Origin of the sequence: Parvivirga hydrogeniphila, from assembly GCF_023371205.1 — a bacterium.
GTDB lineage: Bacteria > Actinomycetota > Coriobacteriia > Anaerosomatales > Anaerosomataceae > Parvivirga > Parvivirga hydrogeniphila.
This window is the reverse complement of record NZ_JAMCCO010000001.1, coordinates 454323-509482: the sequence shown is the minus strand read 5'-3', so window position 1 is coordinate 509482 and position 55160 is coordinate 454323. Positions and strand designations below refer to the sequence as shown.

Below are 55160 nucleotides of genomic sequence, written 5' to 3'. Positions count from 1 at the left end.
TGCCTTGTGACGCGACAATACAAGCACAGGAGGATTTCGCCTCAGGAACGCGCGTTCCTGCCCCGAGCGAGCCCTGCGAGCGCTCTCACTTCACAGCCATCGCGTCGACCAGCCGATTCAGCTCGTTGATCGCGGCGGCCACCTGCCGAGACGCTTCGGCAGCCTGCTGCGACACGGCCGCCACTTCCTTCATCGACAGCACGACCTGGTCGGAAGCGCTGCGTTGCTGCTGCGTGGCGATCGAGATCTGCTTGGCTGCGTCGGTCGTTTCCTCGACCTGAGACACGATGCGCTCCAGGGCGTCTTGCGTGCTCTCGGCCAGCCGCTTGCCCTCATTCACTTTGTTGGCCGCCTTCTCCGTCTGCATGATGAGCGCTGAGGTCGACGCTTGGATCTCGCGCACCACGCGCCCGATCTCTTGCGTGGACTCGGTCACGGACTCGGCCAGCTTGCGGATCTCCTCAGCGACGACGGAGAAGCCCTTGCCTGCTTCCCCGGCACGCGCCGCTTCGATCGCGGCGTTGAGCGCGAGGATCTTGGTCTGCTCAGCGATCTCGTCGATGATGCTGAGAACGCGGCCGATCTCCTGGCTGCGCTCTCCCAACGCCAGGATGCGGTCTGATGACTGCTGCGTCGTGAGGCGGATCTCCTCGATGCCTTCGGCGGTATCGTGCACCGCCTGGAGCCCCTCTTCGGCGCTTGCGAGCGTCCGCTCGGCGACACGGACGACGGCCGCTGAATTCTCGGCGATCTGGCTCGAGGTCTGCGCGAGCTCCTCGACGGTCGCCGAGGTCTCGGTGACCGCGGCGGCCTGTTCGGCAGCGCCGCTCGCTTGCTCCTCGGTCGCGGCAAGGATCTGCGCGGTGAGCGCGCGGATGTTCGTGGTCATCCCGCGGATCTGATCGAGGAGCGCGGAGAGGTTCGAGAACACGCGGTCGGTCTCGGCGGCGAGCCCGTCAAGCCCCTTGGCATCGTGGATCGATACGCCCAGCGTCTTGCTCGCCTTGTCGAGCACGTCGCGGAACGGCCGCTCTGAGAGCCGGATGGACCAGTACCAGCACGCCACTCCAAGGGCGAGCCCCGCCGCCACGCACGCGACCACGAACAGCACCAAGGCCAGCGAGCTCTTCGGGGCGACGAACAGCAACGCGAACGGAGGGAAGACGAGCCCGACGACGACTCCTGCGATCAGGAACGTGACGAGCTCCTGTCTTTGCACGCTCTTGCTCATACGGCACCTCGTTCTTCGAAACCGCACACACGAAGCTCGCGGAGCGCCCCTTGTTCCGCTCGTTCACATACTACCAAGTCGCCGCCTGGTGCGCATGTGGTTGCGTATGATACCCATCGGGGTATATCATTGCCATAATGGACCGGCCGGGAGGAAACGATGCGAACGTACTCTGTGGATGCTGCCGTATGTGACCGCTCGCCCGCGTGCCCAGCACGGAGGGTCTGCCCGAAAGGCGCGATCGTCCCGCGCCCTGGTGGGCCGTACCCTGGGTATAACGGCTATACTGTTGACGCCAGCCGCTGCTCCGGCTGCGGCATCTGTGCCCGCGTATGTCCGACAGGCGCCGTAGCGCCGGCGTGAGGAGAGACGACATGGCGAACGCGATCGTGACCGTGGAGGTCTTCGACTTCCCCGTCGAGACCGAGTGCTTCTCCGGCGGTTGAGGGCCTTCCTGGACTCCGGCGGAGATCACCGAGATCGTCAGCTCCGAGGTCCGCACGCGCTTTGGAGACAGCGCGCGCGTCGTCTACCTCGACACCACGCGCCCTGAGGTCCAGGCCGAGCACGGCGAGATGATCGCCGCGATCAAGGAGAACGGCTGGATCTATCCCGTGACCGTCATCGACGGCGAGCCTATGTACGAAGGCGCCGTGTCGTATCCGGGCATCTTGCGCGCCATCCAGGCCAAGCTCGAGCAGGCCTCGTGACTCTCGCCGGCGGCGCGCGACGGCTACCGCGCGTACCGCCGGTACAGTCCGATGAGGCCTGAGTCCCAAAACACCCGAAGCGCTTCTGGGATCGCTCGCGCCTGCGCGCGGCGTGCATCGTAGGCGGCCCGCTTCGCCGGGTCGCGCAGGACCGCGTACGCCTCGTTCAGCTCCACCATCATCTCGTGCGCTCGTCGGTCGCCAGCGCGGGCGTCTGGATGCCGTTTGCGAGCCAGCACCCGGTACGCTTTCTCGATGACTTCGGGATCCGCGTCGGGTGAGACCTGCAGCACCGCGTAGTAGTCTCGCATGCTAGTGCTCCGTGCACACGGCGGTCGGGGCGATCGCCGGATCGAGGTAGATCTCGACGACGTCCGGGCACCTGTCGTTCGCAAGGAGCATCGACTGCGTGCAGATGCGGACGCGGACGAGAGCGCCCGGAGCCGACCCCGTACTGTCGCTCGATGGTTGCGGCTGTCGCCGGACGGCGATCGCTCGGCTCATGAACTGCTGCCAGATGCGCGCAGGATAGCTCCCGCCGGTGACCTTGATGCCGTGGACGTCCGTCATCGGCACCTGACCTTCTCGGTATCCCACCCACACGGCCGTGCTCAGCCCGTCTGCCCAGCCGACGAACCAGGCGTCCCGGTAGGCCTGGGTGGTCCCGGTCTTGCCGGCCGCCCACACCGGGAGCTTGGCTGCTTGGCCGGTGCCCTTCTCGACGACATCGTGGAGCATGGCGGCGGCCGTCTTGGCCGTCGAGGCCGGAAGCACCCGCTTGGGCTCGCGCACCGGCGCGAACACGAGATTGCCGGTGCTGTCAGTGACGCGGCTGATGCTGACCGGCTCGCGTCGTATCCCGCCCGAAGCAAGCGTGCTGTACGCGCCGGCCATCTCGTATGGGGAGACGCCCGTGGTCAGTCCGCCGAGCGCGATGGCCGGATTGGGATCGAGCTTCGTGGTGATACCCATGGCCTGGGCCGTCTTGACGACGTTCTCGGCCCCGACCCTCATGACGAGACGCGCGTACACCGCATTCACGGACCACGTCGTCGCTGCGGCAAGCGTCATCGACGGAGCCGTCTTTTCGTTCTCGTAGTTCTGCACGCGCCAGATGCCATCTTTGACCCGGGTGACGTACGGCCGCGCATCGAACACGTCGCTCGGCTTCACGCCCTGCTCGAGCGCGGTCACGAGCACGAATGGTTTGAACGCCGAGCCCGGCTGACGTCTGCCCTGCACGGCGAGGTTGAACTGCTCCGTGGAGAAGTCCCGCCCGCCCACCATCGCGAGCACATCCCCGGTGCGGTGGTCGATGCAGACGAGCGCCACCTCGGGATCCTGCGGGTCGGGAAGCAGGGCCCGCGCAGCATCTTCGGCATACCGCTGCACACGGGGATCGAGGGTCGTGTAGACGCGAAGACCGCCCTCGAACACGGTGCGCGACCCCAGCCGCTCGATGAGCTGCTGCTTGACGTGCTCGACGAAGTACGGCGCGAGCTGCTTCGAGTCATCGGGGCGGGGCGCGAGCCGAACGTCGGCGGCAGCGGCTTCGGCTCGCTGCTCCTCCGAGATGTACCCGAGATCACGCATGCGGTCGAGCACGCGATCGCGCCGCTCGCGCGCGGCGTCCGGATGCGCGACGGGGTCGTACCGGCCGGGCGAGGCGATGATGCCGGCCAGGAGCGCGGCCTCTGCGAGATCGACGTCTCCCACGTGCTTGCCGAAATACCGTTTCGCCGCGCTCTCCACGCCGTAGGCGCCCTCGCCGAAGTACACGAGGTTCAGGTAGGTCTCGAGCACCTTCTGCTTGCTCGTCCGCGCTTCGAGCTGGTACGCGAGCAACGCCTCTTTGACCTTGCGGTTGAGGGTGCGCTTGCCGTCCGTGAACAGCAGCTTGACGACCTGCTGCGTGATGGTGCTGCCGCCCTGCTCCACCTCCCCTGAGCTGGCGTTCGCACGAAGCGCTCTGGCGATCCCTCTGAAGTCGACGCCTTCGTGCTCATAGAAGCGCTCGTCCTCGATCGCCACCACGGCGTCTTGGAGGTGCTTCGGGACCTGCTCGAGAGACACGACGGTGCGGTCCTGCTCAGCGTGCCACTCGGCGAGCACGGTTCCGTCCGACGCGTACACGACCGTGGTCTGCGCGGGCCGGAAGGCGGCGCTCGACGCGCTCAGATCGGGCAGCGACTTCGAGAGGGCGTACAGGTACGCGCCCGTCGCTATGAACGTGACGACGAGCACGGCCAAGATCGCCGCAGCGACCTTCAAGATCCGCTCCAACGACGATACGCGCACGACCCCTCCATGCGACCCGGCCGCTGCCGACGACAGAGTCGGGTATCCTGTCTGCGGCACCGAGCCGAGGCGGTCGAAGGAATGGTAGCACGCCACAACGAGCAGAGCGTTCAGGCGCGCCTGCAGCGTGTCGCACGCGGCGTGTTCACGTGGTGGCGCAACGTCCTGACGCGAGCGCTGCAGTGGGCCGCCGTGGCCGTGCGCCGGCTACCGATCAGGAACGCCATCGTCGGCGCGGTGCGCTCGTGGTTCCGCCCAGCTGCGGTCGCAGACCTGCGTGCGGGCGACCTCCCGACAGCGATGACGCTGTCAGCGATCCTCCTGGCGGCCGCGGCCGCCGCCAGCGGAGCGCTCGGGCTGCGCCAGGGTGCCGCGCTGTGGGCCTACGCGGCAGGGCTCGGCGTGTGGTCGGCCGCGCGGCTCGCCGTCCTGCTCGCACTTGCACCGTCTGCGGGAGCGCCGCGCGAGCGAGCAGCGATGGCGTGGGCGGCCGCGTTGCCGCCGTTCGTTCTCAGCGCGATCCCCGGGTTCGGGCTCGTCGCATTCGCGCTGTCAGCCTTCGTCGCGTATCGCGCGCTGGTCGCCATCGGCGCTACAGAGCGCAGCGCCGCCCGGCTCGTGGCGTGGGCGTACGGCGGGCACGCCCTCGCTGCCGGAGCGGCCGCCGTGGCGAGCGCCCTCCTCGCGGCCTAGGGCCGCGCTCACACCGACGCGAGCTCGTCCGGAGGAGCGCCGCTCCCCCGCATCTCGGCAAGCGCTACGCCGGCCAGGACGAGCGCTGCGCCGATGGCCTGCGACGCCGTCAAGCGCTCCCCGAGCACCGCTGCGGCGAACGCGATGGTGAACAGGGGCTCTGTGGTCGACACGATGGCCGCCTGAGATGCGCCGAGGCGCCGGATGCCCCCGAGGTACAGCAGGACCGCTGCCACCGTCGGGACGGCGACGATGGCCGCAAGAAGCCCCCACGCAGCGGGGCTCCAGCCAGCAGGAGACAGGTCGGTGCCCGTGAGCACGCACAGCGCACCGATGGCCACGGCGGACACGGCGAACGTGTAGGTCATCAGCACCAGACGCGACCGTCCTGGCAGCCAGCGGTACGACAGCACGTTGAACACCGCGTACCCGAGCCCGGCTCCCAGCCCCAGCACGATTCCGGCCACCTCGGCGCGTGCGCCAGGCGAGAACGCCTGCACCACGAAGGCGCATCCCGCGACGGTGAGCGCGATTGCGCCGACGCGGGCACCTGTCAGACGCTCGTGCAGGAACGCTGCGCTGAGAGCGGCGACGATCGCGGGGTACGTGTACAGGAGCACGGCCACGATCGACGCGCTCGCGTGCTTGAGCGCGAAGAAGTAGCACACCGAGGCAGCGCCGTACCCCGTGATGGAAAGTGCAGCGTACCGCCACCAGTCTTTCGCTCCCGCGATCAGCGCTGCTGGGTCCTTGAGCGCCTGATACGCGCCCATCAGCACCGACACGAGCGCGAACCGCCACGCCAACAGCGGAAGAGGCTGCATGCCCTGCCGATACGCGAGCGATGCCAGCACACCCAACGTCCCGAAGCACGCAGCCGAGACGATGACTGCGACAAGCGCAAGGCGCCGGCTCACACGCCCTCCTACCGACGACGACCGAATGCGCATCACCCTGGCACCAGTGCGGCGGAGCGTCAAGAGGAACGGTGTCGCGTGGTACACTCTCGGGCCGTGCGTTCTGAAGAGCAAGGAGCCGCAATGCCCCTCTCCCGTGGCGTCGCCCGCTGGGTCCCCTCCGCAGCGTGGATGACCGTGATCTTCTGGCTATCGTCGCGCCCGGGTTCGGACGTCCCTAGCGGCATCGCCCCGTACGCGCACTTCGTCGCGTACGCGGTGCTCGGCGTGCTGCTGTTGCACGGTCTGTCACACCCATCGCGGTGGATCCCCGCTGCGGCCTTGGCTTCCCTGTACGGCGTCACAGACGAGTTCCACCAGGCGTTCGTGCCCGGCAGGACGCCCGACCCGATGGACTGGGCGATCGACACCCTCGGCGCGCTCGTAGGCGCGGCGTTGCTGGCGTGGTGGCTCGCCCGCAACGGAGAAGGCGCCCCGTAGGGCGCCTTGTTGCAACCGGGCGCGTTTCGAGAACGCCTCACGAGGTTCCCAGCCACGCCCTCAGACGCTCCATGAGCCTCGCGACGACCTCGGCAAGACCGAGCGGGCGGTCGCTGGCGCCGAGCGAACCTTCGAGCAGACGAAGTCGTGCTTCGAGCCTGACGAGGCTGCGCACGCGCTCCTGCTCGCGAACCTCGGCCCGCGTCGCAGTCCCGTTCGAGGCGGACCGCCGGACAGCGTCCTCACCGGCCGCGGCGCCTTCGGACGCAACGCCCACCTGGGCGCGCGTGCGGGCCTCCGTTCCGGCGCTCCCGCTCACGCAGTCGGCCGTGCAGTCGCCGCACGACCCGTCGGTGAGCCGGTCCTGCACGCAATCGCGGTCCCGATCGAGCTGGGCGCCGTCAGCAGGCGGCTGCGTCTCCCAACCGGAGCGTGCCTCCGCCTGCGCTCCGCCCGCTCCCTGGCCCGCCTGGCTTCCCTGCCCGGCCCATGCGGGTAGATGGACGACCGACACGATGAGCGCCGCTGTGAGCAGCAGCATCGCGATGCGCTTCCACCGCATCTCCGTTCACCTCCTCGTTCCAACCGACGTTCACCCCAGTGAACGGCTGTGACCGACGACAGGTGACGGGTGTCATGTTGAGAGGCGATTGAGTCACTCGCTGCGGTGCTGGGGATCAGCGCCGGACGTGCTGTGGGCCGCCCGTCGCATCCGTGGAGCCGCCCTGGGCGGATCCGCCGGAGCCGCCACTTGGGCTGCTGGGCGACTCACCGGAACCGGAGTCCGCGTCCGGCGTCGCCTCCTGCGAATCCCGACCGCTGCCAGATCCTCCTTGGTATGAGCCTTGGTCCGTCGCTTCACTGGAACCGTCCTGGACGGAGCCGCCACCGCTTGTGCCACCTCCTGCCGGCGCTCCTGCTCCGGAGCCGCTCCCTGCAGGCGACGAAGACCCGCCAGGGCCCTGCCCCGCATCCTGGCCGGGAGCGGGCTCGTACGTCGAGCCGCCCTCCATGCGCTGCAGTTCGCGACGGAGCACATCGAACGCGCTCTGCTCCCCGTCCTGTGAGACGCTCGGCGGCGCCACGCCCATGCTTTCGAGCGCTCGACGCAGCGCCTCCTCGTCGAGACCGCTTCGCAGAAGATCGCGGATCTCGGCGGCGCGCCGCTCGGCGAAGCGGGCACGAAGCGCGTCTTCGAGCGCGCCGGCGGGCACGGCCTCCAGAGCCATGCGCTCGGCAGCGCGTTTGAGCGCGTACGCCGGACTCCCTGGCGGTGCAGACGCCACGGCCACGCTCGCGCCGCCTGCCACGAGCGCCAGCGCAGCGAACGCCGCTGCCGCCCGCTGCGACAGCAGCCGATACGGCCTCCAGCGGCCGTCGGAGCGGGCCGCTGTCACGACCGTGCGCTTCACCGAACGACGCGCCTCAGCGGCTCGCTCGGTGAGCGCCGCCGAAACCGCCGCTTTGAGCCGGGCGTCTACGACCGGTATGTCCTCACGCTTCGTCATCGACCTGCTCCGCCAGGTGCTTCGCCAACATCCGAACGGCCCTGTGTTGCATCGCTTTGACCGCGCCCTCGCTCTTGCCGAGCGCTTCGGCGACCTCTGCGATCGGCATGTCCCAAAGGAACCGCAGCACGATCACCGCCGCCTGCTCGTCCGTGAGCGCCTCTAGCGCTCGCCTCACGGTCTCCGCGTCGCACTGCGCGATGACCGTCTCTTCCACGCTCACAGGGTCCGCGACTGCCTGAGCGTCGTCCTCCCATACCTGCTGCGGCCCACGGGCCGTCCGCCGGTATTCGTCGATGATCGCGTTGCGCGCGATGCGGAAGAGCCACGCAGCGAACGGCACGCCGCGCAGGTCGTACGACGGGAGCGCCTCCCACGCCCGCATGAACACGGTCGCGGTCAGGTCCTTCGCGTCCTCGAGGTCGCTCACGCGAGTGCGCACGAATCCGAAGATGCGCTCGAAGTAGGCATCGTACAGACGCGCGAACGCTCGAGCATCTCCCTGTTGGGCCTTCTGGATGAGCCTCTCAACGTTCATCCGCAGCACCGTGGCTCTGAAGCGCCGCCGCGCTGCCGCCACCGGTGGAAACGCCCCGAAGCGCGCAGAGGATACGCTCGCGCATGGTAGAATCCGTTCCGGTGACGGCCGCACGTCGCCGCATCATCGTCGTCGAATGGGGACACCGCATGGGCTTCCGTCCAACGATACGTCGCATCGCCTTGGTCACGCCACCGTACCACAGCGGGGTGGTCGAGACAGCGGGTTCATGGCCGAACGCGGCATTCGTGTACCTGGCCGGGGCGCTGAGGGCCGCTGGCTTCGATCCGGTCATCTACGACGCCATGACCGCGAACCATGACATGGCCGAGATCGCCTCGGAGCTCGAGCGCATCCGACCCGACATGGTCGTGACGACCGCGTACACCTCCTCGTACCCGAAAGCCGCCGATCTGCTCAGGCTCGCGAAGCAGACGCTCCCGGAGGTCGTGACCGGCGTCGGCGGCGTCCACGCGCACTTCATGTACGAGGAGATCCTCACACGGGACGCGGACGCAGTCGACATCGTCTTCCGCGGGGAGGGCGAGCGCACTCTGCCAGAGACGGTCGAGTGCCTGAACGCTGGCGACGACCTCGCCAAGGTCAAGGGCATCGCGTTCCGCGATGAAAGCGGCGTCGTCGTGACGCCCGTCCGGCCGTTCGTCGCCGACCTTGATTCCCTGCCGACCGCCTGGGATTTGGTGGACTGGAGCCTGTACCAGTTCTATCCGATGCCGGACACGAAGCTTGCCATCATCTCGACCTCGCGAGGCTGCGACCAGGCCTGCACGTTCTGCAGCCAGCAGGCGTTCTGGTGCCGTACGTGGCGCGCTCGGTCCGCTGAGAACGTCGTGGCCGAGATCGAGATGCTGCGCGACCGGTTCGGCGTCGGCGTCGTGATGTTCTCCGACGAGACGCCGACGCTCGACCCGCACAGGTGGCGCCGCCTGCTCGATCTGCTCATCGAACGGGAGGTCGATTCGCACCTGCTCATGGAGACGCGCGTCGACGACGTGTTGCGGGACCGCGCGATCATGCCGCTGTACCGCGCCGCTGGCATCCGCCACATCTACGTGGGGGTGGAGCGCACCGATCAGGCTTCCCTCGACCTGTTCAAGAAGAACACGAAGGTGTCCATGGGCAAGGAAGCCATCGACCTCATCAATAGCCACGACATGATCTCGGAGACCTCGTTCGTGTTAGGGCTCCCGGACGACACAAAAGAGACGATCCGGGCGACGTTCGACCTCGCGCAGCACTACGACCCGGATCTCGGGTTCTTCTTGACGATCTCGCCGTGGCCGTACGCGGACATGTACGAGGACCTGAAGCCGTACATCGTGAGCTACGACTACGAGGACTACAACCTCGTGGCGCCGGTCGTCAAGCCGAAGGCGATGACCACCGACGAGCTCATGAAGGAGATCATCGACTGCTACCGGCGGTTCTACATGGGCAAGCTCAAGCGCATCCCGAGCATGTCGCCTTTCAAGCGCGACTACTTCCTCGTCACCATGAAGCTGCTGATGGAGAACTCGTACCTGAAGCAGTACATGGGCGGCCTCGGGAAGATGCCTGCAGAGGTCGCTGCGCTCGTCTCCGGCCTCAAGACGTCCGCATCGAGCAGGTCGTAGCCTTCAGCAGCCGCCAGCTCGTCAGTAGATCCCCGTCTCGGCCGCCTGCTGCGGCGTGATGCCGAGCTGGCGCACCTTGATCTTGAAGTCGTGCGCGTTGGCCGCCATCGCCGTCGCGTCGTCGAGCGTGATCTTCCCTTGCTGGTATAGGGCAAGCAGGCTCTTGTCGAACGTCTGCATACCGTAGTACTCGCCGTCTTCCATCGCGTCCCGGATGAGGTAGGTCTTGTCCGGATCGATGATGTACTCGCGGATCGTGCCCGTCATCACGAGCACCTCCACCGCAGGCACGAGACCGCCGTTGATGGACGGGATCAAACGCAACGAGATGATGCCCTTGAGCGTCGAGGCGAGCATGAGGCGGATTTGCTTCTGCTGGTAGGGCGGGAAGAAGTCGATGATGCGGTTGATGGTCTCCGTCGCATCGATGGTGTGCAGCGTGGAGAGCACCAGGTTGCCGATCTCGGCCGCCGTGAGCGCCGCCGAGACGGTCTCGTGGTCGCGCATCTCTCCGATCAGGATGACATCAGGGTCTTGCCTGACGACGTGCCTGAGCGCATCCGCGTAGCTTTCGGTGTCGATGCCGATCTCCCGCTGGTTGATGATGCACTTGTCGTCCTCGTGCAAGACCTCGATCGGGTCTTCGATGGTGATGATGTGGCCCTCGCGGGTGTGGTTGATGTGGTCGATCATCGCGGCAAGCGTCGTGGTCTTGCCCGAGCCCGCGGTCCCCGTCACGAGCACGAGGCCGCGCGGCTCGTCGGCGAGACGGCGCACCACGGGCGGCAGTCCGAGCTCCTCGATCGAGGCCCGCTCCGTCGTCACGCGACGAAGCGTCATCCCGACGCTGCCGCGCTGGTAGAACACGTTGACGCGGAACCGCCCCACGCCAGGGACCGAGTACGCGAAATCGGCCTCGCGACGGATCTCGAAGGACTGCCGCTGCCGATCGTCCATCATGCCGAGCGCAAGCGCTTTGGTCGCTTCCGGCGTGAGCACGGGCAGCTCGCGCAACACGACCAGCTTCCCGTTCAGGCGGATCGCCGGCGGACTCCCGACTTTCAGGTGCAGGTCGGAGCTGCCACGGTCGGCCATCAGCTTGAGCAGCGCGTCGATCTCTGCCATCGTTCCTCACCACGCGAACGGCATCAGGAGCACACTCGACAGGATACCGCGTTTGGCGAGCGCGGGGCAGGGTCTACGTCACGGCCTGCACGCGCCCACGTAGTCCGCGCGGTCGAGACTCGAGATGCGGACGACGTCCCCTGTATGCGGCGCATGGATGTACCGGTTCCCGCCGACGTAGATGCCGACGTGGTGGATCCTGCTGCGGCCGAAGAAGACCAGGTCACCTGGCCGAAGGTTCGCGCGAGACACGCGTTCCCCGCAGCCGTACTGCGCCCGAGAGCTGTGCGGAAGGCTCACGCCGACCTGCGCGTACACCCACATCGTGAACCCGCTGCAGTCGAACGCGTCCGGACCGCCTGCCCCCCAGCGATACGGAGCCCCCAGCTTGCTCATCGCGATCTGCACGACAGAGCCGCGCGGCGCACGGACCGGATCGCCCAGGTCGGGCGGCGGCGTCCACGCACGGCGCTCCCGCTCTCGCTCCTCCGCTTCGAGGCGCTCGATCTCGTCCTCGAGTCCCGCGAGCCGCCGCTTGCGCTCAGCGAGCTGCTGCTCGATGCTGCGCTTCCGGGCGAGCATCACGTCGCGGTGCTTCTTGGCCTCGGCCTGCTGCCGCTTGAGCTCGGCCCGAGTCTTGGCCATCTCCGCCTTCGTCGTCTTGATGGCTGCGACAGCGCCGGCGTCCTGCTCGTTCATCGACTTCAGAAGGTCCCACGCCGTCACGAACTCCTCGAAAGTCGTCGCTCCGAACAGCAGGTCGAGCGTGCCGAGCGGACCTTTGCGGTACATCTCGCCGGCACGCACGCTCAGACGCTTCTCGAGCGACTTCTGCCGGGTGGAGAGGTCTGCGAGCCGCCGTTCGGTCTTCGCAAGCTTGACCGTGACCGCCTGGTACGCGATCTGCGCGTCGTTGTAGTCCTCCGACGCCATCTCGATCTTGTCGTCGAGTTCGGCGATCTGCGCGCGCACCGCCTCCGCCTGAGCGCGCTTCGAGTCGGCAGGCGCAGCGATTGCCGACATGGGCCCGGTTGCAGTGGCGATGGCGATGAGCAGCGCGATGAGCGCCCGTTTACGGTATGAGCGGAACGTCACGAAACGACTCCGTGATCGGCAGCGAGCGATAACGCGCGGATTATACCATCGAGCGCCCGCTCACCCAAGCGCAGCCGCGAGCGCGTCAACCAGGAGCACGGCGAGACGCTGGGCCTCTTCTTCGCTGCACGGAGCGTCCACAAGGGCCACGATGCGTGCCGGACGCGCGTGCACGGACGCGAGCGCTGTGGCCATGCGCGAGACCGACTGGCGCGCATCGCCCAGGTCGAGGCGCGCTGCGGGCAAACGCTCTCCTCGGTCGACGCACGTTGCAAGGACGACGACCACGTCCTCGCCATCGTGCGTCCGGCTGGAGCCGGATGCGGTCGCCCGCGCCCCTTCCGAAATCGCTTCCACGAGATTGGCAGCGCGCTCGCACACGGGCCGCAGCGACTGCTCACGCCATTCGAACCGCACGGCGCGGTCGGCGATCCCCGAACCGACGCGCGCCTCGGAGCGCTTCAGCTCGCTCGGCAGCGCGGGGTCCCGGCCGTGCCATGCGTGACGGAGCCGGTTGATGGCCCGAAGCGTCTCGTCGCCAGCAACGCCGTCCGCGGGCAGACCCGCGTTGAACTGGAACTCCCGCACCGCCCGCTCGGTGGACGGACCGAAGATGCCGTCCACCGCGCCGCACGGGAACCCAAGGACATTCAGGGCGGTCTGCAGCGTGGCGACGTCGGCTCCGTGGAGGTAGGGATAGCGAAGGTACAGGATGCGGTCGCCGAGGGCGAAAGTCGCATCGACGAGGGCGGCCCACGTCTTGGGTCCCACCACGCCGTCTTCGACCAGGCCGTGCTCTCGCTGGAAGGCGCGCACGGCCTGCAGCGTCGCGCCTTGGAACACGCCGTCGACCCCGGAGGGCCCGAGATCGTACCCGAGCTTCACGAGGCGCTTCTGCACGTCTTCGACTGCGGGACCGCGCGCTCCCCGCTGTATCTTGATGGTCATCGCTCGCTCCAGGCCCGCGCATGCGCAGGCTCATCAGTACGTGCCCTTATGGGAGCGGAACCGCGCCACGTTGTCCTGCAGGTGCTCTCGATGCGCGTGCAGCCTGTCGGTAAGCGAGCGCAGCTCCAATTCGACCGCGACGTCGCGATCGTACCGGTACGTTTCTCCGCCGACGAAGTCTAGCACGAGCGCGTCTGCGAGCGCGTCTGCCACGACCCGCACTCTGTCGAGCGGAAGACCGGAAAGCCGAGCAACATCGTCAAGGCCGACCGGCTGGGCGGCACGGCTCGAGAAGACCTTCATGATCTCGGCGACGTCCTCATGGGCCGTTGGGCCCGGGATGCGCGCAAGCGCCCGCGCGAGCGTCACCTCGGGACTCCGGATCTCGTGTGGACCGCCCTCACCGCGCCACGACCACCGTGTTCTTGCCTCGGCGCTTCGCCTCGTACATGGCCCGGTCCGCCGCGTCGATGAGCCGAGCGACGGTCTGCCCGTGGAGCGGGTACGTCGCGACCCCGAGCGACACCGTCCTGCGGTCGCGCGCCCCGGCGTGATCGACCTCGATCTCGTGCGCCTCCATGGTCTCGCGGATGCGCTCTGCCACGCGGGCAGCGCCTTCGGCGTCGGTCTCGGGAAGCACCAGAACGAACTCCTCGCCCCCGTAGCGGGCGGCGACGTCGATCTCGCGTAGATTCTCGCGGATGATACCGCTCACGGCCTTCAGGACCTGGTCGCCGCGCGGATGGCCGTAGGTGTCGTTGAACTGCTTGAAGTCGTCGATGTCCATCATGATGACCGACAAGCGGTGCCCGAAACGGGCGGCACGGCCGAGCTCTTCCTCGAGACGCTGCAGCAGGTAGCCGTGGTTGTACAGGTCGGTCAGCCGGTCGGTGACAGAAAGGCGCTCCAGCTCCTCGTGCAGCAACGCGTTCTGCAGCGTGAGCGATGACTGGTTCGCGATGACCTGGAGCCGATCCCGCTCCGCGACGTCAAGCTCCCGCGGCGTCGTCCACGCCACGACGAGCACGCCCAGGATCGAGTCGCCTGAGCGCAGCGGCACGGCGGTCTGCGACCTGATCTCGTCAGGCTCGCTCACCCACTGAGCGAGCTCGCTCCCCTGAGGAACGTCTGCCTGCTGCGTGAAGCCGTCACGGAAAGCGGCCCCGAGGATGGTCTGGGAGACAGGCACCACAGGACGGAACCATTCGTCTGGACGCCCTTGGCTTGCCAGCAGCCGGAGCGTCCACGTCTCCTGGTCGAACAGGTAGACGCACGATATCTCAGCGCCGAGGATGCCGTTCGCGCCATCCACGACGAGCGAGGCGACATCGTCCACCGTGGAGAAGACCGTGAGCGCCTTGAAAAACTCGTGTGTGAAGAAGATCTCCGCGAGCCGGTTCTCCAGCTCCGCGTTCGCCCGCTCCAGGGCCTCTTTGCTCGCCTGCAATTGCCGCTCGTGGCTGCGGATCTTGTCGTACGCCACCTGCAGTTCGACGAATATCTTCTCCTGCTCTTCGCTGCGCTTCTTGGCGACGAGCAGGTCCCACACGAGTTCGGTCCCCGCTCCCGTGATGATGTCCACACCGGGAAGATGGCGCTCCGAGAGGCTGCGCGAGACCGCCGGGTCCTCCGAGAGGTCCAAGATCAAGTCGAGCCCTTCGATCTGGGCGAGGTCGTCGGCCTGTGTCGTCACGAAGATCCCGAGGTCCTCCGCCAGACGGACGGCCGGAGCGCTCGGACTGGAGTCGTACACGCCGACGACCCGCAGGTCCTCGACTTCGGACAGAAGCCGCAGTATGGAGGTCGCCCTCAGACCACCTCCGGCGATGACGACTCCCACAGGGCCCGAACGGTGCCTGCTCCCGGAGCCGACCGCGTCTATGCCATCGACCATCATCCCTGCGCTGCCCTCACAACTCCCGTATCCCGTACAGGTAGCTCCGCACGATCACGAGTCCCGTGTCGAGGTGGAACTCCATGGTACGCGCATGGCTTCCGCCAGTATCTTCGGCAATCACGGGCACTTTCAACAGCCCGAGCTGCCGTTTGACTTCCTCGACGTTGCGGTCGCCGATCGAGGCCATCTGCGTGTCGCCCTTGAACATGGCCGCTCCGCCTGCGATCTTCGCCACGAACCGCTTCAGTGACAGGCCCTCGCCGAGCAAGGCGATCATCTTCGGCACCGCCACCGATGCGAAGCGGTCCGGATTGCCGTCCTGCGGCGCGTTCGCTGGCGACGGCAGCATCACGTGCGCCAGAGCGCCGCGCCGCCGCGCCGCGTCCCACACCGCGACGCCGACGCACGAGCCGAGCGCGGGAGTGAGCAGCACCGATGGATGTTCGGCAAGAGCGAGCTCGCCCGTGCTCACCACGACGACGGTCGGATCGCTGCCCGACGTCCCTCCCGGTATCGAGTTCTCCAGCACCTGACCCCCAGTCACACGACGCCGAGCCTGCCGAGCACGACCTCCAGGCTGTCTGGGTCGGGCATGTACAGCACGACGGCGTCCACGCGCTCCTCTTCGGTGGAGAACGCGGTCTGAACGAGAATGGCCGTGTCGGCCTTCATCCCGACATCGGCGGCGATCGCGTCGAGCACCGCCCCGGACATGTCGAACGCGAACGCCGGACGAGACGGGAGGATCGTCAGGTCCGCGAGCCGCCCTATCGCCGTCAAGTACGCGGTGATCAGCACGAATCCCGTCTGCGTGATGATGCTCTCCTCGTCCGATCCCAACGTCTTGGTCGAACCGATCGGGCGGTTGTGCAGCAAGTCGACCAGACCGAGAAGCGCGCCCCGCGTCCCGGCGAACAGCACGCTCCCCGAGACTTCGCCCAGAAGGCGTGAGAACACGGCGCCGATCAGCGTCTCCGGGCCACCGAGGGCCCTCGGGACTTCGATCACGGGCAGCAACCGTACCTCGGGCACCTCGATCCCGACAGGCCTTCCGGTGATCTGCGCGAGAGCGGTGGCCGCGTGGCCCGCACCGATGCTTCCCATCTCGCGGATCGCGTCGATCTGCAGCTCTGAGAGCGCCTCAGGCCTCATGCCCGGACACCTCCTCGTCCGAAGAGCGTCCTTGGGTCGAGTATGAGCGCCACGCTGCCGTCTCCCAGCACCGTCGCGCCGCCCAGCCCTCTGATGCCCTTGAAGAGCGGCGAAAGCGGCTTGATGACGACCTCCTGGCGGGCGACCAGACGCTCGACGGCGAGCGCATTGCGCAAGCCAGCGGACTCCACGAGCACGATGTGATCCTTCTCGCGGGGCTTGCGCCTCCGCCCCGTGGGTTCCGACAACAGCTGGTCGAGCCGCCACACCGGAACCACCGCGCCGTCCCGCAGCACCACGCACGGCGCAGCGTCGACGGTGGTCGTGCGGACTTCGTCGGTCGACAGCACTTCTGTCACCGCCGAGAGCGGCAGCGCGTAGACCTGCTCGGACGTCCCGACGAGCAGCGCAGGCACGATCGCCAGGGTGAGCGGCAGACTGAGCGAGATCTCGAGCCCCTTCCCGCGCTCGGATCGGATCGCAATCGTGCCGCCGAGGTACTCGATCTTGCCCTTCACGACGTCCATGCCCACGCCCCGCCCGGACACCGAGGTCGTCTTCTCAGCGGTCGAGAATCCCGGGGCGCAGGTGAGCATCAGCACCTCTTCTTCCGACCAGGCGTCGCGCTCTCCTGCAGACACCAGGCCGCGCTCGACCGCCTTCTGCCAGATCCGGTCGATGTCCATGCCACGGCCATCGTCGGACACCGAGATCCGGACCTGATCGCGGTCGCGCTCCGCGGAAAGCCGCACGTGACCGCGAGGCGGTTTTCCGAGCGCTTGCCGCTCCTCGGGACCCTCGATGCCGTGGTCGACAGCGTTGCGCAGCAGGTGCACGATCGGATCGCCGATCTCGTCGAGCACCGTCCTGTCCAACTCGATGTCAAGACCGGTCATCTCGAAGTCGACCTGCTTGCCGAGGTCCCGCGCGAGGTCGCGCACCATACGCGGGAAGCGGTTGAAGATGTTGCCGACGGGCACCATCCTCGTCTGCATGACTTCGTGTTGAAGCTCGGCGCTGATCTGATCGAGCGCTGCCACCGTCTCTGACAGCTCGTGGTCGTCCCGCTCCCGGGCGATGCGCTCGAGCCGAGCGCGAAGTATGACGAGCTCGCCGACGAGGTTCACCATCGCATCGAGGTGGCCGATGGAGACCCTCACGGTCTGCGTTTCTGAGAGCTTCGGCACGACGCGTCTGGTCTCCGCACCAGCCTCCTGTTGCGCTGCCTGATGCGTCGGCCTCCGAGAGGCGTCCACGGCCACCTGCACCGACTCGATCTCGCTGATCCCCAGCACGGCCCGCTCGATGGCCTCGGGCGGCTCGACCGTCTGCAGCACGGCCACGAAGGTGCGGTCGAAGCGCTCGTCTTCGATGTCGCGGGCGCTCGGCTCGGTGTCGAGCACGGTGCCCATGTGCCCGAGGCGCTTGAGCGCCATGTAGGCGCGCACCGATTTCAAGACGCTCGTCGGCTCGATCGTCACGGAGACTCGGTACACTTCACCGCCTGCGGACGGCGGCGCCTCGGCCGGCTTCGGCCCTGAAGCGCTTTCGGTCTCGACCGGGACAGCCTTCCCACGCTCCGTCCGGGCGATCAGGTCCGCGATGATGGGCGCAGCGTCGTATGTCGAGCGCCCCTCGCTCTCGTCAGCGATGAGCTCGCGTACGGCATCCACGGCCCGCAGCATGAGATCGACGAGGTCAGAGTCTATGGCCTGCTCCCGCTTGCGGATGGTGTCCATGAGGCTTTCCATCTTGTGGGTGAGATCCGCCGTCCGATCGTAGCCCATCGCAGCGGCCATGCCCTTCAGGCTGTGCGCTCCGCGGAAGACGGTCTCGACCGGCTCCAAGTCGTGCGGATCGGCCTCAAGCGCGATCAGCCCATCGGTGATGGCCTGCAGGTACTCGGCGCTTTCAGAGAGGAAGACCTCCTTGTACGCGGACATGTCGTCGCTCACGCGCTCACCCCCTGCCGCACCGAACGCCGTATCTCGGCCGGGATCTTGTCGAGCGGGACCACTTTGCTCACGGCACCCGCTTGCAACGCCGCCTTGGGCATGCCCCATACGACGCTCGTAGCCTCGTCCTGTGCGATGGTAAGACCCCCACGCTGTTTGATCGCCTTGAGCCCGAGCGCCCCGTCGGAGCCCATCCCCGTCAACACCACGCCGACGGCTTGCTCTCCGAATGTCCTTGCAACGCTCTCGAACAGCGGGTCTGCCGCCGGCCGCACTCCGTGCAGCGGTGGCGCGTCCTCGAGCCGCACACGCGGCGATGCGCCCGGTTCGACGACCATGTGGGCCCCGTGTGGAGCCACATAGCCTCGGTCGTTTCGGAGCAGCATACCGCTCGACGCCTCCACGAACTCGATTCCCGACGCCTTGGCAAGGCGCTTCGCCAAAGATGCGGAAAAGCCCGACGGCAGGTGCTGCACGACGAGGTATGTGCACGGCAGCCCGGGACCGAGACCTGAGAACAGACGCTCGAGGGCCGGCGGGCCTCCGGTCGAGGCCGCGATGGCGACCACGCGATCCGGCCCCTGTCTGCCCAAAGTCCTCGGCTCTCGCTGAACGGACGCCGATCGGTCATCGGGCGTCTCGCTCGCAGCGACACGCTTCGCTGGGTCGATACGGTACGCGGTCTTGATCTTCTTGATCACGAGCTCGGAGAGTTCTGTGAGGGATCGTGCGACCCCTTGCCTCGGCTTCACGATGAAGTCGGACGCCCCCAACGACAAAGCTTGGTACGTGGTGTCGGGGTCGTCGATGCTCGACAGCATCACGATCCGAGCCGGGGTCGACTTCACCAGCACTGGCAGCGCCTCGAGACCCGTCAGCTCGGGCATCTCGATGTCGAGGGTGATGACGTCAGGCGTTCGTTCGAGCGCGAGCTCGATGGCCTCGATCCCAGTCTTCGCCGTCCCGACGATCTCGATGCGCGGATCGACAGAAAGCGCACGCGACAGCATCTGCCGGATAAGCGCGGAATCGTCGACGATGAGGACCTTGATCGTCGGCAGCATCGGCGCTCATCACCGCGGTGACGTTTGGAGGCACTTCTTGACGGTCTCGAGCACCTTGGTGGGCTGGAACGGTTTGACCAAGAAATCCATGGCTCCTGCCTCAAGGGCCTCGACGATGAGCTTCTGCTGCCCCATCGCGCTCACCATGAGCACTCGGGCATGCGGGTCATGCTCGCGGATCTTCTTCAGCGCCTCGATGCCGTCCATCTCAGGCATCGTGATATCCATGGTGGTGAGGTCGGGCCGTACCTCCAGGTACTTCTCGATAGCGTCTCTTCCGTTCACGGCCTCGTGGATGACGTAGCCTTCCTTGGACAGGATGTCCCGGATCATCATGCGCATGAAGGCCGCATCGTCCACGACCAGCACAGACCTAGGCATCGACGCTCGCCTCTTCCGTTTCGTCTGTCGACACGAACGAGACGCTTGGAACAAGCTTGTCGGGGACGAGCAGGATGACGAGCCGCCCTTGGTGATCGGCGACGCCCTCGAACGCTTCGGCAAGATCGCTCGAGACGACCGACTCGGGCGCCGGCATGACTGACACAGCAGGTATCCGTGCGACCTCGTGAGCAGAACTCGCGGTGAATCCGACGAGTCCGGCAGCAGTCTCCGTGACGATGATGCGCGTGCCTGGCGTGCGATCGAGACGAACGCCGAACAGCCTGTTCGCCAGATCGACCACCGGCACGATCCGCCCACGGAGGTTGATCACGCCCTCGACGTAATCTGGAGCATGCGGCACCGGCGTCGGGATCTCGTACCGGATGATGCTCGTCACGCGCTCCACCGGCAGGCCGTACTCTTCGTCGCCTAGCGTGAAGAGCACCACCTGCTTGACCTCGTCGCTCGAGCGGCCTTCCATCGCAGACCCCTACTCCACCTTGAACCGGCGGACGGACTCTTCGAGCCGCCGGGCCATCTCGGCAAGCTCCTGCGCGGATGACGAGATCTCCTGCATGCACGCCGTCTGCTGCTGTGCGGCCGCAGCCGTCTCTTCTGCAGAGGCTGCATTCTCCTCGACCACCGCCGCGATCTCGTGCATCGCCTTGTCGACTTCCACCGTCCTCTGCGCCTGCTCTGCCATCGCGGCCGCGATCTCCTCTGCGAGCGTCGCGGTGCGCGTCACCGCTTCGGTGATGCTGCGGAGCGCCTCGCCGGTCCTGCCCACGACTTCGCTGCCGACCACTACTTCGTTCGCGCCGCGCTCCATGTACTTGATAGCCTTGGCCGTCTCGGCCTGCACTTCCTTGATGAGCTCGCCGATCTGCTCGGCCGCCTTGCCCGACCCTTCGGCGAGCTTCCGCACCTCTTCAGCGACGACTGAGAACCCGCGCCCCGACTCGCCAGCCCGAGCCGCCTCGATGGCGGCGTTGAGCGACAGCAGGTTGGTCTGGTCGGCGATCGAGGTGATCACGTCCACGATCTGGCCTATCTGCTCGGAACGCTTGCCGAGCATCTCCACCGACTGCGCAAGCGTCTCGATGGCCTCGCGAACGTCGCTGATCTTCTGGATCGCTTCTGCGGTGGCTTGTTCGCCCTGCAACGCCGCTTTGGCGGCCTCCTCGCTCGTCTTGCTCGCCTCTTCGGCGCGTCGCGCGACCGAGTTCACCGTGTCTGTGATGCTTTCCATCGCAGATGTGGTCTCTTCGACCTTCCGCGACTGCAGCTCGGCGCCGTGGGCTATCTGCTGCACGGAAGAGGAGATCTCCATCGACGAGGAGTTGATCTCCTCGGACGAGGCTGAAAGCTGGGTGGCAGCGTTCGTCACCTGCTCCGAGGACCGCCGCACGCCTGCAGCGATCTCACCGAGCGACTCGATGAGGTGGTTGCAGTCCTCTGCGAGCACGCCGATCTCATCGTCGTGCGGCGCCGAGGCGCGCACCGTCAGGTCGCCTTCGGCTGCCAACGCCATCACCTGCCCGAGGTCGTGCAGCGGGTCAAGGATGCGGCGCCCGAACGCGCGCCACCAGGCGATCTGTCCGGGAATCGCGCACACGAGCATCGCGACCGCACCGAAGATGGCCGTGTACAGCAGCTTATCACCGTCGATGTCGAGCACCGCCGCGGCAAAGATGCCGGTGGCCGTGAGTCCGATGGCCACGGCGGGGCCGATAGTCGCCCACGTCCAGAGCGAGAATGTCACCAGCAGTCCCTTGCGAGCACGCTGACCCGGCTGGAACATGCCGCTTTCTGCCATCTGCAACCCCTCCTCCGAATGGCGCTTCGCCCTCGTGCCTCTAGGATACTATACACAGCGCCCTTGTCCGGCCCTACGGCCGCGCATGCGGCTTCCTGTAGATACGCTCGCGGCCATTCACCAGCTCGAACGCCGGCCGCATACCTGGCGGTATGCGCTCGCTCCTGCCCAACACCAGGTAGCCTCCGCGCGCGAGCGAAGACCAGAAGACCTCGAGCAACCGGTCTTGCTCCTCCCTGTTGAAGTAGATGAAGACGTTACGGCAAAAGACCACGTCGACTACGTGTATCGGCGGATCCGTGAGCAAGTTGAGCCGTTGGAACCGGCACAGCCGCGTGACCTCCGGCTTGATGCGGAACACGTCGCCTCGCTCCTCCACGAAGCGCCGCCGGTCCGCTGGCGGGATGTGCGACAGTTGCTCGGCCGGGTATTCCGCGCGACGGGCGATCTCGAGGACCTTCGGATCGATGTCCGTTCCCAGGATCGAGAGCAGGAAGTCGTTCTGAGCAGAACCCATGCCGGCCAAGAACGACATGGCGATGGAATACGCCTCCTGGCCGGTCGAGCAGCCCGCCGACCACACCCGCACCATGCGCTGGTGCCGCCGCCGCTTCTCCTCGAGCAGCTGCGGGACGATCTGCTCGCGGAACACGTCGAACACCGTCGCGTCGCGGAAGAACTGGGTGACGTTGATCGTGAGCGTGTCGATGAGCTTGGCGTACTCCTCTGGGTGCTCGTCGAGGTAGGCGGAGTACTGCCGGTAGCTGTGCAGACCTAAGGCGTTGAGCCGTGACGCGAGCCGCCGCTCGACGTACCGGGTACGGTACTGTGCGAGGTCGAGCCCGCGTTCGTCGCGCACCTTGGCGACGAGGCGATCCAGGTTGCCGCGGTAGACCGCGTCGGCCGCGTGCGGGTCCATCTGCCTCCATATCCACGGTTCCAGACCGTTCCATTGTAGAATACGCCCACAGACCACCGTCGCGAGGAGGGTCCGTGCATCGAGCGCCCGCACATGTCCGCGTGCTCGCGTGCGTGATCGCGTGTGTCGCGTTCGTGGCGAGCGCCGGCGTCGCCGTTGCCGTGGCGCAGGACTACGTCGAGCGCGACACCCTCCCGCCTGGTTCAGGCATGGCCGGCGTCGCGCTCGACGGCATGCCGCTTGACGTCGCACAGGCCGCTCTCGAACGCGAGCTTCTCGCCCCGCTCGACGAGCCGATCGCTGTGAGGTGCGGAGATGCGCGCGTGCAGGTGCGCCCCTCGCAGTTCGTGGAAGTCGACGTCGACAGCGCGCTGCGGCACCTCGCTCGAACGAAGGCGGAAGCGGGACTCGCAAAGCGGCTGGCGGCGCGGGTGTCCAAAGAGCGGTACGGCGCTTCTCTGCCGCTTCAGATCCGCATCGACCGCGCAGGACTCGATGCGTGGGCCGCTGAGCTCGCCGCGCGGAGCGGAACGCCTGCGGTGGACGCGACCCTCGTCGTGCAGGCGCGGCAGCTCGTCGTCGTGCCCGAGCGCCCGGGGCTCAGCATCGAGCCACGGCGCGCAGCCGATGCGCTCGCCGCTGCCATCGCAGCGGGAGCCACCAGCGTCGAGCTTCCCGTCGAGCGCATCGAGCCGTGCGTGACGCGCGACGACCTCGGCACCGCCATCCTCGTGCGGAGAGCCGACCGGCGCCTCTTCCTCTACGAGGACGGCCGTCTCGTCAAGGTGTACCGCGTCGCTGTCGGAGCACCGGACTTCCCGACGCCCCGCGGTCGCTTCCGCATCGTGCGCAAGCGCTACATGCCGACGTGGGGCAACCCGGGATCTGCGTGGGCGGTCGACATGCCGAAGATGATCCCGCCAGGCCCGAACAACCCGCTCGGGACGCGTGCGCTCGACCTGGACGCCCCCGGCATCCGCATCCACGGCACGAACAAGGACTACTCGATCGGCCATGCGGCGTCCCACGGCTGCATGCGCATGCACCGCTGGGACATCGAAGACCTTTACGAGCGCGTGAGCGTCGGAACGCCCGTCTTCATCATCGACTGAGGCCTCGTGGCGCGCGGTCTTCGATCTCCGCACGCGCTTTCCAGCGCAGTCCTGCGACGATGAGCGCCGCTTCGGCCGCAGACGCGTCCCGCGCAGCGACGCGCAGCGCGATCCCGCACAGAGCGCCCAGCGACTTCGGGGTGGGGATGGTGGCAAACGGGACACCCGCGCAGGCCAGCACACTCTCGGCAGACAAGGCGTCGTGCGTTGACTCGAACCCGTAGACGGCGTAGCGCTCTATCACCGCTCGCACACCTCGCGTACCGCCTCGATGGCCGCATCAACGTCGGCTTCCGTGACGCCGCGGCCGATGCTGAACCGCACGGCGCCCGTCTCGAGGGTGCCGACGGCCGCGTGCGCGGCAGGCGCGCAGTGCAGCCCGGCGCGGACCGCGATGCCGTACCGCGAGTCGAGCTCGTATGCGAGCCGGTCCGGCTCCATGGCCTCGTGCACGATGCTCGCCACAGGCGCGCGCTCTTCGCCAGGCGCCGGCCCAAGGACGCGCACGCCCGGAATCCCTGCCAGACCCGCGACCAATCGCTTCACCAGCCGCTGCTCCGTGGCGACGAGGGAGTCCATCTCCCGAGCAAGCACCTCGACGGCCGCCGCGAGCCCCGCGATCGCAGGCAGAGGGGGCGTGCCAGCCTCGTAGCGGTCAGGACGCACCGATGGCATCGCAAGAGAACCGGAATCTCCGCCGCTTCCGCCTTGCACCAGCTCGCGCACCTCGAGTCCGGGCGCGAGGTAGACGACGCCGACGCCGGCCGGGCCGAGCAGCCCTTTGTGTCCGGACGCGACGTACACGTCCGCTCCGAGCGCCGCGATGTCGACCCGAAGGTGCCCTGCGGCCTGTGCGCCGTCCACGACGAGCACCGCGCCGTGCTCGTGGGCGATGTCGGCGAGGTCCCCCACCGGATGGATTGCTCCGGTGACGTTGGACGCGTGCTGGCAGATGACGGCCTTCGTCGGTGCCGCAGCGATGAGCGCTTCGGCCGCGTCCACGTCGATGCGGCCCGCGTCGTCGGCAGGGATCCGCACCACCTCGACCCCGGAGGCCTCGAGGACCGCGAGCGGACGGACGACCGCGTTGTGCTCGACGCTGGATACGACCGCTCTGTCTCCCGGCTCGAGCAGACCTTTGAGCGCCATGTTCAGCCCGAAGGTGCAGCCAGGCACGAACAGCAGGTCGCGCGGGTCGGCGACGCCGAGGAAGGCAGCCACCGTTGACCGCGATTCGAGCACGAGCCGCGCCGCAGCGAGCGCCAGGCGGTGCGCGCTCCGGTGCGGATTGCCACCAGCAGGCCCGAGCGCCCGCCCTATAGCCTCGAGGACCTCCGGAGGCTTCGGCCAGGAAGTCGCGGCGTGGTCGAGGTAGATGACGCCGTCGTGGGGCATAGCTTAGCCGTGCCCTCCGCCCGCCATCATCTCGGCAGCGTGCTCGAGCTGGTCGGCGACGATCTCGAACGCCTCCCGCGCGCCTTTCTCGCTGCCCGGGAAGTTGATGATGAGCGTCCTCCCACGTTGCGCGGCTACGCCGCGCGAGAGCATGGCCCGGCGGGTCTTCGCCAGGCTCTCAGCGCGGATCGTCTCCGCGATGCCTGGGACTTCGCGGTCGGCGAGCGAACGCGTCACCTCCGGGCAGACGTCCCGGGGCCCCAGGCCCGTGCCGCCGGTGGATAGCACGACGTCCACCTGGTCCACGTCGCACATCTCAGTGATGGCGAGCGCGATGGCTTCTGCGTCGTCCGGCACCACGTGGTACGCCGCCACCATCCAGCCGCGCTTTTCGCACATCGAGATCAGCGCCTTGCCGGCAGTGTCCTCCGCTTCGCCGCGCGAGCGCGTGTCAGAGCACGTGAGAACACCGATCCTCAGCACGTGCCGTCAGCCTCCCCAAGCCGTTCGACCACGATCGGGTCGCCTGCCCGTACCGTACCACCCTGCCGCACCACTGCGAAGATGCCCTCCCGCGGCATCACGCAGTCGCCTGCCTGGTAGTAGATGGCGCACTTCGTGTGGCAGACCTTCCCGATCTGGCTCACCTCGAGCACCGCTTCGTCTCCGACGCGCAGCACCGTGCCCACTGGAAGGGAGACCAGGTCGATGCCCTCGGTGGTGATGTTCTCGGCAAAGTCGCCGGCGTCCACGGACAGTCCTTTCGCCACCATCGTGTCGATCGACTCGCGCGCGAGCAGGCTCACCTGGCGATGCCAGTCGCCAGCGTGGGCGTCGCCCGCGAACCCGTGCCCTTCCACGAGCACGCCTTCTGATCCTCGGGTCTTGCGCACGGTCTTACGCTCGGACAGGTTCACCGATACGACCGTGCCACGAAGAAGCGGTGAGGTCGCACGTTCGCTCACTTCGACTCCTCTCGGACGAAGCGCCCAGAAGCGCCGCCCTCTTTCTCGAGCAGCATGACGTCGGTGATGACCATGCTGCGGTCGACCGCCTTGCACATGTCGTATATCGTGAGGCCAGCGACTGCCGCTGCCGTGAGCGCTTCCATCTCGACGCCCGTCTTGCCGTCCGTCTCCGCCGTCGCCGTGATGGCGACAGCCGAGTACTCCGGCTGAAGGTCGACGGCGACGTGCGTGAGCGGCAGCGGGTGGCACATCGGAACGAGCGAGGCAGTCTGCTTCGCTGCCATGATGCCGGCGATGCGCGCGGTGGCGAGGACGTCGCCTTTCGGAGCCGTGCCGCCGAGGATCATCTCGAGCGTCGAGGGCTCCATCAGCACCTTCGCGCGCGCCACGGCCCGCCGGTGCGTCACCGGCTTTCCAGAGACGTCGACCATGCGCGCGGCACCGCGCTCGTCGATGTGCGTCAACTTCTTCTCACCCATCGTCACCCTCCGATCTGCGACATGCGCCGTGCCGTGCCGATCCGCATGTTGTGGCTCTCGGGCTTGGCGGCGAGCGCGCGCTCGATGAGGCCGCGCACGTCGTCGTCGGTGCCGCCTCTCAGCACGGCCCGCGCGTCGAGCTCATCGTCGCTGAACAGGCAGGTCCGCAGCCGTCCGTCCGCCGTCAGCCGCAGGCGGTTGCACTCACCGCAGAAGTGGTGGGAAAGCGGCGAGATGACGCCGAGCGTCCCGTAGGCCCCTTCGAAGCGGTAGTACCGCGCGGGACCCCACCCGCCGGGCGCGCTCTCTCGCGCCACCGGCACCAGCTCGCCGAGCCCGGCGGCCGCGCCTTCGGCCGCCAGACGCGCCAGGATCTCGTCGGAGGAGACCTCGTCGTCTGCCGTCCAGCCCTCCGCCTCGGCGCCGCCGCAGACCGTGCCGTCGTCTGCGCCGCCGACCGGCATGTACTCGATGAAGCGCACGTGCACCGGTCGCTCGAACGTCATGCGCGCGAAGCCAAGCAGGTCCTGGTTCAGCCGCCGCACGACGACGACGTTGATCTTGACGGGGTCCATGCCCGCCTCGAACGCCGCATCGAGCCCGGCGAGCACGTCCGCCAGATCCCCCCCGCGCGTGATGCGCGCGAAGGTGTCAGGGTCGAGCGTGTCCAGCGAGATGTTGACGCGCTTGAGCCCAGCCTCGGCGAGATCCTGCGCGTAGCGGGCGAGCAGCGTCCCGTTCGTCGTGAGCGCGATGGCCTCGATGCCGGTGACGGCGAGCAGCCGGCGCACGTGACCCACGAGCCCGCGCCTGACGAGCGGCTCTCCGCCCGTGAGTCGGATCTTCGAGATGCCCTGCGATGCAGCGATGGCTGCGAACCGTTCGATCTCCTCGTAGGTAAGGAGCTCCTCGTGCGGCTTCCACGCGACGCCTTGGGGCGGCATGCAGTATATGCATCGGAGGTTGCACCGGTCCGTCACGCTGATGCGCAGGTAGTCGATCCGCCTGCCGAACCCGTCAGTCGCCATCCCGTGCTCCTTTGAGGAACGTGCGCTCGACGAAGTCCGCGACGCCGCGGTGATCGTCGAGCGCGAATCGCGGCACGCCCGGAGCTTCGATGCTCTCGTCGTCGGTCACGAGCGCCACGAGCTCGTGCGGCTCGCTGATGAGCTCGCGGGAGCGCGCACGGCGGGCGACCTCGATGCGCACCGTCGCCACGCGCTTGAATCCCTCGGTGACGAGCACGTCGCACCCGGCGCGGGCCGCTTCCGCAGCGATCTCGTCGAGGTCGAGCTCGCGTTCCAGCCGTCGGATCGTCACCAGCTGCGACGGCGACGCCACCATCACCACGCGCGCGCCGGCCCGCGCGTGGCGCCATGAGTCCTTGCCCGGCACGTCGATGTCGACCTCGTGCGCGTGGTGCTTGCACGTCGCGACCGCGTACCCGCGCGCGACGAGCTCGCTCACGACGCCTTCGAGGAGGGTCGTCTTGCCTGCGTCGCTCTTGCCGACGATCGAGACGATCGGTATCCGGCGCGGCGCATCCACGCTAGAAGCACCCGAGGTCGCAGTTCTTGACCTTCACGCCCACGATGTCCGCCGCAGCGCCGGCCACCTTGTACGGCACGCCGAAGTCCTCGGCGAGCTTGCGCAGCACCGGGCAGGTGATGCTGCCGTCCTTCCCCTTCTCTCGCACCGCCGTCTCGAGCTCAGGAGTCACCTGGCTCGCCCACCGCGGGTCGACCTGCTTCGGCTGACTGCTCGTGCTCATGGCGTCCCTTCTTCCATGTCGAGACGGATGCACTCCACGACGCTTCCTGCCGCGAAGTGCGACTCTCCTTCTGGCAACACCAGCAACGCGTTCGCGCGATGCATCGAGGTGAGCATGGCGGAGGACTGGCCGCCGGACAGGCGCGCGACGTACCCGTCGCCATCGCGCTCGACGCGCGCTCGCAAGAAGTACCGGCGGTCGGGTTTCTTCTTCACGTCGTGCGCGAGCGTCACGGGGTGGCGCGGACGGTCGAGCGCCGCATGTCCCGCCATCTTCCGCAACACCGGACGCACGAACAGCTCGAACCCCACCATCGTGGAGGTCGGGTTCCCCGGCAGCCCGAAGAACGGCGTCGAGCCGATCCTCCCGTGCGTCTGCGGCGCGCCGGGCCGCATCGCGACCTTCCAGAAGTCCATCTCGCCCAGCCGCTCGAGCACGCCTTTCACGACGTCGTAGTCGCCCATGCTCACGCCGCCCGTCGTCACCATCACGTCGAACTCAGGGGCCCGCGACAGCAGCGCCTCTGTCGAGGCCGCGGTGTCGCGCGCCACGCCGAGCACGTGCGGCTCGCCGCCGGCCGCGAGCACCTGCGCCGCGAGCGAGTAGGAGTTCGAGTTGCGGATCTTGCCTGGGCCCGGCTTCTCGCTGACATCCACGAGCTCGTCGCCCGTCGCGACGATCGCGACGCGCGGCCTGCGGTAGACGAGCGGGCGTTCGCAGCCGACAGACGCGAGCAGCCCGACGGCCGCCGGCCCCACGACCTCGCCTGCGCTCAGCACGACCTCGCCTGCGCGCACGTCCTCGCCCTTGCGACGGACGTTCTCGCCGGCCCGCACGGGCGCGAGGATCGCAGCGGTCGCTCCGCCGTCCTCCTCGCGGGTCCGCTCGACCATCACCACGGCGTCGGCGCCTTCGGGCATCGGAGCGCCCGTCATGATACGGACCGCCTCGCCCCGGCCGACCGCCCGCGTCGGGAACGAGCCGGCCGGCACGTGCTCGACGACTGCGAGACGCACGGGCGCGTCCTCGCGTGCGGCCGCCACATCTTCCGCACGCACCGCGTACCCGTCCATCGCGGAGTTGTCGAACGGCGCGACGTCGATGTCGGACACCACGTCCTCTGCGAGCACCCGGCCGAGCGCCTCGATGATGCCGACGCGCTCCGTGCCGAGCCGCTCGATGCCCGCAAGCACGCGCTCGCGCGCCTCTTCGACCGTGATCATCGCGCTCACTTCCCTTCGACGATCCGCTGCGGGTTCGTGTAGACCACGAGCTTGCCTGCGCGCGCATACCCGACGAGCGTGAGCCCGACCGCCTCAGCGACTTCTGCCGCCAGCTCGGTCACCGCCGTGCGCGAGACCACCACCGGCACCTTCGCCTTGGCCGCCTTGACCGCCATCTCGTAGGAGATGCGGCCCGTGGTGAGGAGCACGGCACCTGCCGTCTGCGTCCGGTCGAGCCACGCTCGGCCGAGCACCTTGTCGACCGCGTTGTGGCGCCCCACGTCTTCCCGCACGATCGCCACGCGGCCATCGCGCGCAAGCGCGCACGCGTGCACGCCGCCGGTGTCGCGATACATGACGGCGGCCCTCGCCATCTGACCCACCATGTCGTACAGCGCATCCGCGCTCACGGTGCTCGCATCGGTCACCGCGTCAAGTCCGAGCGTATGGCCCAGCGAGGCGAAGGTCACGCCCTTGCCGCAGCCGGCGGTGATGTACCGGCGGCGATAGACGAGGTCTTCGGGAACAGGCTCTGCGCTTCGCGCGTACACGAGGCCCCGCTTGTGGTCCACGTCGATGCCGTCGAGCGCGTCGCGGTCGGCGAGCAGTCCTTCCGAGACGAGGAATCCAGCAGCCAGCTCCTCCAGGTCCGCCGGCGTCGCTTGGACTGTCGCGATCTCGGTGTCGTTCATGTGGATCGTCACCGCGCGCTCGGCAGGCATCCGGCGGCCGCGCCGCGCGCCAACCTCGATGACGGCAGCAGGCACGACGGTCGCTGTCGGCTCTTCGGTCGCGGCCTCCCGGACCTCGGCGAGGTCCTCCGGGGTGTTCACGTTCACGAAGCTGCGCAGCTCGGGGTCGACGACGCGCAGGGTCTCGGCGTCCACCTCGCGCACAGACACGGCCGGGAACATCGCCACGAGGCGGCGCCGACCCGACTCCAGCACGCGGCGCGCATGCGGCAAGCAGTCGCGGTGGTAGAGCGCGAGCAGCGGCTCGACGCCTTTGTCCGTGCGCGGGACCACGACCTGCGCTCCTTCGCGGGCGTCCCACAGCGCGCGGATGACGGCGGGGCTGAGCCACGGCATGTCGGCCGCGACTGCAAGGACCCACTCGTCGTGCGCGTTCTTGAGCGCGGTCGCAAGCCCTCCGAGCGGGCCTTGGTAGGCGACCTCGTCCACCCACACCGCCACGCCCTCCGGCAGGTCTGCGTCGGCCATCGCCTCGGGACGGTTCGTGACCACGGCGACGCGCTCGCACACCGAAAGCGCCGCTTCGGCGACGCGCGTGATGAGCGGCTCGCCGTCCACGAGCAGGAGCGTCTTGTCGACGCCCATCCGCATCGAACGGCCGCCTGCCAACACGGCCGCAGTGACCGGGATCTTATCGCCTGCGCTCGGACTCATCCGGACGCTCCTTCGCTCTTGTCGCGTTCGCTCGCCACGCGCACCGCCGTGGCCTTGAAGACTGCCAGCACTTGTGCGCCGGGCGCAAGCCCGAGCTCGCGGGCCGCGGCCTTCGACACGCGGGCAGCAAGCCGCACGCCGCCGCATCCGAGCACCGCCCGGTAGGTCGTGCCGGTGTGCTCGAGCGCGTGCACGGTGCAGCGGAGCCGGTTGCGCGCCGAGCTCGGTGGCACCGCTGCGCCGGCCTCGAACAGCACGACGTCTTCGGGCCGCACACCCACGCGCACGCGCTCGCCCGGACGCACGTCTGCGACCGCAAAGATGTCCGCGCCATCGCACGCGACGCGCGCGACGCCTTCCTCCACCTCGGCCACCACGCCGCGCGCTGGTGTCTCGAGCCCGAGGAAGCCGGCGGCCCACGCGTCGCCCGGCACGAGGAACACTTCGTCGGCGGGCCCGCTCGCGACGATGCGGCCGTCGCGCATCACCGCGACCTCGTCGGCCACCAAAGCGGCCTCGTCCTGGTCGTGCGTCACCCAGAGCACGGCCATCCCGTCCTCGCGAAGCACCTCTGCGAACTCGCGCGCGAGGCGCCACTTCACGAGCGGATCGAGCGATGCGAGCGGCTCATCGAGCAGGAGCACGCGCGGACGGACCGCGAGCGCCCGAGCGAGCGCCACCCGCTGCGCCTCGCCGCCAGAGAGGGTGAGCGCGGAGCGGTTCTCCCACCCGGCCAGCCCGACGCGCGCGAGCGCCTCGACGACCCGCGCTCGCCGCTCGGACGCGGGAACGCCGCGGAGCGCGAGCCCATACGCGACGTTCGCGCCGACAGTGCCTTTGAACAGCCACGGCCGCTGGAACGCGGCCGCGATCCGCATGCGCGCCGAGCGGTCCGCGACCGTCACCTCACGCCCGTCGAGCACGATACGGCCGCCGTCGGGCCGCTCGAGCAGCCCGAGTATCGCGAGCAGCGTGGACTTGCCGGCCCCGGACGGCCCCAAGAGCGCAAGCGTCGTGCCCGGCGCAAGCGCGACGTGCTCGACGTCGAGCACCTCCTGGCGCCGGTAGGACTTCCGCACGCCCGTGGCTTCGAGGATCGCGCTCATGACCGCTCGAACCTCTCGGCCGAGCGCTGGACCTGCGCCAGCACGACGTTCACGGCGACGATGAGGGCGAGCAGCACTGCCGACAGCGCGAGCGCCGGTCCGTACCGCCCCATGCGCGTGTACTGCACGATCGCCGTCGTCATCACGCGCGTGGAGCCCTCGAGGTTCCCGCCCACCATCATCACGGCGCCGACCTCTGAGATCACCGCGCCGAACCCTGCCGCCACCGCTGCGATGAGCCCCATCCTCGCCTCTCGCAGCACCAGCATCGCCTCGTGCAGCCTCGACGCTCCGAGCGACCGCGCCTGCAAGCGGAGCTCGAACGGCACCGAGGCGGCGGCCGCTGCCGTCACCGCAGCGACGACCGGAACGGCGATGATGACCTGCGCGATCACCATCGCGGGGCGCGTGTACAGCAAGTCGAGCGAGCCGAGCGGACCGCGGCGGGACAGCAGCATCGCGGTCACGAGGCCGACCACCACCGGCGGCAGACCCATGCCGGCGTTGGCGAGCACGAGGAGCACGTTGCGCGCCGCGGACCGTCGCATGCCGAGGTACAGCCCTGCCGGCACGCCCACGACCACGGCGAACGCCACCGCCGCGCCTGAGACGCGAAGCGAGGTCGCGACCACGCCCCACACGTCCACGCTTCCTGATGCGAGCGCGGCGACGCCATCAGCGAAGGCCTCCGCGAACAGGCTCACGATCCGCCTCCCTGCGCGTTCGGGACGAACAGCGAGCGCCCGAACTCATCGACGCCGAAGCGAGCGATCAGACGCTGGGCATCAGGACCGCAGATCCAGTCCGCGAACTCGCGCGCGCCTCGCTCGTTCTTCGCGCCTGTCACCGGGACGACGCCGTACTGGTTTCGAAGCGACTGGTCGGCATCGAAGAGCTGCGCTAGGTCGAGCGAGCCTCGCATCGTCAGGAACGTCGCTTCGTCGGAAAGCGTGTACGCCTGCTTCTCTGAGGCGATCTTGAGCGTCTCGCCCATGCCCTGGCCCGTGACGAGATACCACGCGCCGCCCGGCTTCACGCCCGCGGCGTTCCACAGGGCGAGCTCCTTCTTGTGCGTGCCGGAGTCATCGCCGCGGGACGCGAAGAGCGCCTGGCGTGCCGCGATCCGCTTGAGAGCGTCGGCCGCGTCTGCGGCGTGAGCCGCGCCGGCAGGGTCCGATGCCGGCCCCACCAGCACGAAGCGGTTGTAGCAGACGTCACGGCGCTCGATGCCGTGCCCCGCCGCGACGAACGCCGCCTCGTCTTCAGGCGCGTGCACGAGCAGCACGTCCGCGTCCTTCTGCTCGCCGAGCCGCAGCGCCTCGCCCGTGCCCACAGCGATCACCTCCACCGCGTACTCCGGATGCGCCGTCTCGAAGGCAGGCACGAGCACGTCGAGCAGGCCGGAGTCTTGGGTGGACGTGGTGGTGGCGAGCACGAGCCGCTGCGGCGAAGCCTTCTGCGTCTGGCGTAACGCGCAGCCGGTCTGGAGCGCGACGAACGCCACGACCACGGCAGCGACAGCGACGGCCCGCCCGAAGGCGAGCCACATGCGATGGTCTGACACGCACGCTCCTTTCCGAACACGGGAGGCCGGGCGGTTTCCCGTCCCGACCCTATCGGTCCCGGCTCCGTGGCGGTGACCAGCCGCTGTAGGACTCCGGAACTCGGAGGTCGTCCGCTCGCGCGGACGCATTCGAGCATACACCGGCCGTGCGTGCGGCTCAAGAGACGCGGCTACAGCCGCTCGCGCAGGAAGTCCGCGAGCGCGTCGGCCGCGCGCGTCGGCGTGGTGCGCGGCATCACGAGGTACAGCGGCCGGCGGAGCGGGAAGCCGCCGACGTCGACCTGCGCGACGGTGCCGAGCTTGAGCGCTTTGTCCGCGACCCACGAGCTCACCACGCCGATGCCGATGCCGCCTTCGATGGCGGAGAGCACGGCCTCGTTGGTGCCGAGCTCGAGGACCACGTCGAGCTCGTGCGGATCGACGCCGTGGCGCTTCATCTCCTCCTCGGCCACCATCCGCGTCCCTGAGCCGGCCTCGCGCATGACGAACGACTCCTCGGTGAGGTCCTCCATCACCAAGCCGCGCTTGGCGGCGACGGGATGGTCGGGCGGGCACACCATGACGAGGTCGTCCCGGCCGAGCTCCTCTTGCACGACGCGCGCACCAGGGATCTCGGCGCCCGTCATGGCGATGTGCGCCTCGCCTGCCTCCACGCGCTCGACGACCTCAGCGGTGTCGTACACGCGAAGCGACACGCTCACCTCGGGGTACTGCTTGAGGAAGCTGCCGAGCAGACGCGGCAGGACGTACTGGCCCGGTGTCGTGCTCGCTGCGATGTCGAGGTGACCGGTGACGCGCCCAGACATCGTCTCTATCTCGGTCCGCGCCTCCTCGATCTCCTCGAGCACGCGGCGCGCGTACGGGAGGAGTGCGGCGCCGGCCTCGGTGAGGTCGACCCGCCTGTAGCGGCGATCGAGAAGCGTCACGCCGAGCTCGCTTTCGAGCGACTGCATCTGCATCGTGACGGCCGGCTGGGTGATGCCGAGCGCACGCGCTGCCTCGGAGAACGAGCCGTGTTCGACGACCGCGACGAACGTCCGCAGCTGCTGAAGGTTCATCCCATCGCCTTTCGCACGAGGTCCCTGGCGCGATTGTACCCCACGGCAATGGGGTATACCGTCGAGCGTAAGTGAGAACCAGTATCACTTGGAGGCGCACATGCCGGCTGATCCAGCAACGGCGCACGTTCGGCCACCGTCGCCCTACGGAGGGCGCAGGGTGAGCCGTGCACGCGCCATCATCGCGACCGCCGCATCGACGATGGGCGGCGCCTTCACCGCAGAGCGTTTGCACGAGCGCGTGTCGCAGGAGCATCCCGGCATCGGCCTTGCCACCGTTTATCGAGCAGTGAGCGCGATGACCGAAGCGGGCTACCTCGCGCGCGTCGGCGAGCTGGACGGCGCTGCGCTGTACGCCGTCTGCGCGTGCGGAGAGCACCACCACCACGCCGTGTGCATGTCGTGCGGCGCGGTGGCGCCGGTCGCGTGCACGCTCGTTTCGGCGGCGCTTCCTGAAGGCTTCGTGCTCACGCGCCACGATGTCGCCATCTATGGCGTGTGCGCCGAATGCGCACGCGCCCAGAAGGGGGCACGCTCATGACGCACATCCACGTCCCTGACGGCGTGCTGCCGGTGTGGCTCTGGGGCGGCGGCTGGCTTCTCGCCATCGCTGCGCTTCTCGTCGCCGACCGGGCGTCCCGCCGCTACGAGACGCGCCGACGCCTTCCCCTCGTGGGAATCGTCTCGGCGCTCGTCATCGTCGCGATGTCCAGCGAGATCGTGCCGCTTGGCTACCACATGAACCTCACGGTGCTCGCCGGTGCGCTGCTCGGACCCGCGCTTTCGGTGGTGTCCGCGTTCATCGTACAGGTCATTCTGGCCGCACTCGGGCACGGCGGCGTCACGATCATCGGCTTGAACGCCCTCATGACTGCCACCGAGATGTGCGTGGGCTGGGCGCTTCTGCACGGGCTGCTCCGCGTGTTCGGGCTACGACGCGCAGGCCAGGCGGCGGCCGTCGCGACCGTGCTGACGCTGTTTTTCACCACGACGCTGCTCGTGGGTCTCGTCGCCATCTCCGGCACCACCGAAGCGACGAAGCGCGACACCGGCGCGCTCGATCCGGAGAACCTCACGTTCGCTTCGCCGTTCTCGACAGGCGTCGTGCATGTCGGGCTGTTCTCGGGCGGCGAGCACGAGGAGACGGCCGGCCACGAGGCCGGGCTCGGGCTCAAGCGGTTCGCCACCGTCGTGTACACGCTCGGTTCGATCGGGTGGGTGCTCGAAGCGCTCGTCACCGCGGCCATCGTCGGGTACCTCGCGCGCGTGCGCCCGTCGCTGCTCATCGAGCCGCGAGCGCCCGCTCCCATCCGCCCGGCCCCCGCCGAGCATCACGGAGGCGCGTGATGGACGTCAGGCTCGTCGATGCCGTCGCAACGAGCGGGCGGTCGGCCCTGCACGCCGCGTCCCCTCGCACCAAGATCGCGGTCGCTGCGCTCACGATCGCCGCGGCCGCCATCACCACGAACGTGCTCGTGTGCCTCGCGGTGGCCGTCGCAACGGTCGCGGCGGCCGTCGCAGCGCGGATCCCGATGCGGCCGTACCTCGCGCTCGCCGGCTACCCCGCCGTGTTCGCAGCGCTGTTCGCCTGGGCCTCGGCGCCTGACGTGCTCTCGGGTGCGCTCATCGTCACGAAGGCCGTCACCGCCGCGCTCGCGGTCGTCCTCGTGCTGTTCACGACGCCGTACCCCCAGGTCTTCGCGAGCATCCAGCGCGCGCTTCCCGGTCTCGTCGGGGACGCGCTGTTCATGACGTACCGCGCCATCTTCATCCTCGGCGACAAGCTCGACGACCTGGTCGTCGCGGCCCGGCTGCGCTCGGGCGCCGGACGCCACCCCGTGCGGAGCGCCCGCGCGACGGTGCGCGCGCTCGGCAATCTCGTCCTGTACGCGTTCGACCTCGCAGAGCGCGAGTACGACGTGCTGGCGCTGCGCGGCTACTCCGGCCGCCTCACGGTCCCGGTCCGGCGGAGCGCAGCGCCGGCCGCAGACGCGGTGCTCGCCGTCGCCGGGCTCGCCGCCATCGCGGCCTCTGTCGCGTGGCGCATCGCCTGGCGCGATCTGGTGCCCTACAGCTGGATGCCGCTCGCGCTCTCGCTCGCACTGCTCGCGGCGGTGCTGGTCCTGCGCGCCGCTTCCAAGGAAGGAGCGTCTCGATGAGCACGCACGTGCACCCGTTCGACCACACGCACCCCGAGGACCCCGGCGCTGAGGCCGTGGTGCACATCTCGTGCGCCCGCCACACCTATGAGGGCGGAGCCTCGGTGCACCTGTGCGGACTGGACTTCGTGGCGCACCGAGGCCGCCGCGTCGCAGTGCTCGGCCCCAACGGTGCTGGCAAGACGACGATGCTCTACCACGTGCTCGGGCTGCTCAAGCCGAGCGAGGGCGTCGTGACGGTCTTCGGCGTGCCGCCCGCCGAGAAGTGGACGGAGATCCGCTCGCGCATCGGCGTGGTGCTGCAGAACGTCGATGAGCAGCTGCTGATGCCGACCGTCTTCGATGACGTGGCGTTCGCGCCTCGGCAGTACGGCCTGGCCGAGGAGGACGTGCGCGACCGCGTCGAGCGCGCGCTTGCGGAGCTCCGCATCGCGCACCTCGCCGACCGCGTGCCGCACAACCTCTCCGGCGGCGAGAAGCGCAAGGTCGCGCTCGCGGGAGCGATCGTGATGGATCCCGAGCTCCTCGTGCTCGACGAGCCGTTCGAGGGCCTCGACCCGGAGTCGCGCGCGCACGTGCTCGACCTGCTCGAACGCCTGTCGCGGCAGCGCGGTATGACGATCGTGCTCACGACGCACGACATCGACGCCGTGCCCGAGTTCGCCGACTACGCGTACGTGCTCGCGCCTGGCGGGACCATCGCCGTGCGCGGCACCCCCGAGGAGGTCTTCGCGAATGCGAGCGCGCTGCGTGCGAGCAACATCCGCCCGCCGATCCTCGCCGAGCTGTTCGAGCGCTTGCGCGCCGAGACGCCCGACGCCCCCGAGCCCGTGCTCACCGTCGAGGACGCCGCTCGGAAGCTCGCGCAGTGGCGTGCGGAGACTTCAGGACGTGCGTGAGGCCGCGGCCGCCGGCCTCCGACGCGCGGAAGGCCGCGCACCCTCCCGCTGGCCTTGACGGAGCAAACCGCGTGTTGCATGCTCCTGACTGAACGTTCAGTCAGGAGGACCAACATGGCATCGGCCGAACCCCACGGAAGCTCCGATTCCGCACGCGACCGCATCCTCGCGTCCGCTGGCGCGCTGTTCGGCCAGCGCGGGTTCGACGCCGTGTCCGTAGCCGACATCGCACAGGCGAGCGGCACGTCCACCAGCCTCATCTACTACCACTTCGCCGACAAGCAGTCGCTGTTCGAGACCGCCGTGCTCGAGGCCGCCGACCTGATGGAAGCGGTCGCGAGCGACGCGTTGGCGGAGCCGGGCAGCCCCGCCGAGCGGCTGATTGCGTTCGCTCGCGCCTACAGCGAGCTCCTCGGCAGCCATCCGGACACGATGCGCGTGCTCATCCTGAGCGTCGCGAGCCTCGAAGGCCGTTTGCCGCAGCAGGTGCTGGAACGCGCCTCTGCCATCGTCGACGCGCTCGCCTCCGCCATCGCAGACGGCATCGCCGCAGGCGCATTCCGCCCGGTGGACCCGAGACAGGCCGCCGCCGCGTTCTTCGCCATGACGAACGCGCCTATCACGGCGCGCGCGCTTTCGGTCGTCGGCGGGTTCGCAGAGTCTCTGCCAGCGGACGTTGGCGAGCGGATGGCCGACCTGTTCTTGCGAGGGATACGGGCGTGAGCCGCGTGCGGAACTCTGAGAGCGCGCTCTTGCGGTTCGGGCGCTTCGTGGTACGCCGGCGTCGGCAGATCCAGGCCGTCGCCGCGCTGCTGGTGGTGCTGGGGGCGTTCGGCACGATGAACGTCAAGGTCAACTACGACCTGCTGTCGTACCTCCCCGAGGACCTGCCGTCGGTCGAGGGCTACCGCATCCTCACGGAGGACTTCTCGCTCGGCAACGTCGCACAGGTGATGATCGCCGACGCCGACGACGCACAGGTGAAATCGCTCGTCACGCGTATCGAGAGCATCAGCGGCGTCGAGTCCGTGCACTGGGTCACCGACCTCGCGCCGATCGAGCAGCCGCGCGAGTTCCTGGACTCGGCTGTCACGAAGAACTACTTCGCGGGCGACGCCACGCTCCTGCAGGTGAGCTTCACGCACTCGCAGAACGACCCGCGCACGAAGCAGGCTGTGCACGAGCTCAAGCGCGTGCTCGAAGGCCACGACGCCGCGATCACGGGCATCCAGCAAGTCGAGCTTTCCGAGGTGATGGCGCGGGACAGCGTCCGGATCGCCATCGCCGTCCTGGTCCTCGTGACGGTCGTGCTCCTGCTCACCGTGCCGTCCGTCGTCGTCCCGGTGCTTTTCGTCGGGACCATCGCGGCGTCGGTCTTCGTGAACCTGGGGCTTTCGTTCTACATCGGCCAGGAGATCTCGTACCTCACCCGTGTCGTGGTCTTCGCGGTGCAGTTCGCCGTCACGATGGACTACGCGCTGTTCCTCTATCACCGCTTCGAGGAGGAACGGCAGCGGCTGCCGGAACACGAGGCGATGGCCGTCGCGACTGCTGCAACCTTCAAGTCCATCGTCTCCGCCGCGGCGACGACCGTCGCCGGGTTCCTCGCCCTCACGGTTATGCACCTCGGGTTCGGCAAGGACATGGGGCTCGCGCTCGCACGCGGCGTGCCGATCGCGATGCTCGCGGTCATCACGCTCTTGCCCGGGCTGCTCATCGACCTGCGCCCGCTCATCGAGCGGATCCGGCATCGCACCCCTCGCTTCGACTTCTCTCGCGTCGGCGAAGCGGTGGCGCGCCACGCATGGCCGATCCTCGGCCTCGCGGCCGTCGCGGCTGTATTCGCCTGGAGCGCCTACGGCCAGGTGAAGCTCAGCTACGACCTCAACCAGGGGCTTCCCAAGGACATGCCGTCCGTCGTCGCGAACGACCGCATTGCGAAAGCGTTCGGGCGCGAGACGAGCGCGTACCTCGTCGTCGAGGGCGCAGAGGACCTCGCCGCGCTCGACGCGCTGAGCGCTCGCCTGGAGGCCGTCCCCGGCGTCACGCGGGTCTTCGGCTACACCTCGCTCGTCGATCCCAGGCTGCCTGAGGAGTTCGTGCCGGCCTCCGCGCGCGAGGTCTTCTTCTCGGAAGGCCGCACCTACCTCACGCTCGATCTCGCGTACGGCCTCGACGACACGGCGCGGCTGGACATTACGCTCGACGCCATCCGGTCGACGGTCGCAGGTGCGTGGCCGCACCGCGCCTATCTCACGGGACAGCCGGTGCTCATGCGCGACATGGAGAACGTCTCTCAAGGCGACGCTGAGCGCATCGACCTGCTGTCGATCGCGGCCATCTTCCTCATCGTGGCAGCAGCGTTCAGGTCCCTTGCCGTGCCGATAGCGCTCGTCGGATGCATCGAGCTCGCGATCGTCGCCAACCAGGCCTTCGAGGCGCTCTCGGGCGGCACCATCATCTTCGTCGCGGCGCTGGCCATCGGAGCGATCCAGCTCGGAGCGACGGTCGACTACGCGATCCTGCTCACGACGCGCTACGAAGAGGAGCTCGCGAGAACCGGCGACCGCATCCGCTCGATCCACACGTCTGTCGCCGAATCGAGCCAGTCTGTCCTCGTGAGCGCATCGGTCATGTTCGCCGCCACCATCTCGCTCGCGCTGCTTTCCCGCGTCGGCATCGTGAGCAAGCTCGCGGAGCTCCTCGCCCGCGGCGCCGTCACGAGCTTCACCGTCATCCTGCTCGTCCTGCCAGCGGTCCTCGTCATCGGCCAGCCCCTGTACGAACGCCTGAGCATCGGCTGGCCGAAGCACGTGAAGAGAGGTCGATGATCATGCGTCGTGCTCACACCCGTTCGCGCAGCGTGCTTGCCTTCGCCACGACGGCCGCGCTCGTCGCTGCTGTCCTCGGCACCGGCACCGCAGCGTCGGCGCCGCAGCCGAAGAAGCCGGATGCGGTGACCGACTCGGAGACCGTCTACGCCATCTGCGACGCGCGCGGGAAGGTGAGCAAGGCGGTCGTGGTGGACTGGCTGCACCTCACCGGCGACGGCTTGCTCGAGGTCGCCGATCCGGCGCCTGGCGCACGCGCGCTCGCCTCGCTCACCGACGGCTTCGAGCCGCGCCTCGAGGGCGGCTTCGTGCGCGGCAGCGTCGAGTCGACCGGGGCCGCGGACGTGTTCTACCGCGTTCAGACCGGCTCCGAGCTCCCGCTCGAGATCTCTGCGCGCTACGAGCTCGACGGAGTGGAAACAGAGCCTGATCAACTGGCGGGCAAGAGCGGCCGCCTTGCGATCACGCTCACCTTCCACAACCGCTTGGAGCGGCGCGAGACCGTCTGGTACACGGACGGCTCTGGCTCGCAACGCTCCGAGGAGGTCACCTACGCTGTCCCACTGCTCTGCGTCCCGCAGTTCAAGATCGACGGCACGCGCATGACCGTGGTGGAGGCTCCGGAGCAAGCCCAGGTCGCGGTGACCGGATCCACGTCCACCTACGCGGTGCCGGTCATGCCTTCGCCGGACGCCTCGATGACGCTCGTGCTCGACGCGCGCGACATCAGGCTGGAGCCCCTCATCATCTCGGTGTTCCCGAAGCTTCCCGCCTCCCCCGACTTCTCGGTGGCGAGCCAGCTCGGCGACGTCGCTGACGCGCTCGACCAGCTCGCCCAGCTCTCGGACGGCCAGCGCCAGGTCGTCACCGGCATCCTGGACGGGATGTCCGGCTTCGATACCTCCGCCATCACGGGCGCTGCAAGCGGCCTCGACGCCATGCGGACCGGGCTTGCGCAGCTCGCGGACGGTGCGAACGGCGTCGAAGCGCTCGCGGCCGCGCAGACGCAGTACCTCGACGGCGTGATCGCCGGCATCGACACCGGCGCCTTCGACGACCTCGCCCAGCTTCAGGCAGCGCTCCAGCAGCTCGCTCAGGGCGTTTCGCAGGCCCAGGACGGCGCCGAGCAGATCGTCGCGCTCATCGACGGGCAGATCGCGCTGCTCGACCAGATCCGGACGTCGAACGCCTCGCTGCTTGCGCTCGCACAGGACCGCGCGGCCGCCTACCCCACGGACCCGCAGATCGCCGCGCTCGCGCAGGGTCTCGCCCAGCAGCAAGCGCTCCTCGACGCGCTCCGCTCGGGCGGCGTCGTCGGCGGGCAGCCGATCCCCGGGCTTGCCGACACGCGCGCGGCCGTGCACGACCTGGCGAACGGCCTCAAGCAGACCGAAGACGGGCTTGCCGCCATCGTGGAGCAGGCCGGGGCGCTCGAGCAGCTGCCGCAGGCGTTCTTGCAGCTCAAGGCGGCGCTCGTCGTGCTGCGCGACGGCGGCGAGGTAGCCGGCCAGCAGATGCCCGGGCTTGCGACGACGCGCGACTCCGCGCGCGCACTCGCCGACGGCATCGGCCAGGTCTCGGACGAGCTTGCGAGCAGCGCGGACTCGCTCAGCGAGCTTGCAGACGCGGCCTCGTTGCTCGACCAGCTCAGAAGCGCGCTGTCGGCGCTCGCATCGGGCGGGCAAGTCGAGGGGCACGACCTGCCTGGCCTCGACACCTCGCAGCACGGGCTCAAGACGCTCTCGGACGGCCTGCGCGACGGCGTGAACGACATCAACCGCGGCGAGGCGATCACCGAGGCCATGAAGCGGGCGGCCGACGGCTACAGGAGCTTCCTCGGACTCCCCGAGGGCGCCACCGGTCGGCTGACGATCATGTACCGCCTCGAGGGCGTCGGGGCGGAGTAGGGCGCAGCTGCCTCACTTCACCCGGACCGTCACCTCGAACATCGCTACAGGCGCGTTGGCCGGCTCGAACGCGCGCCAGTACTTCATGTGCAGCGTGCCGGGGCCGGCGTAAGCCGTGGGCTGCAGTCCGCCCCAGCTGTTCTCGCCGCCGAAGATGCCTCACGCAGGCGGACTGTCTGCCGCGCTCCGATCGACACGGGCTGTTCTCGCCCGCACTACCGACGCCTGCTGGGTCGCTGGTGCTCCGAAAGGGTCCTGCCGCCGGTGACCACGTATGCGGCAGCAGCGGCCACCAAGCCGGGAATGACGAACCCTGCGGCTCCGGTGGACTCTGCGACGAACACGGCGCCAGCGACGGGCGTGGCACTGGCCGCAGAGAGAAATGCGGCCATGCCGACGATGGGGAACAACGGCCCGGTGGCTGGCGCGAGCGCCTCGAATGCGCCGCCGGCTATGGCGCCAAGGGACACGAGAGGGACGAACGATCCGCCGGCGGCACCACTTCCCAACGTGGAGACGACGGCACCGCCGCGAAGGATGAACAAGACCACCGAGGCAAACCCGATGTAGCGACCCGCTGCGGCCGCGTCGATGAGCTGATACCCGCTGCCTATCGCCAACGGAGACCCGTAGATCCGAAAGCTGGCGAGTCCGAAGGAGGCACACAGGATGCCGCCGATCGCAGCTCGCGCGACCAGAGGAATCCTCCATCGCTCCGTCAGGGCATCGGCCAACCTGAGCGACGCCAAGAACAAGCGGGCTGCTAGGCCGACCACGATGCCCAGAGCAAGCGCCAACATGACGTTGCCGACACTGGGCACGTAGGTGCGGTCGACCTGGAAGAGCGGTTCTGTGCCGATGAGCGATATGGCGACAAGGTAGGAGGCGACCGAGGCGAGCATCGAAGGGATCAGGGCATCGTGCGCGAAATCGTCTGTATATGGCATCTCGAGGGCGAAGATGAGCCCGGTGAGCGGCGCCTTGAACACGGCGCTGATACCGGCTGCAGCCCCTGCGACCAACAAGGCCCTCAGCCGACGGCGGCTCAGCCCGATCCTCTGCATCCGGTCGGCCACCACTGCGCCGAGCGAACTGCCGACGTAGAGACTGGGTCCTTCGAGGCCGGCCGCCCCACCGAGGCCGACGGTCGCGACAGCTGCTGCCACCTTCGCCACGAACGAACCCAGCCGAGTCTCGGTCATGCCGTGGTGGTAGGCCTCCAAGTACGACTCAGCATCGTGGATCTCCGGGCGGTCCGCGAAGCAGCGCAGAAGCAGCCCCGAGAGGAGGATGCCCACGGCCGGTGCTGCGAACAGCACGACGGGGTTGTGAGTCGAGATGAGCCGCGGCCACATGACGTCCGTCGTCAGATAGCGCAGCTCCGTAACGGCCAGACCCACGATCAGGCCGACGATGATCGACGCGGGCAGAACGCGGATGTGGCGGTTGGCGGATCGTGACGGCAACTGCACTCTCACCTCCATAAGCTGTTCGGGCGCGGCCCGGCGCACGCGATGCGGCACGCTCTCGTTCCGTCGAACGCATTGCCCGTCAGCCGCGGCGGGCCGACGAGCACTTCCGACCCGAGTCTAGCGCACAGCACGACCGTCTGAGTGGAAGCGCTTGTCAGGCGGCAATCTGCACCCATACGCGCGTAGAAGCTTTTGGCGTTGGGGTCTGAGACGACCCTGAGTCGAGCCGCACCGCGAGATCGAGCGTTCTCCACGGACGCTGCGAGCAGCAGACGAACGACACCGCGCCCCTGCCACTCTGGATCGACCCACAGATGCTCGAGTTCGAAAACAGAATCCCTAACACAGACTGCCGCGCAGCCGACGACGGTGCCCTCACTCACCGCACACAACACGTCATTCGAGGCGATGAAGTATGGTGTCAGGGCGAGCAAATCGTCCCACATTAAGAGCATGGCCCCCGTGTAACCCCAGTGCGCCTTGGCACGATGAGCCAGGGCGCTCAAGACCTCGTGCTCGCCGGGATCAGCCGGTCTCACTCGGAACACTGGCCCTCCGGGTTCGGGTTAACATCTCTGCGCTTCAGATGCGCGCCAACCACTCCTCAGTCTAGCCGACGACTCCTGCGCGTCAGCTGGAAGTGCTTGCTAGGCAGTGCCGAACCGCTACGAACGCGCAGCACCACTACTAGGGTTCGTGGGAGCTTCCCGCAATCACGCCTTGAATTCAAGACCGTTCTTCGACCGCAGCGTTTCAAGTACGGACCTGAAGCCGTCCGAGTAGTCCTCGCCCCACATGCCCACAGCGGTTCCAGCTGCAAGGCGATGCGCCATATCGTGAGCCACATGGTCGATGGCCGACTTGAGCGGGGGACACGCCTCCGGATTACGAGCGAGCAGCCACGGAACCTTGCCGAGAGACAACGTTCGTAGCGCGTCGATCGCACCGACGTCCGCCTCATACCCGTGGCCCCGTAGACCTCGATGCGAGCAAAAGGTCATCCCGTTGAGCAACGAATCTAGGTAGCCAGGAACCCGCATCGCGGTCAAGGGGAACTCGCAAAGCACGCGGCTCAGAGTCGCGACAGCGATGTACGTTGGTCGGAAGATGTACTTGACGCGAGCGTCAGAGTCCATTCCTGCGTCGTCAGGCGCTACTGCCCAGCTACCCGGTACGGTCCTTCCGAGTGAACCGCGCTGGCCGCGAACGAGAGACTCGACGTACACACCCAAGTCCTCGAGCGTGTAATCAGTGTCGTTCGGAACGAGACCCTCGTCGAGGGCCTCAAGCAATTCCATCATCGAGTCGATCAGGGCATCCATGGCCCCGATGTCCACCCGATCGAGATGGGCGAACTCCCGAATCATCACGTCCCCCTAACTGCCGAAAGCAACACGAACACCCTGAGTATAGCAAGCGTGTCTGACACGCATCCGCGAACGCAGAGCGGTGCTAGTCACTATGAGATGGCCGGCCCGAATCCGCATATAACGTGGATCACGGCGGGAATGACCCCGCGGCGCCGACATACGGAGGGGCCGGCCATGAACGAGTGCACTCACATCGGGCTCGACGTCCACAAGGACACGATCTCGGTCGCCGTCTTGCGACCCGGCACGACCGTGATCGCACCCTCGATGATCCCGAGAAGGAGCGGCGTCAGCGTGAAGACCGACCGCATCGACGCGCGCGACCTCGCACGGCTCCATCGCGCGGGCGAGCTCACGAACGAGTGTGCGGGTGCCAGGGGCTGCCGAGGAGGCCGTGCGCAACCTCATCCGCGTGCGCGAGGAGGTCAAGTGCGACCGGAGAGTCGCCCGCCAGCGGATCCGGAGCTTCCTCCTGCGCTACGGCAAGCGCTACCCCGGTCCTCGTGACGCCTGGTCTCACCGTTTCGAGGTGTGGGCGCGTGCCGTCACCTTCGACGAGCCGCTTGCGACCGAGGCGTTTGCCAACCTGCTCGCTGCCTACTTCATCCGTGACACCCAGCTCTCCGAGATGGGACGCCGCATCGAGGAGATCGCAGCGACAGAGCCGTTCGCAGAAGGCGTCGCGCGCCTCTCTGCCCTTCGTGGCATCGGGACGCTTTCGGCCATGACGATCATGTCCGAGACGTGCGACTTCCACCGCTTCGGTGACGCCGGTTCCTACATGGGCTTCACGGGTCTCACCCCCTCCGAGCACTCGAGCGGGGCGAGCAGGCACCAAGGCTCGATCACCACGACGGGAAACCGGCACATCCGCCGCGCGCTCGTGGAATCCGCCTGGGCCTACCGGCACGCCCTTGCCGTGCGCAGCAAGCTCCGTGAGCGTCTCGAGGGGATGCCGCCTGAGGTCGCGGCCTGCTCGTGGGCGGCACAGGTGCGGCTCAATCGGACCTTCCGCACGATCTCGGCGAGGAAAAGGGGGCACACACCGCGGTCGTGGCGACCGCACGCGAGCTCTCAGGTTTCGTGTGGGGCCTCATGACCGACAACCTCGGTCCTGCGCGGTGGTACACGTCATGCACGCGGGCGGGCGCGAGACTCCGGAGAGATCCTCGATGACGTTATGCGACTCATGCAAGCGCGCGCCTCGTTGGAGGCAGGCTCCGGTCCGACCGAGATGCGGGGTTCGAATCCCCGGATATCAGCATGGTCGAGCGCCGTTCCCATGTGCCCGCCCGCTTGCACCGACGAAGAACCAGAGAGGACCGTGAGCGATCGCGGGTTGACCGGCAATCTCATATCAACGTGTTTGCGCGTAACCAGCAGGGCGCTACGCGCGATCTTCACCTGAGTCTACCGCTCCTTGCGCCCTGTCTGTGTTGACGCGCTGGTTAGCAGCACCTTCGCTCAGGCTACGTAGCAGGGAACCATGAATCTCCGTGTCATTGGCTCGATCACAGAATGGTCCACTAGCAACCCGAAGCTATGGCAGGAATGCGCACCACTTCGCATCTGGTGATATGCGGGTACGAGCGTGGCGTTGACTCGACTCCGATGGGATGGTACATTTCGGCCCTACCGACCGGTTGGTAGGCCCGGCGTACCCGTCACACAGATTCTCAGGTGGACACAGGGGGTTCACAGCATGGATGAGCGGCTCGACCAACGACTAGACCGTCCCGAGAGCACAAAGAGGCAGATCGTCGACGTCGCTCGACAACTCTTCTCGGATCGCAGCTACCTTGGCGTATCCATGAACGATATCGCCCGACGCCTCGGCATCACCAAAGCCTCGCTCTACCATCACTTCTCCGGCAAGACGGACATCTACCGGACAGTGCTTGACGACGTTATGGCAGACCTGCGTGCACGTCTTCAGGCGGCACACGGCGAGGAGACGTTGGACGGGCGACTACATCAGATCGTCAAGGATTACCTGAAGTTCGGGATGCGAGAGAAGAACCTCGTCAACGCACTCGTCGTCAAGCTTTCCCCGAGTGAGACGGAGTTGCGCCGACACGTCCTACAGTTCAGGGAGGAACTCGTCGGCCTGTTGAAGCCTGTGATCGAGGACATCGTTGCGCATAGACGTCTCCATGGGGGGGTCGACAGCAATCTCTTGACGTTGATGCTCACCGCGATGATGGACGGGCTGATACTGGAGCACTCCTTTCTGGAGAGACCGCTCGACCCGGACAAGGTCTCGGACCAGATCATGGCCGTCCTGGGGCTCAGCGGTGAACTGTCGCCGAGTCAGTAGACGATCGCGCGCACGAGATCCTGAGCGCTATCGAGTATCCCACGAAGTGATTCGGAGCTGGTTCCAACGTTGTATGTGATCACACGGTTCCTGACGGCACGGATCTTCCGGTTCGCCTTTCGGATGAAGATCGCTTCGCCGGTGGACCTCCCTTCGGAAGGCCCACTTGTCATAGCGGCGAACCACGAGAGCAATCTCGACGGTTTCGTACTGGCGTCGGCCTTCCCCGACAGACGCCTCACCTTCCTTTCCGCCTCCTATCTGTTCGACGAACTCATCAGAGGAACCTTCCTTCGCGCGATGGGTGCGCTACCGGTGAAGAAACAGAGCGCCAATATCAGCAGCCTCAAGAAGGCGCTCGCGATCCTTGAAGAGGACGGGACGGTGGCTGTGTTCCCCGAAGGGGGAATCGTCGGCAGCGAGATCCTTGGCGGGGCGGTCTACCTAGCGCTGAAAGCGAACGCGCCGATCCTTCCGGTGCGCATAGCGGGCACAAGAGAAGCCCTCCCCCCAGGAAGAGCGTTGCCCACCCTGTGTCCTATTGAAGTAAGCGTAGGAAGCACTTTCCGTCCCTCGGATGTGAAAGGAGCCAGTGCGAGCGTCAAGGAAGCGATGCCCGAGGGCAGGAAGGCCCTCGAAAACGCACTGGCCGAGATGTGCTCGGCTCGAACGTGCGATGAAAAGGTTGCGATGGAGCACATGCCGAGGGAGAACGCATGAGTGGAGAACGGCTGGGTCTGGCCCTCGGGAGCGGGAGCGCCCGGGGACTCGCACACATCGGTGTGCTCAAAGTGCTGGACAGAGAGCGCCTGCCGATCCACATGATCGCGGGAACAAGCATAGGCGCGCTCATCGGCGGTGCCTACGCGGTCGGCATGACCCCGCAGGAAATGGAGGAGGTCGCACTCTCCATCGATATCAAGCGGCTCGTCTCTCTCGTCGATATCGCCCGTCCGAGTACGGCTCTGGTGAATGGACGACGGGTCGAGAAGTTCATCCGCGATCTTCTGGGTGGCAAGACGTTCGCCGACACGAGGATGCCCTTCGAATGCGTAGCCGTAGATGTGACCAACGGGCAGGAAGTCGTGCTGCGCGAGGGTGATCTTGCCAGCGCGATCAGAGCAAGCCTCTCGACCCCTGTGATCTTTGCGCCGGTGGAGCGGGATGGACGGCTGCTCGTGGACGGAGCCGTGCTCAACCCAATCCCGGTCGATGTCGCCAAGAATATGAGGGCAGACGTTGTGGTCGCCATCACTAACCTGGGCGTCCCTAGAAGCAGGATGCCCGTCTACTCCAACGACGACCAGAAGGTCGAGGTCAGCGAAGTGAAGGGCAGGGGCTTCCCCGATATCGTCTACTCGAGAGCGCTTGACGCGGTCATGAGCAAACTGCGTTCACCCTCGGTCTATCAGCTCGCTGCCAGCTCGGTCGACTTGATGCAGCGTGAGCTCTCTGAGTCTCGGCTCAGGACTGCCGACCTAGTGATCGCTCCCTTGATCGACGACGTCTACTACTACAACTTCTACGAGGCCGCAAAGATGATCTCGATGGGTGAGAAGGCCGCTGAGATGGCCGTGAAGGAGATTGAGAACCTCCTAGCAGCCAGGCAAAGCATGTAGCCGGATCACACCAGGTCGGCACCGGAGGCACCCGTAAGCGGAGAGGAGCATCATGCAGGACACCATGTTGATCACGGACTCAGGTTGTGATCTGTCGCTTGACATCCTCAGAGCTGCGGGAGTCGAGGTCCTCTTCTTCCCATACACGCTCAATGGTGAAGACCGGTTCGATGATTTCGGGCTTACGCTCACATGCGATGACTTCTACGATGCACTTCGCGCGGGAGCCAGTTCCACGACCTCTCAGGTGAGGCCGGCCGATTGCCGGAGGGCATTCGAACAAGCATACGCCCTCGGCAAGACCGCACTGTACGTCACGATCTCTTCCGGACTCAGCGGCTCGTATGAGACTGCTCTCACCGCTCGCAACCGCTTCTTGAAAGACTGGCCCGACGCTGATATACACGTCGTCGATTCCCTCTCTGTCTCGGCAGGACAGGCCCTGCTAGTGTTGGAAATGGCACGTCGGCTGAACGAAGGTATGTCCGCCGAGGCGGTCGTCACATGGGCCGAGCGCAACCGCCTTCGTGTGAACCACCTGTTCACAGTGGACTCCTTCGAATACCTGGTACGTGGCGGCAGGATCTCGGCAGCGGCCGGCGCCGCCGGATCGATACTCAACATCAAGCCGATACTCCATGTGAACGCCGAAGGTCGTCTCGCTCTATTGAAGAAGATCAGGGGACGCCACAAAGCCTTGGAAATGCTCGCTGATATGGTCGCAGAACATGTCCAGGATCCCGAGGAGCAGACTATCGTTCTCGACCACGCGCAGTGTCCTGACGATGCAACCGTGCTGAAGGGCATGCTGGCCGATCGGTTCACGGCGGGAGAGACCATTACAGACCGCATAGGAGTGATTATCGGCACGCACACGGGCCCGGGTGGCCTCGTCGTGGGCTTCTGGGGAAGACCAAGAGGCACCTAGGCCAAGATGCGAAGCTGACCGGGGGTAGTCCACGGGTTGGTTCACGATGCATCGTAGGTCTGCACCCGTCCCGGCGGCATGGCCACGTCCCGTCAAGTGGTGTATGAGGCCCTCTGCTCCGACCTCGAGCTTGTCGCTCAGCCAGCCATGAGCGCGGGCACCACCTCCTGATCGAGTCCTTCCTCCACCACGAGCATCGGCTGCATGGTCTTCTCCAGCGGCTCGATCGACATGCAACGGCGGCTCGCCTGCCACTCGTCGTGCTGCCCTGAGAGCACCGGGCCCACCAGACGGATGATGCCCTCGCGGTCCGGGAAGATGCTTGAAGGCGGCGATCTCGTCGTCGAGCGCACGAGCCAGGCGAGAGGCCTGCGACTTCGAGATGTCCTCGATGCCGAGCGTCTTCGCCAGCCCGTCCACGCGTCTGGCCGAGACCCCGCGCACGCAGCGCTCGGCGATCACGGCCACGAGCGCCCGCTCGGCACGCCTTCTGCTCTCGAGCAGCCGGTCCGGGTAGCAGCTGCCCTCGCGCAGCTTCGGCACCGCGAGCGGGATCGTTCCGACTCGCGTGTCGAGCTCGCGTTCTCCCGGTAGCCGTTACGCCTGTTCGCGCGCTCGTCGCTACGCTCGCCGTGGCTGGCGCCGCACAGCGCATCGGCCTCGGCACCCATCGGTTCTTCGGCGAACACGCGCAGCATCTCGCGCATCGGGTCGGGATCGGCGTCCTTAAGCGTCTTGCGCAGCCATGCCAGCCGGTCCATCGTGTCCTTGGCCGCTGTCTCCTCCTCGTCTTCGGGCTTCAATCACCCTCGAGGATGGAGCAGTGGCCGCTGGGATGCCCCCCGATATCGGTACCACGCTGAGTGTTAGGGTCTCCTCGAGGAGAGGAGATGGCTTTGAAGCAAGCGAGGTTCACCGAATCGCAGATCGTCGACATCCTGGCGCAGGCGGCCAAGGACGACGTCGCGGCCAGAGACGTCTGCCGGATCCACGGCATCAGCGAGCAGACCTACTACCGCTGGAAGCGCAAGTACGGCGACATGACGGTCTCGGAGGCCAAGCGGCTGCGTGAGCCCGAGGCGGAGAACGCCCGGCTCAAGCGGCTGCTCGCCGAGCGCGACCTCGGGATTGACGTGATCAAGGACGTGCTCCGGGGAAATGAGCGGCGCACCGGACAAGCGGCACACGGTGCGCGAGATGACCGCCGCGGGCATGTCCACCAGACGGGCGTGCTGGGTCGTGGGAACCTCGCGCTCGCATCTCGACTGCGGGCCGGCCCCGAAAGGCGACGAGGAGATCCTGGCCGCGATCGCCGAGATCAGGCGCCGCAAGCCCAGGTGGGGCTCGAGGCGGGCCTTCCGTTCGCTCAGGCGGCGCGGTCTCGTCCAGAACCGCAAGCGCATGGAGCGCATCTGGCGCGACCACGACCTGGCGGTCCCGGCGCGCAGGCGCCGACGCAAGATCCGCATCGGGGCCGGTGTGCCCGTGAGCGCCGAGTACCGCAACCACGTCTGGACCTGCGACATCGTCTGCGACGCCACGAGTCCCGGGAGGACGTTCAAGATGCTCACCGCCGTCGATGAGTCTCCACCCGCTGCGCGCTCGCCGTCTTCGGCGCCCGCTCGATCACGGCCGGCGCGGTCGAGCTGGTGCTTCAGCGGCTGTTCGCAGAGCACGGAACGCCTGCGGTGATCCGTTCAGACAATGGTGGAGGATTCATCGCGTCCGAGGTCGTGGACTGGCTCGCCGAGATCGGGACGGACACGTTCCGCATCGCGCCGGGCAAGCCCTGGCAGAACGGTTTCTGCGAGTCGTTCAACTCACGCCTGCGCGACGAATGCCTGAATGAGATGAGCACGAGTTCTGGAGCATCGAGCGCGCCCGGGCGATGCTCGAACGGTTCAGGGTCGAGCACAACACCGAACACCTGCACAGTTCGCTCGGCTACCTCACGCCGGAGGAGTACGCCGCGATGCACCCCGTGGGCGCAGCGTGACGACGTCCGCTACGATGTCAGGACATCGGAGGCCCTGCTCTGCGGCTGGTACCAGAGACGGGGCATCCCATCCGGAGAGATCCTCGATAACGTTATGCGACTCATGTAAGCGCGCGCCTAGTTTGAGGCAGGCTCCGGTCCGACCGAGATGTGGGGTTCGAATCCCCGGATATCAGCATGGTCGAGCGCCGTTCCCATGTGCCCGCCCGCTTGTACCGACGAAGAACCAGAGAGGACCGTGAGCGATCGCGGGTTGACCGGCAATCTCATATCAACGTGTTTGCGCTTCAGCCGCGGCGCAGCGGACGCTCCCTACTCGACCCTACATCGCGGGCGCCGCGTCTGCTGGACGCCCGGGTTAGGCAGCGTCGAGAGCGCTTGCTGCACTACGCATATTCCGATGGTGATGCCGTCACATATTGTGCCGTAGGGAGCGGCAACGCCCGTAAGACCTGGTAAACCCACTTTGGCCGAGGGCGACACATGGCGCGCCGTCGCAGTACATCCAATCGCGCGTTCCATCTGCTATTGACACACGGGTATACGCCGTGCTTGAATACTGCCCAAGATATGGGAGTACCATGATTGGAGATTGCCATGGATATCGCCACCATCCTCGCGGAGGCACTGAAGGCCGTAGAGACTGCAAAGGTGCCAAAGGAGCTTCAGCAGGTAGCCTTCGAGAAGGCGGTGGAGATTCTGTCAGGCCAATCTGCTCCGGCGGCAGCTCCCGCCCATGGCACCGCATCAGGGGCGCCGGCGGGTATGGTCGCTCCGGCCGTGGAGGGCGGAACGGACTCGATCGGACGCATCGCCACGAAGCTGGGCATCGATAGGGAGAGTGCCGAGCGCGTCTTCCACATTGAGGACGATGATCTGAAGCTGGTACTGCCCTCGTCGAAGCTGGCGAGTCCGAAGAAGACTGCTACCGAGGAAATTGCCCTTCTCGTGGTCGCTGGTCGCCAGGCGAGCGGTCTTGATCAAGAAACGACAGATGCCGACAAGATTCGAACGGTGGCGGAACACTACCGCAAGTACGACCCACCGAACTTCTCCCGGACCATCAAGGACATGCGCGATCTGTTCATCGTCCGAGAAAACGGACGCAAGAAGATGATCAAGATGACTCAGCCTGGCTGGGAAGCTGCGCAGCAGCTTGTGTCGAGAATCGTAGGTGGCGAGTGAATTGCCAGGCATCGGCCTGTACATCCAGCTCCTAGCGAGGCAATCGCACAAGGTTCTGGCTGCAGCGTATGTGGCGTCTGAGCGCCATGAGGCACACCTGTTCACGTCTGCGGATGTCCAGCAGGTGTTTGAGACGCTGCGCGTCCCAGCGCCTTCGAGCGTGGGAGCGCACCTATCGAATCTATGCAAGAGCGGTCTCGTCGTCAGGGATGGACCGACAGGCCGGTGGAGCCTAACGCCCTTGGGGAAGCAGCAGGCGATGAGCGTTCTCGGCGACCATTCGAGAGCCGCCGTACAGGCTGTTGAGGTCGAGCGGGCCGCAGACGGCGCAATCCTGGCGACCGCCATGCACCCTGTCATCCCCCCTGGCTTTGCCCCGCCTCGGTGGCGCGAGGGCATTGGTCGTCTGCTCGAACGGTTCCCGTTCGAGACGAACGTGTTCTGCATGACGCGCTTTGCGGACGAGAACGGCAAGCTACCTGACCCTGTCGCGGAAGCCGTGCGGACCATCAGGGAAGTCTGTAGTGATCACGGCCTGACTCTGCATCTGGCATCAGATCGCATCGTTGATGAGGAGTTGTTCGGAAACGTGGGGGCGTATATGTGGGCATGCCGCTACGGCATCGGCCTACTTGAAGACCGCGTGGGTCGAGGGCTGAACTACAACGTGACGACCGAGCTTGGTGCGATGCTGGTCACCGGACGTCGCTGCGCAATCCTGAAAGACATCACCATCTCAGCAGTACCGACGGACATCTCGGGACACGTCTACAAGTCCGTGGATCTCGCTGACTTGAGTCAAGTGCAGACAGAGACCGCGCGGTGGATTAGCGAGGATCTGGGGCTGTAAGTGGACCGCGGGTCACCCAACAAGACGGCTGCCTAACAGCGCATCAGCAGCGCGCCCATCTTCTTCTATCAGTCTATCGCTTGCCGCGTCTGCTGGATGCGCTGGTTAGGTGGTGCCATGCGGCGACTACTTCAGTTTGGGAACGAAGGACACGCCACTGCCGCGCTCGAGAATTGCGGAGACCGCATGGAGCTTCTGCTCGAGATGCTTCGGGACGCTTCCGGGATTACCGTCGAACAGCGACGCCTGAGCTGATGCAGCCTTGTGTCCGGCATAGACCCACATGCTCAGGTATGCGATGACGTCCGCCAACAAGACTCCCGGCGTAGCGCATGACGATTGAACGATGTTCACATCCTCCAGCAGCGTGTAGCCGCGGGCCTCAACCGCCTTCTTGATCGTTGCGGATAGGTCAGTAGCTGGAACCGACTGCTTCTCATCTGCATAGACAACCACCAGGTTCTTGTCGCGCTGCTTGCCCGGTGCCTTGGCCAACGCTGTCCGAATCGCCTTGTCCACCAACTCGAGGTGGTTGGCCGCAGTGGGCCCACTGATTGTCCATGCGAATGCACACGAGCAACTACTTGAGAGGCTGCGGGAGATGGACTCCGTTCGCTTCGAGAGAGTCGTACTCGATGTCCTCGTCGCCATGGGATACGGGGGCTCTGTCGCAGACAGCGCAAGTATGACAGCAAGGTCTGGTGACGGCGGGATCGATGGCTTCATCAAGGAGGATAAGCTTGGCCTCGACGTAGTGGTTGTCCAAGCCAAGCGGTGGGCGAACACAGTTGGCGAGAAGGAGGTCCGGGAGTTCGCCGGATCGCTTGAGAGTCATCGAGCGCGCAAGGGAGTCTTCATCACCACGGCTCAATTCAGCGGCCCGGCAAGAGACTACGTCAAGATGATTGAGAAGCGCATCGTGTTAATCGACGGCGACAAGCTCGCGGAACTCATGATGGACCATGATGTCGGTACGAGTGTGACAAGAACGATACGTCTTCAGCGCATCGACACTGACTATTTCGAACAGGATGTTGATCTGTAGGGTCTAACCCGGGGATCGAGCGGACTCACTTCGTTCGCCGCTCATCCCCAAACACGTACGTTGATATGAGATTGCCGGTCAACCCGCGATCGATCACGGTCCTCTTTTCTGGTGTGTAGGTGACAGCGGACGGGCA

The 55160-nt window shown here is 67.1% G+C and carries 63 protein-coding genes, 3 pseudogenes and 1 riboswitch; of the genes and pseudogenes, 25 read left to right on the top strand and 41 right to left on the bottom strand.

Features of this window, described 5'->3' with window-relative positions; all coding sequences use genetic code 11:
• Positions 1–85 precede the first annotated feature (85 nt).
• Positions 86–1231: a methyl-accepting chemotaxis protein gene (locus tag MX659_RS02595; RefSeq protein ID WP_267191917.1), complete on the bottom strand. Its 1146-nt coding sequence runs from the start codon at positions 1229–1231 to the stop codon at positions 86–88.
• Positions 1232–1390: 159 nt separating this feature from the next.
• Here MX659_RS02595 and MX659_RS09165 point away from each other — a divergent pair, with 159 nt between their 5' ends.
• Together MX659_RS09165 and MX659_RS02585 are read left to right on the top strand one after the other, a co-directional pair.
• Positions 1391–1594, top strand: a complete 204-nt coding sequence (locus MX659_RS09165) for an ATP-binding protein (RefSeq protein WP_267191916.1) — start codon at positions 1391–1393, stop codon at positions 1592–1594.
• A 107-nt stretch (positions 1595–1701) separates the two neighbouring features.
• Positions 1702–1941 carry a DUF1462 family protein gene (locus MX659_RS02585; protein WP_267192490.1) on the top strand — a complete coding sequence of 80 codons (240 nt, stop codon included), beginning with the start codon at positions 1702–1704 and terminating at the stop codon, positions 1939–1941.
• Between the two features lie 23 nt (positions 1942–1964).
• On the opposite strand, the gene MX659_RS02580 is transcribed toward MX659_RS02585, so the two are convergent.
• Complete coding sequence (locus MX659_RS02580) at positions 1965–2252, bottom strand: DnaJ domain-containing protein (RefSeq protein ID WP_407674451.1); 288 nt, start codon at positions 2250–2252, stop codon at positions 1965–1967.
• A 1-nt stretch (position 2253) separates the two neighbouring features.
• The gene (locus MX659_RS02575) at positions 2254–4239 is read right to left on the bottom strand and encodes a transglycosylase domain-containing protein (RefSeq protein WP_267191915.1); all 1986 of its coding nucleotides are present in this window, start codon (positions 4237–4239) and stop codon (positions 2254–2256) included.
• Positions 4240–4320: 81 nt separating this feature from the next.
• On the opposite strand from MX659_RS02575, the gene MX659_RS02570 reads away from it, so the two are divergent.
• Positions 4321–4932: a hypothetical protein gene (locus tag MX659_RS02570; protein WP_267191914.1), complete on the top strand. Its 612-nt coding sequence runs from the start codon at positions 4321–4323 to the stop codon at positions 4930–4932.
• 8 nt (positions 4933–4940) lie between these two features.
• On the opposite strand, the gene MX659_RS02565 is transcribed toward MX659_RS02570, so the two are convergent.
• Positions 4941–5849: a DMT family transporter gene (locus tag MX659_RS02565; protein ID WP_267191913.1), complete on the bottom strand. Its 909-nt coding sequence runs from the start codon at positions 5847–5849 to the stop codon at positions 4941–4943.
• Positions 5850–5972: 123 nt separating this feature from the next.
• Here MX659_RS02565 and MX659_RS02560 point away from each other — a divergent pair, with 123 nt between their 5' ends.
• Positions 5973–6329 carry a VanZ family protein gene (locus tag MX659_RS02560; protein WP_267191912.1) on the top strand — a complete coding sequence of 119 codons (357 nt, stop codon included), beginning with the start codon at positions 5973–5975 and terminating at the stop codon, positions 6327–6329.
• 37 nt (positions 6330–6366) lie between these two features.
• Here the strand turns inward: MX659_RS02560 and MX659_RS02555 are convergent, their stop codons facing one another.
• From MX659_RS02555 to MX659_RS02545, 3 genes are all read right to left on the bottom strand, one after another.
• Entirely contained in the window at positions 6367–6891 is a 525-nt protein-coding gene (locus MX659_RS02555) for a hypothetical protein (protein WP_267191911.1), read from the bottom strand.
• A gap of 115 nt (positions 6892–7006) precedes the next feature.
• The gene (locus tag MX659_RS02550) at positions 7007–7837 is read right to left on the bottom strand and encodes a hypothetical protein (RefSeq protein WP_267191910.1); all 831 of its coding nucleotides are present in this window, start codon (positions 7835–7837) and stop codon (positions 7007–7009) included.
• Positions 7824–8375, bottom strand: coding sequence for an RNA polymerase sigma factor (locus MX659_RS02545; protein ID WP_267191909.1), 552 nt, complete (start codon positions 8373–8375; stop codon positions 7824–7826). The genes MX659_RS02550 and MX659_RS02545 overlap by 14 nt, the downstream gene beginning before the upstream one ends.
• An 83-nt stretch (positions 8376–8458) precedes the next feature.
• On the opposite strand from MX659_RS02545, the gene MX659_RS02540 reads away from it, so the two are divergent.
• Complete coding sequence (locus MX659_RS02540) at positions 8459–10009, top strand: B12-binding domain-containing radical SAM protein (RefSeq protein ID WP_323745450.1); 1551 nt, start codon at positions 8459–8461, stop codon at positions 10007–10009.
• A 21-nt stretch (positions 10010–10030) separates the two neighbouring features.
• Here the strand turns inward: MX659_RS02540 and MX659_RS02535 are convergent, their stop codons facing one another.
• The 13 genes from MX659_RS02535 to MX659_RS02475 all read right to left on the bottom strand — a co-directional run bounded on the left by MX659_RS02535 (position 10031) and on the right by MX659_RS02475 (position 22364).
• Positions 10031–11134, bottom strand: a complete 1104-nt coding sequence (locus tag MX659_RS02535) for a type IV pilus twitching motility protein PilT (RefSeq protein WP_267191908.1) — start codon at positions 11132–11134, stop codon at positions 10031–10033.
• A gap of 78 nt (positions 11135–11212) precedes the next feature.
• Positions 11213–12229 (bottom strand): C40 family peptidase, encoded by a 1017-nt coding sequence (locus MX659_RS02530; protein WP_267191907.1) that lies wholly within the window; start codon positions 12227–12229, stop codon positions 11213–11215.
• A 60-nt stretch (positions 12230–12289) separates the two neighbouring features.
• Positions 12290–13177: a peptidoglycan-binding domain-containing protein gene (locus MX659_RS02525; protein ID WP_267191906.1), complete on the bottom strand. Its 888-nt coding sequence runs from the start codon at positions 13175–13177 to the stop codon at positions 12290–12292.
• Positions 13178–13210: 33 nt separating this feature from the next.
• On the bottom strand, positions 13211–13546 hold the full coding sequence (locus MX659_RS02520; RefSeq protein ID WP_267191905.1) for a hypothetical protein: 336 nt from the start codon (positions 13544–13546) through the stop codon (positions 13211–13213).
• Positions 13547–13577: 31 nt separating this feature from the next.
• Positions 13578–15074: a sensor domain-containing diguanylate cyclase gene (locus MX659_RS02515; RefSeq protein ID WP_267191904.1), complete on the bottom strand. Its 1497-nt coding sequence runs from the start codon at positions 15072–15074 to the stop codon at positions 13578–13580.
• A 13-nt stretch (positions 15075–15087) separates the two neighbouring features.
• A complete protein-coding gene (locus tag MX659_RS02510; protein ID WP_267191903.1) occupies positions 15088–15603 on the bottom strand; it encodes a chemotaxis protein CheD in 516 nt (171 codons plus the stop codon).
• A gap of 11 nt (positions 15604–15614) precedes the next feature.
• Positions 15615–16226, bottom strand: coding sequence for a chemotaxis protein CheC (locus MX659_RS02505; protein ID WP_267191902.1), 612 nt, complete (start codon positions 16224–16226; stop codon positions 15615–15617).
• The gene (locus tag MX659_RS02500) at positions 16223–18181 is read right to left on the bottom strand and encodes a chemotaxis protein CheA (RefSeq protein ID WP_267191901.1); all 1959 of its coding nucleotides are present in this window, start codon (positions 18179–18181) and stop codon (positions 16223–16225) included. The genes MX659_RS02505 and MX659_RS02500 overlap by 4 nt, the downstream gene beginning before the upstream one ends.
• The gene (locus MX659_RS02495) at positions 18178–19245 is read right to left on the bottom strand and encodes a protein-glutamate methylesterase/protein-glutamine glutaminase (protein ID WP_267191900.1); all 1068 of its coding nucleotides are present in this window, start codon (positions 19243–19245) and stop codon (positions 18178–18180) included. Before MX659_RS02495 ends, MX659_RS02500 begins: the two co-directional genes overlap by 4 nt.
• Positions 19246–19254: 9 nt before the next feature.
• Entirely contained in the window at positions 19255–19626 is a 372-nt protein-coding gene (locus MX659_RS02490) for a response regulator (protein WP_267191899.1), read from the bottom strand.
• Positions 19619–20110, bottom strand: a complete 492-nt coding sequence (locus MX659_RS02485; protein WP_267191898.1) for a chemotaxis protein CheW — start codon at positions 20108–20110, stop codon at positions 19619–19621. The genes MX659_RS02490 and MX659_RS02485 overlap by 8 nt, the downstream gene beginning before the upstream one ends.
• A 9-nt stretch (positions 20111–20119) precedes the next feature.
• On the bottom strand, positions 20120–21445 hold the full coding sequence (locus MX659_RS02480; RefSeq protein WP_267191897.1) for a methyl-accepting chemotaxis protein: 1326 nt from the start codon (positions 21443–21445) through the stop codon (positions 20120–20122).
• Between the two features lie 73 nt (positions 21446–21518).
• Positions 21519–22364 carry a CheR family methyltransferase gene (locus tag MX659_RS02475; protein ID WP_267191896.1) on the bottom strand — a complete coding sequence of 282 codons (846 nt, stop codon included), beginning with the start codon at positions 22362–22364 and terminating at the stop codon, positions 21519–21521.
• A 74-nt stretch (positions 22365–22438) separates the two neighbouring features.
• Here MX659_RS02475 and MX659_RS02470 point away from each other — a divergent pair, with 74 nt between their 5' ends.
• Positions 22439–23476 (top strand): L,D-transpeptidase family protein, encoded by a 1038-nt coding sequence (locus MX659_RS02470; protein ID WP_267191895.1) that lies wholly within the window; start codon positions 22439–22441, stop codon positions 23474–23476.
• On the opposite strand, the gene MX659_RS02465 is transcribed toward MX659_RS02470, so the two are convergent.
• From MX659_RS02465 to MX659_RS02400, 14 genes are all read right to left on the bottom strand, one after another.
• Positions 23466–23720: a DUF3343 domain-containing protein gene (locus tag MX659_RS02465; protein WP_267191894.1), complete on the bottom strand. Its 255-nt coding sequence runs from the start codon at positions 23718–23720 to the stop codon at positions 23466–23468. The two genes, MX659_RS02470 and MX659_RS02465, sit on opposite strands and share 11 nt — an antisense overlap.
• A complete protein-coding gene (locus tag MX659_RS02460; protein WP_267191893.1) occupies positions 23717–24871 on the bottom strand; it encodes an aminotransferase class V-fold PLP-dependent enzyme in 1155 nt (384 codons plus the stop codon). Before MX659_RS02460 ends, MX659_RS02465 begins: the two co-directional genes overlap by 4 nt.
• Before the next feature lie 3 nt (positions 24872–24874).
• Positions 24875–25354: a MogA/MoaB family molybdenum cofactor biosynthesis protein gene (locus tag MX659_RS02455; protein WP_267191892.1), complete on the bottom strand. Its 480-nt coding sequence runs from the start codon at positions 25352–25354 to the stop codon at positions 24875–24877.
• Entirely contained in the window at positions 25348–25836 is a 489-nt protein-coding gene (locus tag MX659_RS02450) for an MOSC domain-containing protein (RefSeq protein WP_267191891.1), read from the bottom strand. The genes MX659_RS02455 and MX659_RS02450 overlap by 7 nt, the downstream gene beginning before the upstream one ends.
• A complete protein-coding gene (gene moaC, locus MX659_RS02445) occupies positions 25833–26318 on the bottom strand; it encodes a cyclic pyranopterin monophosphate synthase MoaC (RefSeq protein ID WP_267191890.1) in 486 nt (161 codons plus the stop codon). The genes MX659_RS02450 and moaC overlap by 4 nt, the downstream gene beginning before the upstream one ends.
• A gap of 2 nt (positions 26319–26320) precedes the next feature.
• Positions 26321–27346, bottom strand: coding sequence for a GTP 3',8-cyclase MoaA (gene moaA, locus MX659_RS02440; RefSeq protein WP_267191889.1), 1026 nt, complete (start codon positions 27344–27346; stop codon positions 26321–26323).
• Positions 27336–27866, bottom strand: a complete 531-nt coding sequence (mobB, locus tag MX659_RS02435; RefSeq protein ID WP_267191888.1) for a molybdopterin-guanine dinucleotide biosynthesis protein B — start codon at positions 27864–27866, stop codon at positions 27336–27338. The genes moaA and mobB overlap by 11 nt, the downstream gene beginning before the upstream one ends.
• A 1-nt stretch (position 27867) precedes the next feature.
• Positions 27868–28089, bottom strand: coding sequence for a hypothetical protein (locus tag MX659_RS02430; protein WP_267191887.1), 222 nt, complete (start codon positions 28087–28089; stop codon positions 27868–27870).
• Positions 28086–29312, bottom strand: a complete 1227-nt coding sequence (locus MX659_RS02425) for a molybdopterin molybdotransferase MoeA (protein ID WP_267191886.1) — start codon at positions 29310–29312, stop codon at positions 28086–28088. Before MX659_RS02425 ends, MX659_RS02430 begins: the two co-directional genes overlap by 4 nt.
• Positions 29313–29317: 5 nt before the next feature.
• On the bottom strand, positions 29318–30718 hold the full coding sequence (fdhD, locus tag MX659_RS02420; RefSeq protein ID WP_267191885.1) for a formate dehydrogenase accessory sulfurtransferase FdhD: 1401 nt from the start codon (positions 30716–30718) through the stop codon (positions 29318–29320).
• Complete coding sequence (locus MX659_RS02415) at positions 30715–31824, bottom strand: ABC transporter ATP-binding protein (protein WP_267191884.1); 1110 nt, start codon at positions 31822–31824, stop codon at positions 30715–30717. The genes fdhD and MX659_RS02415 overlap by 4 nt, the downstream gene beginning before the upstream one ends.
• The gene (locus MX659_RS02410) at positions 31821–32528 is read right to left on the bottom strand and encodes an ABC transporter permease (protein ID WP_267191883.1); all 708 of its coding nucleotides are present in this window, start codon (positions 32526–32528) and stop codon (positions 31821–31823) included. The genes MX659_RS02415 and MX659_RS02410 overlap by 4 nt, the downstream gene beginning before the upstream one ends.
• Positions 32525–33388: a substrate-binding domain-containing protein gene (locus MX659_RS02405; RefSeq protein ID WP_267191882.1), complete on the bottom strand. Its 864-nt coding sequence runs from the start codon at positions 33386–33388 to the stop codon at positions 32525–32527. The genes MX659_RS02410 and MX659_RS02405 overlap by 4 nt, the downstream gene beginning before the upstream one ends.
• A riboswitch (molybdenum cofactor riboswitch) is annotated at positions 33377–33506 on the bottom strand. (Overlaps the previous gene by 12 nt.)
• 52 nt (positions 33507–33558) lie before the next feature.
• Complete coding sequence (locus MX659_RS02400) at positions 33559–34446, bottom strand: selenium metabolism-associated LysR family transcriptional regulator (RefSeq protein WP_267191881.1); 888 nt, start codon at positions 34444–34446, stop codon at positions 33559–33561.
• Between the two features lie 160 nt (positions 34447–34606).
• Here MX659_RS02400 and MX659_RS02395 point away from each other — a divergent pair, with 160 nt between their 5' ends.
• The 7 genes from MX659_RS02395 to MX659_RS02365 all read left to right on the top strand — a co-directional run bounded on the left by MX659_RS02395 (position 34607) and on the right by MX659_RS02365 (position 42242).
• Complete coding sequence (locus MX659_RS02395) at positions 34607–34987, top strand: Fur family transcriptional regulator (protein ID WP_267191880.1); 381 nt, start codon at positions 34607–34609, stop codon at positions 34985–34987.
• Positions 34984–35793, top strand: coding sequence for an energy-coupling factor ABC transporter permease (locus MX659_RS02390; protein ID WP_267191879.1), 810 nt, complete (start codon positions 34984–34986; stop codon positions 35791–35793). Before MX659_RS02395 ends, MX659_RS02390 begins: the two co-directional genes overlap by 4 nt.
• Positions 35793–36605 (top strand): energy-coupling factor transporter transmembrane component T family protein, encoded by an 813-nt coding sequence (locus tag MX659_RS02385; RefSeq protein ID WP_267191878.1) that lies wholly within the window; start codon positions 35793–35795, stop codon positions 36603–36605. Before MX659_RS02390 ends, MX659_RS02385 begins: the two co-directional genes overlap by 1 nt.
• Entirely contained in the window at positions 36602–37504 is a 903-nt protein-coding gene (locus MX659_RS02380; protein WP_267191877.1) for an energy-coupling factor ABC transporter ATP-binding protein, read from the top strand. Before MX659_RS02385 ends, MX659_RS02380 begins: the two co-directional genes overlap by 4 nt.
• Before the next feature lie 114 nt (positions 37505–37618).
• Positions 37619–38227 (top strand): TetR/AcrR family transcriptional regulator, encoded by a 609-nt coding sequence (locus tag MX659_RS02375; protein WP_267191876.1) that lies wholly within the window; start codon positions 37619–37621, stop codon positions 38225–38227.
• Positions 38224–40335: an efflux RND transporter permease subunit gene (locus MX659_RS02370; RefSeq protein WP_267191875.1), complete on the top strand. Its 2112-nt coding sequence runs from the start codon at positions 38224–38226 to the stop codon at positions 40333–40335. Before MX659_RS02375 ends, MX659_RS02370 begins: the two co-directional genes overlap by 4 nt.
• Positions 40332–42242: a hypothetical protein gene (locus MX659_RS02365; RefSeq protein WP_267191874.1), complete on the top strand. Its 1911-nt coding sequence runs from the start codon at positions 40332–40334 to the stop codon at positions 42240–42242. The genes MX659_RS02370 and MX659_RS02365 overlap by 4 nt, the downstream gene beginning before the upstream one ends.
• Positions 42243–42457: 215 nt before the next feature.
• On the opposite strand, the gene MX659_RS02360 is transcribed toward MX659_RS02365, so the two are convergent.
• The 4 genes from MX659_RS02360 to MX659_RS02350 form a co-directional block, all read right to left on the bottom strand.
• Positions 42458–43714 (bottom strand): chloride channel protein, encoded by a 1257-nt coding sequence (locus MX659_RS02360; RefSeq protein ID WP_267191873.1) that lies wholly within the window; start codon positions 43712–43714, stop codon positions 42458–42460.
• Positions 43715–43716: 2 nt separating this feature from the next.
• On the bottom strand, positions 43717–44160 hold the full coding sequence (locus MX659_RS09160; protein ID WP_407674450.1) for a GNAT family N-acetyltransferase: 444 nt from the start codon (positions 44158–44160) through the stop codon (positions 43717–43719).
• Between the two features lie 267 nt (positions 44161–44427).
• Positions 44428–45081 (bottom strand): hypothetical protein, encoded by a 654-nt coding sequence (locus tag MX659_RS02355; protein ID WP_267191872.1) that lies wholly within the window; start codon positions 45079–45081, stop codon positions 44428–44430.
• Between the two features lie 191 nt (positions 45082–45272).
• A complete protein-coding gene (locus tag MX659_RS02350; protein ID WP_267191871.1) occupies positions 45273–45395 on the bottom strand; it encodes a hypothetical protein in 123 nt (40 codons plus the stop codon).
• A 59-nt stretch (positions 45396–45454) separates the two neighbouring features.
• On the opposite strand from MX659_RS02350, the gene MX659_RS02345 reads away from it, so the two are divergent.
• The 5 genes from MX659_RS02345 to MX659_RS02325 all read left to right on the top strand — a co-directional run bounded on the left by MX659_RS02345 (position 45455) and on the right by MX659_RS02325 (position 49948).
• Positions 45455–46183 carry a transposase gene (locus MX659_RS02345; protein ID WP_267191870.1) on the top strand — a complete coding sequence of 243 codons (729 nt, stop codon included), beginning with the start codon at positions 45455–45457 and terminating at the stop codon, positions 46181–46183.
• A 603-nt stretch (positions 46184–46786) separates the two neighbouring features.
• On the top strand, positions 46787–47401 hold the full coding sequence (locus MX659_RS02340; protein WP_267191869.1) for a TetR/AcrR family transcriptional regulator: 615 nt from the start codon (positions 46787–46789) through the stop codon (positions 47399–47401).
• 75 nt (positions 47402–47476) lie between these two features.
• The gene (locus MX659_RS02335) at positions 47477–48121 is read left to right on the top strand and encodes a lysophospholipid acyltransferase family protein (protein ID WP_267191868.1); all 645 of its coding nucleotides are present in this window, start codon (positions 47477–47479) and stop codon (positions 48119–48121) included.
• Positions 48118–49020 (top strand): patatin-like phospholipase family protein, encoded by a 903-nt coding sequence (locus MX659_RS02330; protein WP_267191867.1) that lies wholly within the window; start codon positions 48118–48120, stop codon positions 49018–49020. The genes MX659_RS02335 and MX659_RS02330 overlap by 4 nt, the downstream gene beginning before the upstream one ends.
• Before the next feature lie 52 nt (positions 49021–49072).
• Positions 49073–49948 carry a DegV family protein gene (locus MX659_RS02325; protein WP_267191866.1) on the top strand — a complete coding sequence of 292 codons (876 nt, stop codon included), beginning with the start codon at positions 49073–49075 and terminating at the stop codon, positions 49946–49948.
• Positions 49949–50085: 137 nt separating this feature from the next.
• Here MX659_RS02325 and MX659_RS02320 read toward each other — a convergent pair whose 3' ends face one another.
• Positions 50086–50301: a hypothetical protein gene (locus MX659_RS02320; RefSeq protein ID WP_267191865.1), complete on the bottom strand. Its 216-nt coding sequence runs from the start codon at positions 50299–50301 to the stop codon at positions 50086–50088.
• A pseudogene (locus MX659_RS09235) lies at positions 50240–50709 on the bottom strand (transposase); the annotation flags it as partial. The gene MX659_RS02320 and the pseudogene MX659_RS09235, both read right to left, overlap by 62 nt.
• 129 nt (positions 50710–50838) lie before the next feature.
• On the opposite strand from MX659_RS09235, the pseudogene MX659_RS09150 reads away from it, so the two are divergent.
• From MX659_RS09150 to MX659_RS02295, 6 genes and pseudogenes are all read left to right on the top strand, one after another.
• A pseudogene (locus tag MX659_RS09150) lies at positions 50839–51048 on the top strand (transposase); the annotation flags it as partial.
• Positions 51049–51106: 58 nt separating this feature from the next.
• On the top strand, positions 51107–51640 hold the full coding sequence (locus tag MX659_RS02310; RefSeq protein ID WP_267191863.1) for an IS3 family transposase: 534 nt from the start codon (positions 51107–51109) through the stop codon (positions 51638–51640).
• A pseudogene (locus MX659_RS09145) lies at positions 51598–51801 on the top strand (integrase core domain-containing protein); the annotation flags it as partial. The gene MX659_RS02310 and the pseudogene MX659_RS09145, both read left to right, overlap by 43 nt.
• A gap of 17 nt (positions 51802–51818) precedes the next feature.
• Positions 51819–51944, top strand: coding sequence for an integrase core domain-containing protein (locus MX659_RS02305; protein ID WP_407674463.1), 126 nt, complete (start codon positions 51819–51821; stop codon positions 51942–51944).
• 597 nt (positions 51945–52541) lie between these two features.
• Positions 52542–53129, top strand: coding sequence for a hypothetical protein (locus tag MX659_RS02300; protein ID WP_267191862.1), 588 nt, complete (start codon positions 52542–52544; stop codon positions 53127–53129).
• Positions 53119–53979 (top strand): hypothetical protein, encoded by an 861-nt coding sequence (locus tag MX659_RS02295; RefSeq protein WP_267191861.1) that lies wholly within the window; start codon positions 53119–53121, stop codon positions 53977–53979. Before MX659_RS02300 ends, MX659_RS02295 begins: the two co-directional genes overlap by 11 nt.
• 126 nt (positions 53980–54105) lie before the next feature.
• Here the strand turns inward: MX659_RS02295 and MX659_RS02290 are convergent, their stop codons facing one another.
• Positions 54106–54474 (bottom strand): hypothetical protein, encoded by a 369-nt coding sequence (locus MX659_RS02290; protein WP_267191860.1) that lies wholly within the window; start codon positions 54472–54474, stop codon positions 54106–54108.
• A gap of 46 nt (positions 54475–54520) precedes the next feature.
• Between MX659_RS02290 and MX659_RS02285 the strand changes: the two genes are divergently transcribed.
• Positions 54521–55024, top strand: a complete 504-nt coding sequence (locus tag MX659_RS02285; protein WP_267191859.1) for a restriction endonuclease — start codon at positions 54521–54523, stop codon at positions 55022–55024.
• The last annotated feature ends 136 nt before the right edge of the window (positions 55025–55160 follow it).

Coding starts and splice junctions, on each gene's coding strand:
- MX659_RS02515 (WP_267191904.1), bottom strand. CDS start 15,074: ATGATGGTCGATGGCATAGACGCGGTCGGCTCCGGGAGCAGGCACCGT.
- MX659_RS02375 (WP_267191876.1), top strand. CDS start 37,619: ATGGCATCGGCCGAACCCCACGGAAGCTCCGATTCCGCACGCGACCGC.
- MX659_RS02365 (WP_267191874.1), top strand. CDS start 40,332: ATGATCATGCGTCGTGCTCACACCCGTTCGCGCAGCGTGCTTGCCTTC.
- MX659_RS02505 (WP_267191902.1), bottom strand. CDS start 16,226: ATGAGGCCTGAGGCGCTCTCAGAGCTGCAGATCGACGCGATCCGCGAG.
- MX659_RS02595 (WP_267191917.1), bottom strand. CDS start 1,231: ATGAGCAAGAGCGTGCAAAGACAGGAGCTCGTCACGTTCCTGATCGCA.
- MX659_RS02545 (WP_267191909.1), bottom strand. CDS start 8,375: ATGAACGTTGAGAGGCTCATCCAGAAGGCCCAACAGGGAGATGCTCGA.
- MX659_RS09160 (WP_407674450.1), bottom strand. CDS start 44,160: ATGTGGGACGATTTGCTCGCCCTGACACCATACTTCATCGCCTCGAAT.
- MX659_RS02310 (WP_267191863.1), top strand. CDS start 51,107: ATGAGCGGCGCACCGGACAAGCGGCACACGGTGCGCGAGATGACCGCC.
- MX659_RS02525 (WP_267191906.1), bottom strand. CDS start 13,177: ATGACCATCAAGATACAGCGGGGAGCGCGCGGTCCCGCAGTCGAAGAC.
- MX659_RS02330 (WP_267191867.1), top strand. CDS start 48,118: ATGAGTGGAGAACGGCTGGGTCTGGCCCTCGGGAGCGGGAGCGCCCGG.
- MX659_RS02550 (WP_267191910.1), bottom strand. CDS start 7,837: ATGACGAAGCGTGAGGACATACCGGTCGTAGACGCCCGGCTCAAAGCG.
- moaA (WP_267191889.1), bottom strand. CDS start 27,346: ATGGCGACTGACGGGTTCGGCAGGCGGATCGACTACCTGCGCATCAGC.
- MX659_RS02430 (WP_267191887.1), bottom strand. CDS start 28,089: ATGAGCACGAGCAGTCAGCCGAAGCAGGTCGACCCGCGGTGGGCGAGC.
- MX659_RS02540 (WP_323745450.1), top strand. CDS start 8,459: ATGGTAGAATCCGTTCCGGTGACGGCCGCACGTCGCCGCATCATCGTC.
- MX659_RS02535 (WP_267191908.1), bottom strand. CDS start 11,134: ATGGCAGAGATCGACGCGCTGCTCAAGCTGATGGCCGACCGTGGCAGC.
- MX659_RS02340 (WP_267191869.1), top strand. CDS start 46,787: ATGGATGAGCGGCTCGACCAACGACTAGACCGTCCCGAGAGCACAAAG.
- MX659_RS02570 (WP_267191914.1), top strand. CDS start 4,321: ATGGTAGCACGCCACAACGAGCAGAGCGTTCAGGCGCGCCTGCAGCGT.
- MX659_RS02490 (WP_267191899.1), bottom strand. CDS start 19,626: ATGCCTAGGTCTGTGCTGGTCGTGGACGATGCGGCCTTCATGCGCATG.
- MX659_RS02425 (WP_267191886.1), bottom strand. CDS start 29,312: ATGATCACGGTCGAAGAGGCGCGCGAGCGCGTGCTTGCGGGCATCGAG.
- MX659_RS02580 (WP_407674451.1), bottom strand. CDS start 2,252: ATGCGAGACTACTACGCGGTGCTGCAGGTCTCACCCGACGCGGATCCC.
- MX659_RS02390 (WP_267191879.1), top strand. CDS start 34,984: ATGACGCACATCCACGTCCCTGACGGCGTGCTGCCGGTGTGGCTCTGG.
- MX659_RS02300 (WP_267191862.1), top strand. CDS start 52,542: ATGGATATCGCCACCATCCTCGCGGAGGCACTGAAGGCCGTAGAGACT.
- MX659_RS02325 (WP_267191866.1), top strand. CDS start 49,073: ATGCAGGACACCATGTTGATCACGGACTCAGGTTGTGATCTGTCGCTT.
- MX659_RS02560 (WP_267191912.1), top strand. CDS start 5,973: ATGCCCCTCTCCCGTGGCGTCGCCCGCTGGGTCCCCTCCGCAGCGTGG.
- fdhD (WP_267191885.1), bottom strand. CDS start 30,718: ATGAGTCCGAGCGCAGGCGATAAGATCCCGGTCACTGCGGCCGTGTTG.
- MX659_RS02480 (WP_267191897.1), bottom strand. CDS start 21,445: ATGGCAGAAAGCGGCATGTTCCAGCCGGGTCAGCGTGCTCGCAAGGGA.
- MX659_RS02400 (WP_267191881.1), bottom strand. CDS start 34,446: ATGAACCTTCAGCAGCTGCGGACGTTCGTCGCGGTCGTCGAACACGGC.
- MX659_RS02380 (WP_267191877.1), top strand. CDS start 36,602: ATGAGCACGCACGTGCACCCGTTCGACCACACGCACCCCGAGGACCCC.
- MX659_RS02460 (WP_267191893.1), bottom strand. CDS start 24,871: ATGCCCCACGACGGCGTCATCTACCTCGACCACGCCGCGACTTCCTGG.
- MX659_RS02475 (WP_267191896.1), bottom strand. CDS start 22,364: ATGGACCCGCACGCGGCCGACGCGGTCTACCGCGGCAACCTGGATCGC.
- MX659_RS09165 (WP_267191916.1), top strand. CDS start 1,391: ATGCGAACGTACTCTGTGGATGCTGCCGTATGTGACCGCTCGCCCGCG.
- MX659_RS02350 (WP_267191871.1), bottom strand. CDS start 45,395: ATGCGGTCGGTCTTCACGCTGACGCCGCTCCTTCTCGGGATCATCGAG.
- MX659_RS02385 (WP_267191878.1), top strand. CDS start 35,793: ATGGACGTCAGGCTCGTCGATGCCGTCGCAACGAGCGGGCGGTCGGCC.
- MX659_RS02495 (WP_267191900.1), bottom strand. CDS start 19,245: ATGCTGCCGACGATCAAGGTCCTCATCGTCGACGATTCCGCGCTTATC.
- MX659_RS02485 (WP_267191898.1), bottom strand. CDS start 20,110: ATGGAAGGCCGCTCGAGCGACGAGGTCAAGCAGGTGGTGCTCTTCACG.
- moaC (WP_267191890.1), bottom strand. CDS start 26,318: ATGGGTGAGAAGAAGTTGACGCACATCGACGAGCGCGGTGCCGCGCGC.
- MX659_RS02355 (WP_267191872.1), bottom strand. CDS start 45,081: ATGATTCGGGAGTTCGCCCATCTCGATCGGGTGGACATCGGGGCCATG.
- MX659_RS02555 (WP_267191911.1), bottom strand. CDS start 6,891: ATGCGGTGGAAGCGCATCGCGATGCTGCTGCTCACAGCGGCGCTCATC.
- MX659_RS02415 (WP_267191884.1), bottom strand. CDS start 31,824: ATGAGCGCGATCCTCGAAGCCACGGGCGTGCGGAAGTCCTACCGGCGC.